Consider the following 46,569-nt stretch of genomic DNA (forward strand, 5'->3'; position numbering starts at 1 on the left):
ATGGCCGGGCCGATGGTCGCCCCGGCGCCGGCATAACTGCGGCCCATGACCGGGGCGGACGTGTTGCCCACCGCGTAGAGCCCCGGCACCACGGTGCCGTCGGGCCGCAGCACGCGGGCATGTTCGTCGACGCGCAGGCCACCCGAGGTACCCAGGTCGCCCAGGACGATTCGGAATGCGTAGTACGGCGGCTTGCCCAACGGATACAGGTTCGGGTTGGGCAAGGTCGGATCGCCGTAGTAGTTGTCGTAGACGCTGTCGCCGCGGTTGAAATCGTCGTCGTGGCCTTTGCGCGCGAGTTCGTTGAAGCGGCTTGCGGTTTCGGAAAGCTGACGTGCCGGTACTCCTATCTTGGCGGCCATTTCGTCCCACGTCATGGCCGCTTTGACCACGCCCGATTCCAGCCAGTCGGCGGGAACCCTACGGCCGGTGGGTACCGGCGCGCCCGGGATCTTCGGGATCGGAAGATGGCCGCCGATGACATAGCGATTCCACGACCGGTGATCGGTGATGAGCCAGCACGGGATGTGGGTCACCCCCGACTTCTGGCCGTCGATCATGGCGTGGCCGAAGTCCATGTAGGGCGCCGCCTCGTTGATGAAGCGTTTCCCGTCGCCGTTGACGATGAACTGTGCGGGCATCATCCGCTCGTTGAGCATGAATTGCATTCGGCCGTCCGGCCATTGGATCGCCGGGAACCACCACGCCTCGTCCAGTAGTTCGGTTGCGGCGCCCACCTTCTCGCCCGCGCGGATGCCGTCGCCCATGGCGGCGGGGTTGCCGAAGCTCCAATCCTGCTCGATGACCGGCAGCTGTTCTTTGCGCCAGGCGAGGTCGTGGTCGAAGCCGCCCGAGGCCAGGATGACCCCCCGCCGCGCGCCGACCCGCTGGGTGGCGCCGTCGCGCTCCACCACGACGCCGGTCACCGCGCCGCCCCCGTCGGTGAGCAATTCGACCATCGGTGAGTCCAGCCACAGCGGGACACCGCGTTCCCGCATCGCCAGCCTGAGCCGGGCGGCCAACGACTGGCCGATCGCCGCCATCCGCTCACCGAACACTCTGGCCCGGACCATCCGCGCAATCAGCTTCAACAGCACGCCCTTGCCGGCCCAGGACTGTCTGATCCGGTAGAAGGTTCGAAGCTCCTTGGGACCCAGCCAGATTCCCTTCGGGGCGAGCGCCAACGGCGCCAGCAGCTTTTGCTCGTCGGGGCCCAGCCTGCGCAGGTCGATGGGCGGCACATTAATGGTGCTGCCAAGCTCGGAGCCGCCGGGCAGTTCGGGGTAGTAATCGGCATACCCCGGCTTCCAGACAAACTCGAACCAGCCGGAAAGGTTCTCGAGGAACTCGAGCATCCGCGGCGCCGAATCGACGTACTGGCGTATCCGCGCCTCGCCGACCAGACCGTCGGTGATCTGCCGGAGGTACTCGACCACCCCTTCGGGCGACGGGGCGTAGCCCTCCCTGCGCTGCGCCGGTGCGCCGGGAACCCAGATGCCCCCGCCCGAAAGGGCGGTGGAGCCACCGAAGTGGGAGGACTTCTCCACCACCAGGGCGTCCAGCCCCGACGCGTGCGCGGTCAGCGCCGCGGTCATGCCGCCGCCGCCGGAGCCGACGACGAGCACGTCGACGATGTGGTCGAAGACGCCGGAGGGGCCGGGCAACGAAGAAGTCATTGCGGCACTGCCGTCCGGATGGCGAAACCTGCGATCAGTTCGGGAGCCGGTTTGTAGTACTGCAGCGTCGTCCGGTACGGCCCGGCGGCCTCCAGGGCCGCAAACGCCGCCACCCACGTCCTGATCTCCTGGGCGGAGCTGCCGCCCTCGTGGGCGATAAACGAGTTCGACCATTGATCGAGCTCGGAAAGCCTTCCGCTGTCGATGATCTCGAGGAATCGATGGTCCCACGCCGGGTTGAGCGGTTGGAGAGCACTCTCGCCGGCCGCGAAAGTCTTGGCCGCGTCGATCACGGCGAGCTGCCGGGCCTGCCGCTGCTCCGGCGTCATCGGCCGGCCTTGCACGATCCGCTCGCGCACCGGCGCGGGCGCGGTCGCCAGCGTCGGCACCGGCGGGCTGTGGGAGAGTCCCCCGGACCCCAACAGCAGCACCCGCTTGTCCAAGGTGGCCAGGTAGTTGCCCACCGCGGTACCCAGCGCCCGGCACCGGTGCAGCGGCCCCAGCGGTACGGCGACCGCGTTGAGGAAGATCGGGATCACCGGGCGCGCAATAGCGTTGCCGAAAAGCTTTTCCAGCGGCTGCACGGTGCCATGATCGACGTCCATGCTGGCCGACACGGCCACGTCGACCCCGGCGCCCAGCACAGCTTTGGCGCATTCGTTGGCAAGGTCTTCCGGGACGTCCAGCGGCCCGGCGTAGGTGCCGTAATCCCCGACGCCGTTGGCGCTGGTGCCAATGCAGAACGGCGGCATCACCTTGTAGAAGAACCCGTTGTAGTGGTCCGGGGAGAACGTCACGACGACATCGGGCCGGTAGTCCTGCACGAAGTCTCGCGCCTTCGCGATCGCGCCTTCGATGTCGTCAAGCAGGTCCCGTGACGGCCCCGGAAGATTCAGCAGCGGGCTGTGCGACATACAGCACAGAGCCAGTGTCACTTGGCAAATCACCCCCTCCCGGCTTGAGAGCGAGTGCGTCGAAGATGCGGGCGCTCAGCTCGGGCGCGCGCTGGGCGATGCACGCACCGGCGATGCACCGGTCGGGCCGCAGGAACAACACCGATTCCTGATGGGTGTCGAACCACGCCTTCAGCCCGCCGTCGCGGTCCCCGACGATGACGACGTCAGGGTCGTCATGCCCATCCCAGTGCAGCTGGGTCAGCGGGCGTACCGCAAAAAACTTCGCGCCCAAGGCTTTCCAATTCTCGAACGCCTCGTCTCCGAGAATCTTGCGTGGGTTGTTGTTCCAGCACAGCACGGCCAGCCAGTTGCCCAGCACGTCGTCCAGCAGCACATCCTGCTTGGTACGGGTGTCGACCCGGGGCTGGATGAACAGCGTGCCGACCGGCGAGTCGGCCCGGCCGGGCTCCGTGTGCACGACGGCCCCCTGGTCGTAACGCGGCATCGGCTTGAACCGCATCTCCAGCACGTAGCGCTTGAGCGAAGGCACAATTGACGCCGAGCGCACCAGGACATCGCGCAGACCGGCCACCCGGCGGTTGGTCGGGGAGATCGCACGGCCGACCATCGTGGACAGGTCGATCATCGCCCGCGCATGCTTGCGGCGCTCGATGTCGTAGGTATCCAGCAGCGCGTCGTCGGCCAGACCGCGAACCACCGCGGCGAGCTTCCAGCCCAGATTGAACGCGTCGCGAATCCCGCTGTTGTAGCCCTGCCCCTGCCACACCGGCATCAGGTGCGCGGCATCCCCGGCCAACAGCAGCCGGCCCGAACGGAACGCGCCGGCGATCCGCGAGTGATGGGTGTAGACGCGGCGCCGGATCACGTCGACCTGGTCGGGGTGTGGCACCATCCGCGAGAGCATCTGCCGCAGAAACGCGGGATCCTCGGCCTGCTCGTCGGACTCGTCGCCGTGAATCATGAACTCGAAGCGGCGAATCCCGTGCGCGATCGAGATGGAGGCGTAGGGGCGTTCGGGGTCGGCTCCGACCTCACTGTTCGGGTGGCCGAGCGGATCGTTGGCGACATCGACCACCAGCCATCGTGTCGAGGAGGTCGTCCCGTCGAACGATACGCCCATCATCCGCCGGGTCATGCTGCGGCCACCGTCGCACCCGACGACGTAGCGGGCCCGCACCGTCGATGCGCCGCCGTCGCCGCCTAGCTCGACGGTGACCGCGTCGCCGTCCTGCCGGCAGGCCGTCATGGGGCGCTCCCACCGCACCTCGACGTGGGGGAACCTGTCCAGACCGCGCAGCAATTCGGCGTCGACGAGCGGCTGCACGAACCCGTTGCGCTTCGGCCAGCCGAAACGCGCATCGGGAGGTGCCATTTCGGCGAGCACGCGACGCTTGGCGTCGACGAAGCGAAGGATCTGGTTCGGGACGGTGTGCGGCAGGATGCGGTCGACCAGGCCGATCGACTGGAAGGTGCGCAGCCCCTCGTCGTCCAGCCCGACTCCGCGTGGATAGTCGATGAGCGTGTCCCGTTCGTCGACCACCAGCGTGCGGACGCCTTGCAGGCCAAGGATGTTGGCGAGCGTCAGGCCCACCGGGCCGGCACCGACGACGAGGACCTCGACGTCGACTCCCGGTGCGTCCCGCTCCACAGCGACCATTACCGACCCAGCAGGAAGTCGAGATGTATGCGGTTGAAGGTCTTGGCGTCCTCGTACTGCGGCCAGTGACCGCAGCCGGGCATCAGCTCGAAGCGCGCGTTGGGAATCATCGACGCGATGCGCCGGCCCTCGGTCACGTCGGCGGTCGGGTCATCACTGGTCCACAGCACCAGCGTCGGCGCGGTGATCGAGCCGTATTCGTCCGGGGAGATGATGTTGCGGGCCCGGATCTCGGGGTCCTGCAGCGCCATGATGTCGCGCATGGCGTCGACGAATCCCGGTTGGCGGTATACCCGTTGGCGGCTGGCGACCAGGTCGTCGTAGTCCTTGGACTTGTCGGCCATCAGCCATTTGATCCGCGCCTGCACCGTTTCCCAGGTCGGGTTCTCGGCGGCCGCCATCGACAGCGTGATGATCCGCTGCATCACCACCGGATCGGCCTGTGAGCCGCCGGCGGTGTTGAGGACCAGTCGGTCGACCGCGCCGGGATGGTCGATGGCGGCGCGCGCCGCCACCCAGCCGCCGAGGGATTCACCGCTCAGGCTGGCGCGGTCGACCCCGATGGCGCGCAGCACCTCCAGCAAGTGGTCGACGTAGTGGCCGACCTCCAGCGGGTGACCCGGTTTGTCGGTGTAGCCGTGGCCCAGCATGTCGATCGACCACGTCCAGAAATGCTCGGCGTGCGCGGCCAGGTTCCGAACGTATGCCTCCGCGTGGCCACCAGATCCGTGCAGGAACACCAGCACCGGCTTGCCCGAATCCCCGGCGCGCAGGTAGCGAGTGCGCACTCCCCCGGCATGGACGTAGCCCTGCGAAAACGCGACACCCTGGAGATCGCTCCATATGCTCTCGAATTCCGCCACGGTTCCTCTCACGCCTGCTGGTAGTGGGAAATTTCGTTCTCGTCTTCGGCCATGCTGTGTGCTAATATCGCACACTGATGTGCGTTATCTATAGAGCTTCGCGCTCCCGCGAGAGTCTGTCAAGGTCATGACGGGCTCCCAGACGCTGGCCAGGGGGCTCATGGCGCTGCAGATGGTCGCCGATTCCCCTAATGGGCTCACCATGCAGCAACTGGCCGACCAGCTCGGGGTGCATCGCACCATCGCCTATCGACTGCTCGGCACGCTCACCGACTTTCGGTTGGTGGCCAAGGGAGAAGACGGGCGTTACCGGCCCGCGGCCGGGCTGGCGGTGCTCGGCGCGTCGTTCGATCGCAACGTAAGACAGCTCAGCCTGCCGATCCTGCGCGCACTGGCGGACGACCTGAGCACCACCGTGTCGCTGCTCATCGCCGAGGGTGATCAGCAGGTGGCGGTCGCGGTGATCGTGCCCAGTCATGTCGCCTATCAACTGTCCTTCCACGAGGGCAGTCGATATCCCTTGGACCGCGGCGCCGCGGGAATCGCCTTGCTCGCGAACATGCCGCCGCGCCCGGACGAGCGAGACCTGGTGGCGAAAACTCGCGAGTGCGGCTGGGTGATCACCTACGGCGAGATCGAACCGAACACCTACGGTTTGGCCGTCCCGGTCAACCGCCCGGCGCCGTCCCCGCCGACCTGCATCAACCTCATCTCGCACCGTGAGGACGTCGTGATGCGCGGCAAGGACGCGGTCATCACCGCCGCAAAGCAGTTGTCGGAGCTGTTGAGCTAGCCACTGAGCTGAAGGGATAACCATCCATGTCCTGGGACCGTGAAGTCGATGTCGTCGTACTCGGCAGCGGAGGCGCCGGCCTCACCGCCGCGCTGACGGCAGCGGTCGCCGGTGCGTCGGTCGAGGTCTTCGAGAAGGCCGCCACCGTCGGCGGCACCACCGCCGTGTCCGGCGGCGTGGTGTGGATTCCCGCCCATAACCGTTCTCCCGAAGGGGAATTGACGGTCGCGGACGCGTTGCGATACCTGCGCGCGCAGGCTCTCGGCGCGATGGACGATGCGTTGGTCGAGACGTTCGTGCGGACCGGCCCGGCGATGCTCGACTTCGTCGAGACCAACAGCAACCTGCGCTTCGAGATCGCCACCGGATTCCCCGACTACCGGCCCGAGCTGCCCGGCGGACGGCCGGGCGGCGGACGATCACACATCCCGGCTCCATTCGACCTGAATCGATTGGGCGAGTGGGCAACCCGGATCACGGCGTTTCCGATCGATTTTTCCAACGTGGGTTTTGACGCCGAGACGCTGGCCCGGTTGCACGCGTCGCGCTTGGACGCGGCGGCCGACGAACAACCCGGCAAGCTGTGCGTCGCCGGTGCAGCCCTGATCGCGGGCCTCCTCAGCGGCGCGCTGGAGGCCGGCGCGACGGTACACGTCGGGGCCCGCGCCGAGCAGCTCATCGCCGATGCCGGGGAGATCATCGGAGTTCAGATCGCCTTGGAGGGACAGACCATCCGGGTGCGCGCGCGCCGCGGCGTCATCCTGGGAACCGGCGGCTTCGAATGGGATCCCGTTCTCACCCAAGCATTTCTGCGCGGTCCCATGCACGGCGCCGTCTCCCCGCCATACAACACCGGGGACGGGCTTCGGATGGCGATGTCGCAGGGGGCGGATCTCGCCAACATGGGCGAAGCCTGGTGGGTACCGATCGTGCAGATACCCGGCGACACCATCGAAGGAAAGCCGCGAAGCCGCAGCGTCCGGCTGGAACGCACCCGACCGCGGAGCATCATCGTCAACTCCGCCGGGCGTCGGTTCGTCAACGAAGCATCCGACTACAACTCGATGGCCGGCGCATTCCAATACCTCGACCCGCGCGGCGGGTATGTCAACGATCGCGGATGGATGGTGTTCGACTCAGTCCACCTGCAGCGGTATGGCTTCCTGGGTGTCGAACCGGGGCAGGCGGTACCGGACTGGTTCTGCGAATCCGCGGATCTCGCCGAGCTGGCCGCCAGGGCCGGCATCGACGCCGACGGCCTCGCCCGCACCGTCGAGAACTGGAACCGGAATGTGGCCGCCGGCGCCGACCCCGACTTCGGCCGCGGCTCCAGCGCGTACGACGGCTACTGGGGAGACGACACCGCCACCACACTCGCCGGCAAGACCCTCGGGCCGATCGACACCGCACCGTACTACGCCGTGCCGGTGTCCATCGGCGCCATGGGGACCAAGGGCGGCCCGCGCACCGACGCCGACGCCCGCGTCCTGCACGTCGGCGGCGACCCGATACCGGGCCTGTTCGCCGCGGGCAACGCCATGGGCGGCGTGACCGGGCGGGCCTATGGCGGTGCGGGTGGAACCATCGGCCCCGCAATGGTTTTCGGGTACCGAGCGGGTCATGCGGCCGCAACCGGGAAATCCGTCGACCTTCAGTAACGGGTCTGCTACCGCAGCGGTAGCTGCACCCGGACATGGGTACCCACGGATGAGTCGAGGAAGACGAACGTCCCGCCTGCGGCCTCCACCCGGGCCCGATGCGACGCCAAACCGATGTGCCCCTGCGCCAGGCGGCGCGCCACGGCCTCGTTGCTGAGCCCCACCCCGTTATCCTCCACCCGCAGAACACATGTGCCGTCGGTGATCCGGATGGTGACCGACGCGTGGCTCGCCCGCGAATGTTGCACCACATTGGAAAGCAATTCGCGCACCGCGCCGAACACCATCGGGTCGATGTCGTTGCGGATCGGATAGTCGATGTCGGTGGAGACGTCGATACCGGAACGCTGAGCGGTGTCCGAGGCCAACTGCTGCACCGCCGCCGCCAAGCCGACCTGCTCGAGAACGGCGGGATGCAGTTGATAGGTCGCCTGCCGCAGTCGCTGCGAGGCATCCTGCAGGCCGGTCAACGCGCGCCCGACGCGCGCGTCGCCGGGGAAGGCCGCATCCAGCTCGACGATCTCCTGGCGCACGGCCAGGATGTCCTGCAGCGGCCCGTCGTGAATGGACGCCGCTATCCGGCGGTGCAGCAGGTCCGAAGCGGCCATCGTCTCGGCAAGCAAGTCCTCGCGCAACGCGCTCAGACCGGCGACCGAGCGCGTGTGCCGCTCTTCGATGCGGACGACCACGAAGGCGGTGGCACAGAGGAATCCGTAGAGCACAAACCGGAATCCGGCCTGAGCCCACCCGATCGTCTCGACCATCTCGGGATCTTGAAGCACCGCGAGGGCGAACCCACCCATGGAGAAGGCCAACACCACCCCCGCGCGCCGCGAGGAAACGTCGAGACCCACCAGGATCGGCAGCATGGTCATGATCAGCAGCGGATAGATCCCGTTGGTGGACAGCACCTGGAACACGGTCAACGTCACGACGTCAATGACCGTGAACGCGAATGGCTCCCCCCGTCTCATCTCGGAAAACCGGCCTATTCCGACCCGTCGGCGGAAAGGCGCAAACGCCAATATGAGAGCGCACAGCGCGGCCAACGCATACAAGACGATCAAGAACGATTCTCGGGCCCATTCGGACCGGTACGTGCCGATGACCATGGCGAAGACCATGAGCCCGACCACACCGATCCGGAGCACGGATGCGAATCGATACGAACGCAACTGGTGGGCCCGGCGCACCCTTTCCAGTTCGACGTCATGCGTCACCGCCACCGAAACACCGTACGCACGGCGACCGGGCGAATTGTGGCTCTTGCGGTAAATGCGCACTACCCGGAGCCGTCCGGTCTCGCGTGTTTCGGACCAAAGTCAAACCGTCGAAACACCCAGCACTTCGTCGGGCTATTGCGAACGACTCTTTCCCGCGAACAGCTAAACTCATCGCCATGGTCGGCGGTGCGACGGCCGAGAAAGTGCGTGTGGTCGTTGGAGATGACCACCCGCTCTTTCGTGAGGGTGTGGTGCGGGCGCTTTCGTCGAGCGGTTCGGTGAACGTCGTCGGTGAGGCCGACGACGGTGCCACCGCGTTGGAATTGATCAAGGCGCACCTCCCCGACGTCGCGCTGCTGGACTACAAGATGCCCGGCATGGACGGCGCGCAGGTGGCGGCGGCCGTGCAAAGTAACGAATTGCCGACCCGGGTGCTGCTCATTTCTGCCCATGATGAGTCGGCGATCGTCTACCAGGCGCTGCAGCAGGGCGCCGCCGGGTTCGTGCTCAAGGACTCGACCCGCACCGAGATCGTCAAAGCCGTGCTCGATTGTGCCAAGGGTCGCGATGTGGTGGCCCCCTCGCTGGTCGGCGGACTTGCCGGGGAGATCCGGCAGCGTGCGGCGCCGACGGCGCCGGTGCTCAGCGCCCGTGAGCGTGAGGTGCTCAGTCGGATCGCTCGCGGGCAAAGCATCCCGGCGATCGCGGGCGAATTGTATGTGGCTCCGTCGACGGTTAAAACCCATGTGCAGCGCCTTTACGAAAAGCTCGGAGTCAATGATCGCGCCGCGGCCGTCGCCGAGGCAATGCGGCAGGGGCTGCTGAACTAAGGGCGTCATTCCGCGGGGCTCCTTCCACATCCGGGCGCCAGAATCGGCGCGTTCAGCCGCACGCTCCTCCCCCGATCGGCCCCGATTGCGGCGGACACGCCATTCCTGAGCGGGGGACACCGCAAGTCCGATCCGACGGTCGTCCGTCAGACGGGGGACACACAATTCATCCCCTTTGTGACCCGGTCAGCCGACAGACATCGCTGATTCGTCGCGGCAGGGTAGCCCGTGTGGCCCGAAGCGGGCGCAATGCGATGACAGGCGAAAGAAAGAAAGGGCGCCACGATGAACCGTTCGACCGGCCTGAGCCAGTGGACCATGAATGCCGCCAAAGAATTCAGCTACGAAATCGTCGAGACCGCCGATCTGTTTAATCCGCGCAACCCGGAACTGGGCCGGCAACCAGGCGATCACCCCAACGAGGCCACCCGACTGGTTGTGCTCGACGAGGCCGTCGAAGAGCTTTTCGGTGCGCGCATCCGCGCATACTTCTACGCCAATTCGATTGCCACCTCCTACCTCCTGTTGCCCAGCGGGGACGAAAACAAAGTCATCGAAAACGTGCTACGCGTGGCGACGCGGCTCAACGAAATAGGCACACCGCGCTACGGCAGCGCACCCATCGCCATCGGCGGGGGGACGCTGCAGGACATGGTGGGGATGGCGGCCAGCCTGTATCGCCGTGGCATCCCCTACGTGCGGGTACCAACGACACTCCTGGGTCAAATCGACGGCAGCGTGTCAGCCAAGACCGGTGTGAACCATGACGGGTTCCGCAATCGACTGGGCACGTTCGCCCCTCCGCCGCGAACCCTGATCGACCGCGGGTTGCTCGCCACCCTGCCCAGGCGACAGATCAGCAGCGGCCTGGGGGAAGCGCTGAAGATGGCGCTGATCAAGGACGCGCGCCTCTTCGAGATCTTGGAGGCGAATGGCCCCGAGCTGGTGGCCGGGCGGCTGCAGGATGCCGGCTACGACGGTCCCGGCATTGGGCCCGGCCAAGAGGTGATGCGGCGAGCCATCGCCGGAATGGCCGAAGAGCTGCAGAAGAACCTGTGGGAAGAGGATCTCCGGCGAATCGTGGACTACGGCCACACCTTCTCGCCGATCGTCGAAATGCGGGCGCTGCCGGAGCTTTCACACGGCGAGGCCGTGGCGATGTGCTGCATCTTCTGCGCCATCCTGGCCGCCAACCGCGGCCTGCTGAGCCGCTCGGACCTGTCCCGCATCGTCGCGACCGCGATCGGTATGGGCCTCGCACCGTCGCATCCGCTGTTCTGCGACGCGGAGTTGCTCATCGAGGGCTTCGCCGACACGGTCCGCCACCGCGGCGGGCAGCAGCACCTTGCCCTGCTCAACGGCATCGGCCAGACCGTCTTCGTCAACGATCTGACCAACGCCGAGATCACAAACGCCGCAGACGAAATGCGTGTCCTGCTGGACACGTACGAGCCCAGCGCGTCAATGCCCGACCGCTCGGTGGCCTGAGTTCACCGCACAACGAGATAAGGACCTTATCATGGCCGAAATCCACCATGTCGCTCTGCTTGTCGCCGACCTGGACGCCGCGATCGAACGTTGGTCGGCGGCAACGGGATACACCTTCAGCCCGGTCGGCCGCTACTGCACCGACCGATACGTCGACAGCAGCGACCCAAACCCCCATCACCACGACGCGCGCATCGCATTTTCGCAAGAAGGTCCACCGCACATCGAGCTGATGGAATTCACCGGCGACGGAACCCACTCCGCCACCCAGGGTGAAGGATTCCACCATCTCGGATTCATGGATTACCCCGACGTCGAAGGTCGCCTGAAGGAGCTCGACGAACTGGGTTTCGGCCACGATGGGATGGCCATGCAGGACGACGACCGGATCCTCCTGTTCTTCACCGAGAAGGCCGATTTGAACGGCATGCGCCTCGAGTATGTCGCCGAACTGCCGCAACCGATCATCAAAGACGACGGCAGCGACCCCTATCTGGATGACCGCGGCTTTCCCGCCTTGTGGCCGCCAAGCTACCGCTGACCCTCCGCTTCAGAAAAGGAACCACCATGGTGATGACAAGTGCGAATGTGTGGGTAGGGAAGAACCGATTCGAGACGATCGAAATACCGTTGCCGTCACCGCCCGCCGGCGGACTTCTCCTCGAGGTGACGGCCAACGGGATCTGTGGATCCGACCGGCATTTCGTTTCCGGCGATCCGTCGGCGCCGATTGTCCTGGGGCACGAGATCGTCGGCCGCATAACCGCTTTCGGTGCAGGGCATTCGCGGCTTGATGCCGCCGGCGGCCCATTGGCCGACGGCGACACCGTCGCGCTGTTCCCCTGGGTGCCATGCGGGGAGTGCTGGGGCTGTCGCCGCTTCGGTCCTGGCGCGACCACCTGCAGCAATGCCTTCGTATATGGGGTGCCGCCGGAGGCGCTCGGCCTGCAGCCACCGTCGGCGGTCGGCGGCGCCTGCAAACCAACGCTGACCGGCGGGTTCGGCAAACACGTTGCCGTTCAACCCGGTACCTACCTTTGGCGGGTACCCGACCACGTACCGCCACGGGTGGCCTCGCTACTCGACCCGCTGGCCGTCGCGGTCCGTGGGGTCAACCTCGCCAAGACTCCGGCCAACGTGCCGGAGGAAGTGCTGACGTCCGATGCCACCGCCGTCGTCCTGGGCGCCGGCGCGGTCGGGCTGCTGACGGGCCTGGTCTTGCGCCATCTCGGCATCGGCCGAGTGATGATTTCAGGGTCAAGGACCCGCCGGCTCGACGCGGCCCACGACATCGGCATGGACGTGGTGATCGACACCGCCGAACTCGATGTGACCGCTCGCCGCGACGCGGTCTTGCAACTCACGCACGGCCGCGGGGCCGACATCGTGATCGACGCGACGAATAGTCCCGCTGCGCTCGCCGAGGCCCTGGGCATGGTCCGTCGGCTCGGCACCGTGGTGGAAGTCGGGAACATCGTTTCCAGCGGTGCGCGCCTCGACATCGACCCGGCGATAGACATCTGCCAGCGCAATGTTCGTCTCTTCGGCATGAGCTTCAACCCGCCGCGCTCGTACAGCGAAGCGATGGCGATGCTCGACCGGCACCCCGCCATCCCCTTCGAGCGGTTGATCACCCATTCGCACTCATTTGACGACCTCGACGTCGCGTTCCGGGATCTGGCAGGCGATGCGGTCAAGGTCACGCTCACCGCATAGCCCTTTACCCCCAATTGAGTAGGCAGACAACACCATGACAACACTGGCAACCGAACTCCCGGCCCGGCCCGGGCCGCTGAGGTGGCGCCTGCTGCTTGTCGGTGGATCCGCGGGCACCCTCTTCGGCTACTCCATCACCGTCAGCAATGACGCGATCGGACCGATCCGGCAGCAATATTCGCTGTCCGGGTTCGCGGTTGGAACCGTCGTCAGCAGCCTGATCGTCGGGGCGCTGCTCGGTTGCCTGATCGCTGGGCCCTTTGTCGAACGCCACGGTCACCGGCTCGTCCTGGGTGTCGCGGGCCTCGTCGCCGCTGTCGGCTCGGTCATCGCGGCCCTGGCGCCCTGCGCGCCGGTGATCGGGATCGGCCGACTCGTCCTCGGTGCGGCAGTGGGGGCAACCACCGCGGTGGCACCGACCTACATCGGCGAGATATCGCACGTCCGGAATCGAGGCGCGATGATGGCCGGATATCAGTTCTCCATCGCACTTGGCTTCTTGCTGGCCCTCACCGTGGGAGCGTTGCTCAGCCTGGGGAGCCATGAATGGCGAATGATGTTTGCTTTCAATGCAATTCCAGCGCTGGCCCAAGCCATGATGATGGCGAAGGTTCCGTCCAGCCCCTACTCGCTGGTCGCCCGCGGCCGCCCCGACCATGCCCGCGAATCGCTGATCGCGACGCGCCACCCCGACGACGTCGAAGCTGAACTCGACAGCATCGTCGCCTCCCATCAACGGGCGGCCAACGCCACCCCCACCGCGACGTTCAAAAAGCGCTCGCTCCGCATAGAACCCTCGCTGCGTCGGCCCATCATGATCGCGATGGGCGCCGCGATGATGGACACCCTGGTGGGAATCGGCGCGATCGTTTACTACTCCACCGCGGTGTTCTCCATCGCGGGCGTAGGCGGCCGCGCCGGCGCCGAGATGGCCTCCTGGTCCATCGGGGTCGTCAACGTCGTTTCGACGGTGGCCGCGGTGGGACTGCTCAGCCGCTATGGTCGAAGGCCTTTGCTCACAATTGGATTGAGCGGAATTGCCGTCGCGATGCTCATGACCGGCCTCGGCCTGCTGTCGTCATCCGGGTTATCGGGCGCGATCGCGATCGTCGGCATGCTCGCCTTCATGGCCTGTCACGCCTTCTCTGCCGGACCCATCGGGTGGCTATTGGTCGCCGAGGTCCTTCCCACGCGTATCCGGTCCCGCGCCAGCGCGGCAGCGATCGGCGTCAACTGGTTCGCAAACCTAGTGGTGGCTCTGCTTTTTCCCATCCTGGTGGGCAGTCCCGGCGAGCCGCGGCGGGCCGCCCTCGGATTCTTTCTCTTCGCCGCGATCAGCGTTGGGTTCCTGATTTTCGTGCGCGTGTGCGTGCCGGAAACCAAGGGCCTGACCCTTGCCGAGGTGGAAGCGAAGCTGACCGACCACAACACCGAAGCGAGGAATCATGGCGCATCCTCGAACTGACAACGTCCCGAACGGCGCGGCCGAGTTGCGGAACTGGGCCGGCAACGTCGCGTTCCGTCCAGCCCACCTGCACCGGCCCACGTCGATCCCGGAACTGCAGCAGATCGTCGCCTGCGCTTCGCGGGCTCGGGCGCTTGGCAGCGGTCACTCCTTCAACGAGATCGCGTCGACCACGGGCGATCTCATCGCCGTCGACCGGCTGCCCGCGGCGATGGACATCGATCGTGACCGGATGACGGTCCACGTCAGCGCCGGCACCCGATACGGGGAACTCGCGACACACCTGCATCGGAACGGCCTGGCCCTCGGCAACCTTGGCTCCCTGCCACAGATCTCGGTGGCCGGGGCGTGTGCCACCGGCACCCACGGCTCGGGCAACTCCAACGGATCGCTGGCCGCCGCTGTCACATCGGTCACCCTGGTCGACGGGCACGGGGAACTGGTGACCCTGTCTCGCGGGGAGGCCGATTTCGGCGGTGCGACGGTTTCGCTTGGCGCGCTTGGCATCGTGACCAGTCTGTCCCTCGACCTGTGCCCTGCGTTCGACGTCGAGCAATACGTCTACGACGGACTCGGCTGGAGTTCGCTGCTGGCGGACTTCGACCGGATCACCGCCGCCGGCTACAGCGTCAGCATCTTCTCCCACTTCGACGAACCAAACCGGATCTGGCTCAAACGCCGCTGCGGCGATCCCCGTGCGGACCTTGCCGGCGTGGCGGTGCACCCGGCCGACACGCGGCAGCACCCGCTGGCCGGGTTGCCGGCGACCAACTGCACCGAGCAGCTGGGCATCGCCGGGCCGTGGCACCAGCGGCTTCCGCACTTTCGCACCGACTTTCGGCCCGCCACCGGCGATGAGCTCCAGTCCGAATACCTGATGCCCAGGCGGCAGGCCGCCGCGGCGTTGGAATCCCTGCATCGGATCCGTAACCGGTTCGCGGCCGCCCTGCTCATTGCGGAGATCCGCACCGTCGCCGCCGACGACTGCTGGCTGAGCCCCAACCATGGCCGCGACAGCGTGGCCATCCATTTCGCGTGGCGCCCGAACATCTCCATGGTGATGCCCGCCCTCGCCGACATCGAGCAGGCGCTCGCGCCGTTCGACCCTCGCCCGCACTGGGGCAAACTCTTCACGACCGACGCCGAGTCCCTTCGGGCCAGCTATCCGCGATGGACCGACTTCGACTACCTCACAAAGGAACTCGATCCGGCCGGAAAATTCCGCAATGACCTGATCAATAGTTACTTTCCGCGGTGACACCGCACTAACGAAGGAGACATCATGCCGCCGAATCCGCGCCGGGTCCTCATCACCGGTTCCACATCGGGCATCGGGGAAGCCGCAGCGCTGGCGTTCGCTCGCGCGGGCGATACCGTCTACGTCAACGGCAGAGATGCGGAGCGCACGGCACTGGCCGCCAAACGCATCCGCACGGCGGCCGGCGCATCCTCCGGGATTGTTGTGCCCATAGCAGCAGATGTCGCTACCGCCGATGGCGCCGGGACGATCTTCAAAGCCGCCCCCGACCTCGACGTCCTGGTCAACAACGCCGGCATCTACACGGAGAGCGCACCGTTCGAGATCTCCGACGACGAATGGCGCCGACACTTCGAAGTCAACGTGATGAGCGGCGTCCGGCTCACCCGTCATTACGCACCCCGCATGGCCGAGCGCGGCTGGGGCCGCGTGATCTTCATCAGCAGCGAATGCGGGGTCACCACTCCGCCCGAGATGATTCATTACGGGATGACCAAATCGGCGCAACTGGCGGTCTCAAAGGGATTCGCGATCGCGGTGGCCGGCACCGGGGTCACCGTGAACTGCGTCCTGCCGGGCCCCACGCGCACGCCGGGCGCCGAGGACTTCGTCGCCAAGCTCTACGGCGGCATCTCATTCGAGGAAGCCGAGCAACGCTACTTCGCGGCGGTACGCCCGACGTCCTTGATCCAACGATTTTGCCTCCCCGGCGAAGTCGCGAATCTCATCTTTTACGTGGCCTCGGAAGGTGCCTCGGCTACCACGGGCGCCGCGCTACGTGTGGACGGCGGAGTCATTTCCGCAATCATTCCCTAACCACCACCGCTGTCACTTAGAACTGTTGGGAGACAAAATGAATGCAGATGCGTCGTACCGGACCGATGTCCTGATCGTCGGATCCGGTCCAGTGGGGTCGACATTTGCCCGCAAAGCCGTCGACGGCGGATTGAACGTCATCATGATCGACGCGGGCGCCCAGCTCTCGGCCCGTCCCGGTCAGAACCTGAAGAACGCCTACATCTATCAGCACAACCCGGACCTGTTCGAGGCCGTCATCCGCAGTCATCTGCATTTGCTCTCGGTCCCGCCAAGCGCCCGGGCAGAGCTCGCGGTCGACCCGCTGGCATACGCAGAATTGGCTGCCAAACCCAGCAATGCCCGCAATGCAGAGAATCCTGCCCAGGATCCGTACCGCAATATCCCGGCGGCGGCGGCCTGCTACGCCGTGGGCGGAATGTCGACGCATTGGACCTGCGCGTGCCCGCGGCACCACCCGACGATGGAGCGCTACAACGGGATCTCGGCCCAAGACTGGGAGCATTACTATGCGGAAGGCGAGCGGCTCCTCGGAGTTCGGCAAGGGGTCTTCGACCACTCGATTAGGCAGACAGTCCTCATCGACGCGCTGCGCAAAGAATTCGGCGACCTTCCGACCGGGTATGAAGTGCAAGACCTTCCCCTCGCGGTAAAGCCTCTTCCCAACAATCCCGGAATGGTGCGGTGGACGGGCGCCGACACCATTCTCGGCGACCTGGCAGACCGCAGCGGCAACGACGACCGATTCTCGCTCCTGCCGCAGCACCTGTGCAGGCGTTTGGTTCGGGACGCTGACGGTTCCCGGATCCTGTACGCCGAGGTACAAGACCTCCTCGAAATGCGGACGGTGCGCATCTACGCCGACCAGTTCGTCGTCGCCTGCGGAGCCGTCCTGACCCCACAACTGTTGTGGGCGTCGGAAATTCGCCCCCATCCCTTGGGTCGCTATCTCACCGAACACCCCACGGCATTCTGTCAGGTGATCCTGCTGCGAGACCTCGTGGATCAGATCGATCGTGACGAAAGGTTCGCCGAGACCGTGCGGGCCCACCGGCGGCGCTATCCTGATGACACACTTCCGATACCGCCCAGGGACCCGGCACCCAACATCTGGATACCCGTCACGGAGGGTAGACCGTGGCACGCCCAAATCAACCGCGACGCATTTCATTACGCGGACCTGGTGCCGCACGTTGACACCAGACTGATCATGGACCTGCGTTGGTTCGGGAGCGTCGATCCGCGTCCCGACAACCGGGTATGGTTCTCCGATCGGTACAGCGACGTGCACGGAATGCCGCAACCGACATTCGATTTCACGTACAGCTCGGCCGACGCCGAGCGGCTGCACTTGATGATGGCCGAAATGTTTCGAGCCGCAATGGCCATCGGTGGGTTCCTGCCGGGGTCCGAACCCAGCTTTCCGACGCCGGGGCTGCCGCTGCACATCTCTGGCACGGTGCGGATGGGCCGCGATCCGGACAGCAGTGTCGTCGACACCAACTCACAGGTGTGGGGTTTCGAGAACCTTTATCTTGGCGGCAACGGTCTGCTGCCGACCGGCACCGCGGCCAATCCGACGCTGACCAGCGTGACGATGGCTCTGAAAGCCGCCGACCACATGGTCAAAAGCACTGGTCTGCATGCTTATTCGTCAAGCTGCGCCGCTTACCCCGACATGGGGATCGTGAGCTGCTGACCCACCCCGCGCGAAGCCGTCCTGAGGGTGTCCGTCGCAACCTTGAGCCCGGTCGGGACATCCAGCTCGTCGTCCTCGTGCTCGATGTTGACCGCGATCGACGGATTGACGCCGTGCAAAGCGGCGAGAAATGAGTTCCAGTACTCGGCATCGTGACCCCGCCCGACGGCGACAAACTGCCACGAGGGATCCGACGGCGATCGATTGAGGACGTATCGTCCGCCAAGGCTGATCGCAGACGGGTCGTCAGCGGCCGGGGTCACGTAGCGGTCATCGAGTATTCCGTTCAACCGGCAGTTGACCTCGTTGATGCGCGTGTCCTTCGCCGCAGCGTTGAAGACCCGGTCTCCGAGGTACTTGATCGCCTCGACCGGTTCAATTCCCTGCCAGAACAGGTGGCTTGGATCCATCTCCGCACCGATGTGTTCGCCGTCGGTGCGTTCGATCAGTCGCATCAATGTGGCCGGGTTGTAGACCACGTTGTGCGGGTGCATCTCGATGCAGACTCGCACGTCCGCGTCGCGGGCGCGCCGTTCGATGTCCCGCCAGAATGGAATCGCGACCTCATCCCACTGATAGCGCAGCACATCCGTTGCCGCACTGTGCCACGGCTGGGGCATCCAGGTCGGAGCCGTGCAGCCCGCGTGTGCGCCGGGCAGGCCGGACATCGTCACCACATTTCGCACTCCCAGCAACCCGGCCAGTTCGATTGCCTGCCAAAGGTCCCGGACATAGACGCCGCGTACCTCGGGGTCGGGGTGCAGCGGATTGCAGTTCACGTTCAGGGCCGTGAGCGTGATGGCCCTGTCCGAAATCTGTGCCAGGTACTCGCGGCGGGCCCGGGAACTCGCGAGCAGTCCATCAACCGGCAGGTGCGGTGCGGTCAGGAAGCCGCCGGCGTTCACCTCGATACTGTCGAGTCCCAACTCGCCCAGGACGTCGAGGCACTCCGCCAGAGTCTTGTCCGGAAGGCATGCCGTGTAGATACCAAGCTTCATTTCATGCGCCTTTCTGACGTCGAAATCGGGTTGACGGATCTGACCGTAGAGACATACGGCGTCGCGGTGTTCCGCCGATCAGGCGGAAAATTGACGAAAGGCCGTTCCCCCGATTGGGGGACATCGCCGCATCGCGCTAACTGAATAGCGTTATGCCGCAAGGTCGACCGTGGGGCTAGCCGATCAAATCGGGGAGCACTCGGAGCGGCGTGATCCCGTCTTGGCCAGAATTGGCCCCGCCTTCGGCGCGCCCGGTCGACGCCGCCATGGGCAGCCCGCCGAACAGGCCTGGAGTATTGGCACCGGCCGCCGGGCCGGCATTCATCACCGCGCCGGGCAACGCCGCGACCTGCTCCGGGCTGAGCGTCGGGAGCGCCGTGCCCCACGCCCGCGGCATGGACAACACCCCGACCGACTCCGCCTCACTCAAACCTGCCGACACCGCACCCGTCAGCCCGACCGACCCTGCCGTCCCCGTGGCCGCCGAACCCAACGACGTCACCGCCTGGGTGCCGACCTGGGCGGCCGTCGGGACCAGACCTTTGACGGCCGACACAAACGACACCATCAATCCGCCCGCGGACGTGGCGACAAAGAACGGCGTACCAAAGATATTCATCACCGTCGCGACATCCTGCACCCACTGCGGGAGCTGCGGTGGGGCGCCAGCGAAGCCGGCCAACAGCGAGGGCGCCGTGCAAGTCAATTGTGAAAGCACGTCGGCGGTGTCGGTGGCGACCGAGGAGGCGCCCGCTTGGGTGACCGCGGCCGCCTGGCCGGCCAACCCGGCCGGGTTGGCGATCTGCGGCGGCGGGGCGAAGGGGGTCAACGTGGTCGCCGCCGCCGATGCGGCGGCATAGCCGTACATCGCGGCGGCATCCTGGGCCCACATTTCGCCGTATAGGGCCTCGGTGGCCGCGATCGCCGGGGTGTTTTGGCCCAGGAGGTTGCTGGCGATCAAGGCCATCAGCTGCGCACGGTTAGCCGCGACCAGCACCGGGGGCACAGTCATCGCACGCGCCACTTCGTAGGCGGCCGCCGCCGCTTTTGCCTGAGCCGCGGCCCGTTCGGCCCCGGCGGCCGTCTCCTGCAGCCACGCCAAATACGGCGCGGTAGCGGCGGCCATCATCGTCGCCGACGCACCCAGCCACGGCCCGCTGACGAGCCCAGTGATCACCGATTGGCAGCACATCGCCGTAGAGCTCAATTCGGCGGCAAGTATGTCCCAGGCCGCGGCGGCAGCCAGCATCGACCCCGCGCCCGGCCCGGCATACATGCGCCCCGAATTGATCTCCGGCGGCAACGCCCCGTACAACATCGCGCACTCCCGCTCACCCGGCCGCGATCCCGTTGGCCGCCTCGGTCGCCGCGTAGGAATTGCCGCCAGCCTGAAGCGTCGACACAAACATTTCGTGAATCGCTGCGGCCTGGGCGCCGGTCGCCTGATACCGCGTGGCGTGAGCAAGGAACTGGGGCGCGGTCGGCGTTGCGACCTCGTCGGCGGCCGCCGAGATCAGCACGTGTGGATCGCTGGTGACGAATGACATGGGTAAAACAGTGCCGCCACGACGCGTAGATGTCTGTCGGCCGAGTGGTCATGGCCCGGATGAATCCAATGTCCCCCGATCGACGGATGACTTGTGCCGCGCGGCCGCCAGTAGACTGCAAAAAAAGGTATCCGCCATGTCACTCCTGTGGGACCAGCACACCTGCCTGCCGCTGCAGACCGATGCCGACGTCGACCCGCTGACCCGGTACCGGCGAGGCGGGGGCGCGTTCCTGTCGGTCAACGCAGGGTATGCGCCGCACACCTTCGACGACGCGATGGCGTTGCTGCGGCACTTCCGCGCCGCCGTCGATGCCCATCCGGACCTGGAGCTGGCGGCCAATCTTGCTGAGGTCGAAGCGATCAGCCGCGCCGGTCGGATCGCCGTCGCGTTCGACCTGGAAGATTCCGCTCCGCTCGATGGTCAGCTCGACAACCTGGCGACGTTGATGAATCTCGGTGTGCGAACGCTGCTGCCGACCTACAACCATGCCAACCGCGCCGGCAGTGGCTGCCTGGACGCCACGGATGGCGGCCTGACCGCGTGGGGCCGTTCACTCGTCGCCGAGATGAACACCGTCGGCGTCGTTCCGGACGGATCCCACTGCAGTGCCCGCACCGGCCTGGACATGTGCGAGGTATCCAGCGGCCCAGTCATTTACAGCCACTCGTGCATGCGCGCGATCTGGGATCACCCGCGCAACATCACCGACGACCAGGCCCGGGCCTGCGCTTCCACCGGCGGCGTCATCGGGATCACCGGCGTCGGCATTTTCCTGGGCCCCAACACGCCAACGCTCGAGGCGATGACGCGACACCTCGAGTACGCGGTCGAGCTCGTCGGCATCGACCATGTCGGCCTCAGCACCGACTTCTCTTTCGATTTCGCCGATTTCGTCGACGAGGTGGTGCGCAATCCGCACCTGTTCGACGACAGCTACACCCGCTGGGGACCGATCCAATGGATGCCGCCCGAGGTCTTTCTTGAGCTCGGCGACCACCTACGTGGGCGCGGATGGCGCATTCCCGACATCGACGCCGTCCTTGGCGGGAACTTCTACCGAGTTGCCCAGCAGGTCTGGCGGGCCTAACCGGCCGCGAGTTTGCGGTCAAGGGCGACAGTCAGCAGTCGCGTGACGAGCGGGTGGGGCTCCTCGACGGTTGAGCGATCCTGCGGAACAAACAGGGTGGCGATGTAGTACGGATGGGCTCGCAGCTCGAGGACGCGAGCCTCGCCGTCGTCGTCGACGCCGGTCACGCATAACCCTGCTTCCTCCAGCGCTCCTCGGTAAATCGAGTTGAGTCCGAAGTTGCAGTAATACCTTTCGTGGATCCGGTCCTTTCCATAACACTGCGCGACCATCGAGCCCTGCTTGAGGTTCACCGGCATGGTTTGCCCGGCCAGAGAACACACCAGCGATGAGATGAACAGCCGCGAAGCGTACGGGTCGTATTCGGCGTGCTGTGCGTCATCGAAGCCGAGCACGTTGCGGGCGTATTCCAAAATGATGTGCTGGCATCCGCCACACGTGCCCAGGGTGGGCACGCCGTTTTCGCGTCCGAACCGAAGCGCGGCAAGCGCTCCTTGCAGGCTGCGATACGGGCTGCGCGGAGCACACCACAGCGCATCCGCGGTCCAGACCGCCCCGAGGTCCGTCTCCAACGATTCGGTGGCTACCCACGTCACTGACGCCGCCAGCCCAAGTCGCCGCGCCGAATGGCCTATCGCATCATTGGTGGCGACATGGGGCGCATATGAGTCGTCGAAATCACCTATGACGGCGATGCCTAACGGATCCGTCATCCGCTGACCCATTTCCTTTGTGGACGTCCCCAACGTCGCAGCATACCGTGATCGAACTGGCTTGCTTCAACGAAATTTGTGAGGGTCTGGCGGAGTAGCTCCAGCTCGGTCATCCTGAATCGATGGGTGCGTATGACCGGATCGGCGTTGGATATACCGCGACGCGCCGAGCCGACCCGCGGATCGCCTCCCAGATTCACGCCGCGCTCTACCCAATGGCCAGCGTGGTTGACGTCGGCGCCGGCACGGGTTCCTACGAACCGGCCCAGACCGTCGTCGCTGTAGAGCCCAGCACGGTGATGATCGCCCAGCGGCCACCCGGGTCGGCGCCATGTATACAGGCCCTCGCCGAGGCTTTACCGTTGCGCGACAACTGCGTTGACGCCGCGATGGCAATCTTGACCGTGCAGCACTGGAGCGATGTGACCGCCGGGCTCGACCAATTGCGTCGGGTCACGCGCTACCGGACAGTGATCTTAACTTGGGATCAATCGGTAACCCGCGACTTCTGGCTGCTGCGTGAATACCTGCCCGTGGCCATGCGAATCAGCGACGAGCTATCTGTGCCGGTCGAGCGGCTTGTGGAACTGTTGGGGGGCGCCCACGTACAGACGGTCCCGGTGCCGCACGACTGTACGGACGGGTTCGGCGCCGCATACTGGCGGCGCCCCGAGGCCTACCTCGACCCCTCCGTCCGCGCGGGCATGTCGATGCTGGCTTATGCAGACGAATCCGACCTCGCCGACGGCTTGACCCGGCTCGCGGCCGACCTGCGCTCTGGGCGATGGCAACGCCGGCATGCTGACCTGCTCGAACGACAGCAGCTTGACGCCGGCTACCGCCTACTCATCAGCGATCATTCAGACGCCTAGCCGAAAGCGCTTGTGATGGCGGCCATGTCGAAGTAGTCGCGCCACGCGACGATCCGGTCGTCCTGCACCTCGAACACTCCCATCACCGGCAACGGGAACGTCCCGCCGTCCTTGCGGCGCATTACGTCGGTTCGTTCGTTCATGACCAGGGTGCCGTCACTGACCTGTCGGTGGACGTTGAAGTCGATGCCGTCGAAGGCGGCGAGGAACCCCGCGATGAATTCCTTTATCGCCTCGCGACCCCGCACCGGATCCATCGGGATGTTGTGGTAGACGGCGTCTTCGGTGAAATAGCCCGCTGGCTCGTCCGGATCGGGGGATGCCCAGCGTTTGCAGAATTCGGTTACCAGCTCATCGGCGGAACGTGTCATGTTTTCATGCAACACACTGAGATGCGGCAAGGCAAGGGGCGAGGTGATTACTCCCCTTGTTCCGCCGGGGACGAAAGCAGCTTCTCGGCGGCCGTGTACGGATCGTCGTGACCGTCGACCACCGCCTCCGCGAGCCGGTCGAGACCCGGCTGGGTCCGCAGCCGGGTTTGGGCCATCGACAGGATCTGCGCTCGGGCCCGCGCCAACCGGCGCTGCCGGCTGTCGGTTCGGTGATGGTCTTCGATGGCGGAAACCAGATCGGCGATGCCCTCGCCGCGGGCGGCGATGAGGCTGACGATCGGGGCTTTGGTCTCGGCGCGCAGATCCCGCACGGTCTGTTCGGCGCCCTCCCGGTCGGCCTTGTTCACCGCGACGATGTCGGCGACCTCGAGCACGCCCGCCTTGGCCGCCTGCACCGCGTCCCCCGCGCCCGGATTGAGGATGACGACGGTCGGGTCGGCGACGGCGGCGATTTCGATCTCCGACTGGCCCACTCCCACCGTCTCCAGCAGCACCACGTCATATCCGATGGCGCCCAGCAGCCGGATGGCCGCGGGAACCGCGGCGGCCAGCCCCCCGATGTGACCGCGGGTCGCCACCGAACGGATCAGGACGTCGGAGTCGTTGATATGCGCCGTCATTCGGATCCGGTCGCCCAGCAGCGCCCCGCCGCTGAACGGCGACGATGGGTCCACGGCCAGCACGGCCACCCGGCTCCCGCGTTCGCGGTAGGCGCCGACCAGGGCACCGACCGTCGTCGACTTGCCCGCGCCCGGCGGCCCGGTGATGCCGATGACGCGGACGTCGACGGCGGCTGCCGGCCCGATGCTCGCCAGCACCTCGTCCCGCCGGTCGCCTTCGACAAGGCTGAGCAGCCGACCCGCCGCGCGCGGAGATCCGTTGCGAGCTCCCGCAATCAGGTCGGCGATCGTCATGTGCGCATTATGGCGCAGCGACCTCGATGACCGTCGCGGAACCCATTCCGCCGCCCGCGCACATGGCCGCCACCGCTATTCCGCCACCGCGGCGGCGCAATTCGTGCACCAGTGTGACCAGCATCCGGGCCCCGGTCGCCCCAACCGGGTGCCCCAGCGAGCAGCCGCTACCGTTGACGTTGACCTTCTCGGGGTCCAGATCGAGCAGCTTGATGGTGGCCACGCACATCGCCGCGAACGCCTCGTTGATTTCGAACAGGTCCACATCCGAGATCGAAAGCCCCGCCCGTGCAAGCGCTTTCGGTATGGCTTCGACGGGCGCCAAACCGGTGATGGCCGGATCGACGCCAACGGACGCCCAGGACCGCACGGTGGCCAGCGCGGGCAGGCCGAGGGTGTCGCTCGCGACGGTCAGTACGGCCGCTCCATCGTTGGCACCGCACGCGTTACCCGCGGTGATCGAGAAGCCCTCGATCTCCGGATGCAGCGGCTTGAGCGCGGCCAGCTTCTCCATGGTGGTGTCGCGGCGCGGGTGCTCGTCGACCGAGAACAGCCCGTGTGGCGTCTCGATCGGGACGACCTCTTCCTTGAAGCGGCCCTCGTCGATCGCGGCGATGGCGTTGCGGTGCGACCGCAGCGCCCACGCGTCCATCTCCTCGCGACTCACGCCCGCCTTGACCGCGGCGTTCCAGCCGACGGTGATCGACATGTCCATGTTCGGTGCGTCGGGCCGGTCCGGGTGGGTCGGCGGGAACCAGTCGACCCATTCCCCGTCGACCTGCATCCGCGACCGCGGGGAGGTCGACGCCGAGTTCACGCCGCCGGCGATGACGAGCTGATCCATCCCGGCCCGCACGCTGGCCGCCGCGCTCTGCACCGCCGCCTGGCCGGCCGCGCAGTGCCGGTTGTTGGCCAGGCCCGGCACGTGCGGCAGGCCCGCCGTGACGGCCGCGTGGCGGGCGACGACTCCCCCGCCGTAGAGGCCCTCGCCCAGGATCACGTCGTCCACCAGAGCGGGGTCGAGATCCCGGGCCGCCTCGCTGACCACGTGGTGGGCGAGGTCGAAGGCGCTGGTGTCGCGCAGCGTCCCCTTGCGAGCGGTGCCGATGGGGGTGCGCAGGGCGGACACGATGACTGCTTCGGGCACGGGTTTTCTCCAGTTCGGCGAGCGCAATGCGGACGGAAGCCATCCGCACATTCATGAGAACCCTATTCTCTCATTCCGAGAGCGCCAGTTGCAACAAGGCGCCGTCAGCCGGTGCGGTCGGACCACCCCGGCGGCAGGTTTTCGGGTGCGGTGTCGATCACCGTCTCGTCGTCGGTCCCCACGTACTCGAACAGGGTGATGTAGGCGAATTCGGGGACTTCGTAGATCGGGTAGGTCGGGCCCTCATCCCGGTAGTCGCGCATCTCGTCGAGATGTTCGTTCTGGAAGCAGACGGTGCGCTCGCCGTGCATGCGTACCCATTGCGGGAAGAAGATCACGCCGTGGATGCGGCGCTTGGCGGGCAGCACGTTGACGGCCACGCAGGTGCCGGTGGGTTCTGTCCAGGACACTTTGAAGCTGTCGTCGTCCAGTTGGACGAGGTTCACCTGTTGTCCTTTGACCCAGCGGCCACCCACATGTCCGGAATGGATGCGGTAGTCGATGGTGGTGGCGTTCTTGACGTACATCTCGTACTGCCAGCCGTTGGCATAGGTGTAGATGAAGCGGTGTCCGACGATTCCCGAAAGATCTTGCGGCGGAACCGGGTTAGCGACGCTGGTCATTCTCGTTCCTCTTGCGCGGTGGGCTGAACGATAAAGCTGCCTCGTTGGCGATCCTGCCAGAGCGCTTGACGCATATACCCCCATGGGTATTTTCTGGAAGAGCGTATTGAACGTTGGGAGGCGACGCAATGACGATGTGGGACGGCGGAGGCGGTTGGGGTTGGTGCGACACATTCGCGCACCTTCCGTGGGCGGCGACATTGTGGGCCGTCGCCCTCGCCGGTGTCGCCCTTGCGATCGGCGTTGCGATCGGTCAGCGCAGTGATCCGGCAGGAATCGGCGCTCAGCCCAAAGGTGCGGTGGCACCGCGCATTTCCCGAGACGAAACGGACCACGACGAATTCTGGCACCGGCTGATGTAGCTGGGCGAAGCCACCGCGCGTCGCTTGACTTGCCTACACTGCTGGTGAGATAGCGGCTCGACACCTGATCAGGGGGCTTTGGCTGAGCATGACCGGTGACGCGACATTGCTTGAAGGGACGATCGCGGTCCCCGGCGGCAACGTGTGGTTCAAGCGGGTCGGTGGCGGGATGGGTGATCCGCTGCTCGTGGTCCACGGAGGCCCCGGGCTACCGCACCAATACTTGAGCTCGCTCGAGCGGTTGGCCGACGAGCGTGAGGTGCTCTTCTGGGACCAGCTCGGCTGCGGGAATTCCGACTGTCCGTCCGACCCGGGCCTTTGGACGATGGAGCGTTCGGTTGCCGAGATGGACGCCGTGGTAAGAGGCCTGGGGCTGAGCCGCTTCCATATCTTCGGCAACTCGTGGGGTGGAATGCTGGCGCAACAATATGCGCTCGATGTGCCCTCGGGAGCCACCAGCCTGACCATCTCCAACAGCATCGCGTCGATACCCGAGTTCTCGAACATGGTGGCGCGCTTGAAATCGGAGCTGGACCCGGCAACCCAATCCGCCATTGACCGTCACGAAGCGGCTGGCACCACCCATGCCGCCGAATACCAGGCCGCCATCCGCACCTGGAACGAAACCTACCTGTGCCGCGTGCGCCCCTGGCCCTGGGACCTCGAAGACGCGTTCCGCAGGATGGGAGCCGAGATCTTCGAGACGATGTTCGGCCCCAGCGACTTCCACATCGTCGGCACCATCCGGAGCTGGGACGTGTTCGACCGGCTACCCGAGATCGCATTGCCGACTCTCGTCGTCGCCGGCAGGTTCGACGAATGCGTGCCCGAACACGCCTGGGAAATGCACCGGCGCATACCGGGTTCGCGGTTCGAGCTATTCGAGGCCAGCGCTCACATGCCGTTTATCGAGGAGCCCGAGAAGTTCGACCGCGTGATGCGCGACTTCCTGCGGTCGATCGAAGCGCCGCGAGCCTAACCGCACTGCGAAAAAACCGGCCGAAATTCGCGGTGCAGTTCGGCTCGCGGCCGTGCGCTCAGTTCTTGCCGGCGTTCAGCTTGGCGACGATGGATCGGAAGTCGTCGGTGGTGAACGACTGGTGCTCGGCCGAAAGCGCGTAGTCCAGGCTGGCCAGCACTGCGCGCTCCAAGTGAATGTTGAGCACCCGCTTGGTGCTCTCGACCGCCTGTTGGGGCAACTCCAAAATCTTTTTGGCGCAGGCGATTGCCTCGGCGACGGGGTCAGCCGCCACGTGGTTGGCCAGCCCCAGCTCGACGGCGCGCTGCGCGCTGATGCGGGTTCCGGTCAGCGCGTACTCCTTGGCCAATAGCAGGCTGATGTGCAGCGGCCAGGTCAGCGGCCCGCCGTCGGCTGCCACCAGGCCCACCTGCACGTGCGGGTCGGCGAGGAAGGCGTTCTCGGCGATGTAGACGATGTCGCTCAGCGCGACCAGGCTGCAGCCGAGACCGACGGCCGGCCCATTGACGGCCGCCACCACGGGAATTCGGCATCGCGCCATGCCGAGCACGATCTCGCGTCCGTCCCGGATGGTCTTGGCGCGCAGGGCGGCGTCCTGGGACAGCTCTTGGAGATAGGCGAAATCTCCGCCGGCCGAAAACGCCTTGCCGCTGCCGGTCAGCACCGCCGCCCTGGCCCCGGGGTCGTCGGTCAGCCGCTGCCACAGCCGCGCGAGGCCGACGTGCAGGTTGTCGTTGACCGCGTTGAGGTCATCCGGGCGGTTCAGCGTGATGATCCGCAATGCCCCGTCGGCGCGGACGTCGATTTCGCTTGGCATGTCGTACATTCAGACTCCCAATCCCAGGATCCGCGAGGCGATGATGTTCTTTTGTATCTGTGACGTTCCGCCCATCACGCTCTGCGCGCGACTGTACAGATAGGCGCTGAGCAGGTCGGGATCGCGGGTCCCGGCGACCGCCAGCGCGGCGTGCCCCACCGATTGCTCGACCCAGGTCATCAGCAGCTTGTCGAGCGATCCCTCCGGGCCGTGTGAGACGCCGTCCAACTGCTCGGACAGGCGCCGCCGGACGTGATGCGTCAGCATCTCCGACTCGACCGCCGCCCACGCGAGCTCTTCGGGAACCGGTCCTTGATTGTTCGAGTTGCGCGCGAACAGGTTTCGGACCAACTTGCCGTATCGGGCCGCGTAGCCGAGCGTCGAGGGCTCGCGCTCGTGGCCGACAACGGTCATGGCAACGGCCCAGCCTTCCCCGGGGGCGCCGACCATCCGGTCCGCGGGCACCGTGGCACCGTCGAAGAACACCTGGCCGAATTCGTTGGTGACGCCGTTCATCATCCGCAACGGGCGCTGTTGCACGCCAGGCTGTTTCATGTCGAGCACGAACGCCGACAGGCCGCGGTGGCGTTTGGCATCGGGATCCGTCCGGGCCAACAGCAGACACCAGTCCGCGACGTCGGAGTAGCTGGTCCAAATCTTGTGCCCGTGCACCACATAGGTGTCGCCCTCGAGGGTGGCGGTAGTGGTCAACGATGCCAGATCCGAGCCGGCGCCGGGCTCGCTGAAGCCCTGGCACCACCGCTCGGTGCCGTTGATGATGCCGGGCAGGAAGCGCTTTCGAAGCTCGTCACTGCCGTGCCGCCCGATGCCGAAAACCAGATAGCCCACGCTGGGACGGGGCGGAGCGCCGGCGCGCACCAGCTCCTCGTCGACGATGACGTCGTACACGGGTGCCAAGTCCTGGCCGCCGTAGTCACGGGGCCAGGACAGCCCGAAAAAGCCGTTGTCGTAGAGGGCCCGGTGCCAGTCGGCCATGCGTTCCCAGTACTCGTCCCCGGAGCCGGAATACTCCTTGGCATGCAACGCAAGCCACGACCGCAGGCGCTCCCGGAAGGCGGCCTCGTCGGGCGAATCACGAAAATCCAAAGTCGATCTCCTTACACGTGACGGGCCACAGTTCGGTCGATGTCAACGCACGGCGCAGGTAGACGTGGGCGATGCATTCCCAGGTGTTGCCGATGCCGCCGTGCACCTGAACCGCCGTCTCGCAGACGGTGCGCGTCGCGCGCGCGCAGTAGACCTTGGCGATCTGGGCGGCCCTGATCGCCTGTGGCGGCGCGAGCTCGTCCACCGCCCATGCGGCGTGGCGCAGCACGCTCACCGAACCTTCGATCAGCGCCAGGCTTTCGGCCAACAGATGTGCGATCGCCTGATAGGAGCCGATCGTTTTGCCGTACTGTTCACGGATTTTCGCGTAGTCACAGGCGACCGCGTGCGCGCCGCGCGCGATGCCGACCAGGTCCGCGGTCGTGGTGACCAGCGCCAGCGCCCGCCACCGCCCGGCCACGTCGGACGACACCTCACCCAGAGTCGTCGGCGACCCCACCGCGTCGGCCTCGGCGCGGGTCAAATCGGCGCCGGCGCGACCGGCGCCCACGTCGGTGCCCAGGACCGTGGTGCCGGAGAGCGATAGTGCCCGCCGCGCGCCGCGGGCGTCGATCACCCGGCCGTCCACCGCTACGGTCGAATCCCCGCTTTCGGCACCCACGTGGCGCGCCAGATCGTCGGCCAGCACCGGCCCCAGGAACGGCGCGTCGACCAATCGGCGCCCGAATTCCTCGGCGACGACGGCCACTTCGACGCCCGAGGCGCCGTCGGAGCGCAGTGACCGCCACCCGGTCGTTTCAATCTGCTTGTCCAGCCGGGCGATTCGGCTCGGGTCGTCGAGATCCTGGACCGCTCCGGGCCCGAGATCGTCGGCCAGCTTGGCGGCGGCGTCGCGCAGCTGCTGCTGTTCAGCTGTCAGACGTACATCCATAAGACTCCTTCAGCACTCGGCGCAGCACCTTGCCCGAGGGTAGGCGCGGAATGTCGTCCACAAACACGATGCGGCTCAGGTGTTTGTAGGACGCTAGCTTCTCGTCCACCCGGGCGGTGAGGTCGGATGGGTCCACGGGCGCGCACGCCGCGACGGCGGCGACGATCGCCTCACCGTTGATGCCGTCGGGAACTCCGAACACCGCACAGTCCTTGACGGCCGGATGGCCGTGCAGCACCGTCTCGATCTCGGCGGGCGCGACCTGGAACCCGCGCACCTTGATCATCTCCTTGAGACGATCGGTGATCCGCAGCCAACCGGCGCGGTCGACCCAGCCGACGTCTCCGGTGCGATACCAGCCGTCGCGCATGGCCTCGGCGGTCGCCTCGGCGGGCAGGTAGCCGGCCATCAACGACATCGACCGCGCCTGGATTTCACCGACCTCCCCCGGCCCGACGGGCTGGCCGGTCTGCAACGAGACCACCCGCAGGTCCACCCCGGGCACCGGACGCCCGACCGAGTCAACTCTCGCCCCCTGCAACGGATTACACGCGATGACGGGCAGTTCCGTGGTGCCGTAGGCGGGGACCCAACCGACGCCGGTGCGCCGCGTCACGGTTTCGGCGACGCTGGGGCTGACGGGTGTCGCCCCCCACATGATGTAGCGAAGCGAGGACAGGTCGTACGACTCGAGCCGGGGGTGCGAGGCGAGGGCCAGCGCGATGGGCGCGACGGCCATTTCGACGGTGATGCGGTCGTTTTCGATGGTCTGCAGCATCCGGTCGATGTCGAATCGTGGGTGCAGCCGTATCCGGGCACCGGTCCGCAGTGCGGTGAGGATGTTGAGCAGGCCGAGGATGTGTGACGGCGGCGTGGCGACCTGAATCCGGTCGCGTCGCGTCAGCTGCAGCGCCGCGCGCCAGTGTCCCGCGGCCTCCTCCAACGCCGTGTGGGTGTGGCGCACTGCCTTCGGCCGACCGGTGGTGCCGGAGCTGAACACCAGCACCGCGTCGGCGCTGGGCGGCGGCGCGCCCGATGTCGGCTCGCCCGGGTTGATCGGTTCGTCCAGGTGCAGCATCGGCATCAGGCCGCCCAGTACCGGATGGTCCCCGACGGCATGTGCCGGGCCGGTGATGGCAAGCGCATGGTCCACCTCGTCGCGCTTCCACGCGGGGCTGATGAGGACCGCGGTGGCGGCCAGCCGCCAGATCGCGAGCAGGACGGCCACAAACTCGGGCCGGTTCGACGCCATGACCGCCACCCGCTGACCTGCGATGACACCCCGTTTCGTCAAGGTCGCGGCCAGCCCGTCGGCCAACGCGTCGAGCTGCGGCGGGCTGAACCGCCGTTCCTCGAACACGAGCGCTGCCGGCTCGGTCACGTCCCGTTCCTTCCAGCAGTCCGATGGCTTGAGAAGACCCTATCGCTCTGTGAGAATAGTATTCTCTATACTGAAGAATGCAAATATGGGAGGGGCGGTCATGGCGACGGTCACCACGATCATCGAGGAGACTCCACGGGTGACAGATCCCGCATCCGATACCGGCGCCAAGGTAGGCACGGTGACGATTCACCTCGACCGCAAGAAGGCGACGGTCCCCCTGGTGCCCGGCGAGACGCTGCTGGAAAGCGCCCGGCGAGCCGGCCTGGAACCGCCGTTCAGTTGCGAGGCGGGCAATTGCGGCACGTGCATGGCCAGGCTCGAGGAGGGCCACGCGACCATGCGGGTCAACGACGCTCTCGACGACGACGAAGTTGCCGAGGGCTACATTCTGACCTGCCAGGGCGTGCCCGACACGGATTCCGTCACGGTGCGCTACGAGTAGCCACAGAGAGGCGGCGTAATGGCCAACGGAATCATGTACGTCGAAAGCCGGCCGAGCTCGCCAGAGCGCGAGCAGGAGTACAACACCTGGTACGACGAAGTGCATCTGCCCGAACTCATGGCGCTCGACGGTATCGTCTCGGCACGCCGGTTTCGTCCGGTCGATGGCGACGGCCCGTACGTCGCGATCTATGAAATCGAGGGCGACGATCTTCAGGCCGTCTTGGACAACATGATCGCCAACGCCGGCCAGCTGCACATGTCCGATGCCTTGCAGTTGGATCCCGCGCCCGTGCCCCGACTGCTGGAGACGACCGCCGAGTGCCACGGCTAGAGAGACCGATCGAATGAATGTCGATGACCTGATCCTGGTGAGCATCGACGACCATGTCGTCGAGCCGCCGGACATGTTCCTGCGCCACGTGCCCGCCAAATACAAGGACGAGGCACCGATCGTCATGGTCGACGACAAGGGCGTTGACCAGTGGATGTACCAGGGCAGGCCGCAGGGCGTGAGCGGGCTGAACGCCGTGGTGTCGTGGCCGGCCGAGGAATGGGGCCGCGACCCGGCCGGTTTCGCCGAAATGCGACCGGGCGTCTACGACGTCCACGAACGCGTTCGGGACATGAACCGCAACGGGATCCTGGCGTCGATGTGTTTCCCGACGTTCACCGGGTTCTCCGCCCGGCACCTCAACATGACGCGCGAAGACGTCACCCTGGTGATGGTGTCGGCCTACAACGACTGGCACATCGACGAGTGGGCCGGCTCCTACCCCGACCGGTTCATCCCTATCGCGATCCTGCCGACCTGGACCCCCGACGGCATGTGCGCCGAGATCCGCCGCGTCGCCGCCAAGGGCTGCCGGGCCGTCACGATGCCGGAACTGCCGCACCTGGAAGGGCTTCCGAGCTATCACGACGAGGATTACTGGGGCCCCGTCTTCCGGACGCTGTCCGAGGAAAACGTCGTGATGTGCCTGCACATCGGTACCGGGTTCGGGGCGATCAGCATGGCCCCCGGCGCGCCGATCGACAACATGATCATCCTGGCCACTCAAGTCTCGGCGATGTGCGCTCAGGATCTGTTGTGGGGCCCCGCGATGCGCAACTACCCCGAGTTGAAGTTCGCGTTCTCCGAAGGCGGCATCGGTTGGATTCCCTTCTATTTGGACCGCAGCGACCGCCATTACACCAACCAGAAGTGGCTGCGCCGCGACTTCGGCGACAAGCTGCCCAGCGACGTGTTCCGCGAACACTCACTGGCCTGCTACGTCACCGACAAGACGTCGCTGAAACTGCGCCACGAGATCGGCATCGACATCATCGCGTGGGAGTGCGACTATCCGCACTCGGACTGCTTTTGGCCCGATGCGCCCGAACAGGTGCTGGCCGAGCTGAACGCCGCCGGCGCCGACGACTCCGACATCAACAAGATCACCTGGGGCAACGCCTGCCGGTTCTTCAGCTGGGATCCGTACGCCCGAACCCCCCGCGATCAGGCGACGGTTAAAGCTCTGCGCGCCAAGGCTTCCGACGTTGACGTGTCCATCCGGTCGCGTGCCGAGTGGGCCCGGCTCTACGCGGAAAAGCAGCTCACGTCGCGGTAGCCGACCGCCAATGTGCGGCTGGCCGCACACTCGAACCCGAACGTGCGGCCAGCCGCACGTTCGGGCAGCTGCTCGGTAGCTTCGAGGGTCAGGGTACGGCCGGCTCCCCGAGCTCGGTCAGCGCGAAGCCCAGCTCCTCGAGTTGACCGACGGCACCATTGAATTCGGCGCCGACCGGCGGCAGCAACGTGACGTGGTCCGCTCCGGCGGCCAAGTGTTGGCGGATGCTGCGCGCGATGTTCGCCGGATGGCCATGAGCGACAGCGGAATTGACCAGGCGGTCGCTGACTTCGTCGATGTCGCGCGACGAGTAGCCCAGCCCCGCCAGCCGGGACGCATAGGCCGGGGCGGCGAGGCTCGCCGACACCGACTCGCGGGCGGCCTGGATGTCGCGGACCACCGACAGGCCGACCACCAAGAGCTTGTCCGGTCCGAGCGCGCTGCGCGCCTGGGCGGTGAACTCGTGCGGTAGCCCGGCCGGCAGCGCCCCGTCGGCGAGATCCCTTGCCAGCGCCAGCATCTTCGGCCCGTTCGCGGCGACGATGCGGGCGTAGGGCGCGTCGGGCGCGGGCGGCCACGTCGGGGCGTTCATCCCTTCCAGATAGTCGCGCATCGTGCTGAGTGGGCGCCCGAATTCCCGGCCGACGCTCGCCGCCTGCTCCGGGTATCAGATCCCGATGCCCAGCACGAGCCGACCCGGATACGCCTGCGCCAGTTGGGCGGCCGCGGCATGCATGGTCTGCGCGGGCCGCGCCCAGATGTTGGTGATGCAGGTGCCGAACACCATGCGCTCGGTGTCGGCCAGAAGCATGCCGAGCTGCACCAGGGCGTCCTTGCCGATCACCTCGTTGGTCCACGCGGCGCCGTATCCGGCACGCTCCAGCCTGCGCGCGGTCTCGCGTAGCGCGTCGGCGGACGGTGTGTCGGTGAACGAGACGGGCAGGCATACGCCCACCGGGCCCAGCGCCTTTCGAGTCGCGTCGACGACCGCGTCAGCCACGGTATCGCTCACCGTCCGAAGTAGTGGCCGGCGTCCAGGTCCTCGAGCAGACCCGGCCCCTCGGGCTTCCAGTCCAGCACCTTGCGGGTCAGGGCATTCGACGTCGGATTGTCCAGTGTGGCGAAGAGCGCAAGAAAGCCGAAATGACCGGCTTCCTCCGGTGGTATGCCGACCGTCGGTACCCCTAGGTGGCGGCCGATCACGGCGGCGATATCGCGGAACGGCACACCCTCGTCGGCCACACCGTGCAAACGCGTTCCGGCAGGGGCCTTTTCGAGCGCCAGCCGGTACAGGTGCGCGGCGTCCAGGGTGTGAACCCCGGGCCAGCGGTTAGCGCCGTCACCGATGTACGCCGACTTCCCGGTCTCGCGGGCGGTGCCGATGAGGTGGTGTGCGAAGCCGTGGTGGTCGAGATCGCTGTGCACCAACGGGGAGAGCCGGATCACGGACGAGCGCACCCCGCGGTCGGCCAGCGCGATCACCGCGTTCTCGGAGTCGACGCGCGGTCCACCGGGGAGCGTGTCCTGTTCCGTGGCCGGACCGCCCTGCCCCAACAGCGACAGGAGCAGGGTGCCCGAGGTACTGACGAAGGGGCGGTCGGACCCGACGAGCACCTCGCCAATCGCCTGCACGGCGCGCAGGTCGGTGTCGGCGGCGCCCACGAAATCGTCGAAGTCGTGTTTGAAGGCCAGGTGGATGACACCGTCCGCCGCCGCCGCGGCGGACCGTAGACCGTCGAGGTCGTCGAGGTCGCCCCGGTGCACCCGCACACCTTTCGCCTCGAGCGCCGCGGCGGACTCGTCGGAGCGGGCAAGCCCGGTGACCTGGTGTCCCGCCTGCATGAGTTCGTCGACGACGGCCGAACCGATGTGTCCGCTCGCGCCCGTCACAAAGACCTGCATGGATGATCCTTTCGTTGCACCGTATCGCGACTTCCAGTCAATGGGCGTCCCGCCCCTGATGTCCAAGACCGGTTTCAGATGGCGCGATACCGAATCGGCATCACCGCATTTGAGCGCCCTTTCCGCACGGCCCGACGCTGACCAATCGCGATACACTGCACGCATGACCGAATCGGTATCGCCGGTTATCGACCTCGACCTGCGACTGGTCGGGTATTTCGTCGCGGTCGCCGAACACCGCCACTTCGGCCGGGCCGCGAGCGCGCTGCGTGTCGCCCAGCCGTCGTTGAGCCGCCAGATCCGCCGACTCGAGCAACAGCTGGGGGTTCGGCTGCTGGATCGCACACCGCAAGGCACCCGCCTCACCGAGGCCGGAGAGGTGTTTCTGCCCCGAGCCAGGGCGCTGCTGCGTTCCGCCGCGCAGGCCGCCGCCCAGGCCCGGGCTGCCGGGCAGCCGAGCCGCATCGCGATCGGCTACACGACCGGGATGATCGTCACCCCCGCGGTGCGCGAGCTGCGCCGCGAGCATCCGGACGCCGAAGTGCAAGTGTCACACCTGGATTGGGGCCAGGCCCTCGACGCCCTGCTCGGGCACCGGGTGGACGCGGTGGTAACCCGGCTACCGTTTCCGACCGACGGCCTGCACGTGACCATTCTCTACGACGAGCCTCGGATGCTGGCCGTGTCCGTCGACCACCGCCTGGCCGGTCGGGATTTCGTGACCCTCGACGACATCGCCGACGAACCGATGCCGCGGATCCGGGACTCCGACCCAGCGTGGAGTGCCTTCTGGCGCATCGATCCCCGCCCGGACGGGCGCCGCGCGCCCGATGGACCGTTCATCGACGCGCTCGAGGACAAGTTCGAAGTCATCGCCTCTGGGCAGGCGGTAGCCATCACGGCCGGCTTCCGCGGCAGCGCGCTGCGGCCCGACATCACCACGGTCCCGTTGAAGGGCGTCGAGCCCTGTCACGTCGTTCTGGCGACGCGCGCCGGCGACCGCGGCCGTCTCGTTTCGGCCTTCCGTAAACTCGCCGAGGCCCACCTCACCGGGCCGCCGGCTTCAGCCGTCGGCTAGCTCCGGCGGGGGTCGGTAGTCGGGCTCGTAGCCGGACACGTGGATGGGGCTGCCGACGAGGCGGAAATTACCCGCCGTCACAACCACTTCCGGCGTCGCCTTGAGCGCCTCGGGCAGTGTCCTGACGGCCGCGGCCGGGACGCCGAGAGGACGCAGCCGCCGTTCCCACCCCGCGGCCGTGTCGGTCGCCAGCATCGCCGTGACGACGGCGAGCACCTCGTCGCGGCGGGCGACGCGCTCGGCCATGGTTTCGAATCCCCCGATGCCCGCCTCGGCGGCGAACGACTTCCAAAAGCCGTCGTGCGTGATGAACAGCGCCAAATGTCCGTCCGCGGTTGGAAAGAGCTGAGCCGGAACATAGTACGAGTGGGCGCCATGGGGGCGCCGCTGCGGTTCGACGCCGTTGTTGAGGTAGGCCGAGGCGTGGTAGTTGAGCTGCGAGAGCATCACGTCGCGCAGTGATACGTCGACCTGCCCGCCGGTTCCGGAGATGATCTTGGCCAAAAGCCCCAGTGCGGCGCACATTCCGGTGGAGTTGTCGGCCGACGAGTAGCCGGGCAGCGTCGGCGGGCCGTCCGGGTCGCCGGTCAGGGCGGCGGTGCCGACGCCCGCCTGGACCACATAGTCGAAAGCCGGATCGTCGCCGCCGTATAGACCGAATCCGGTGATCGCGACGCAGACGATGCGCTCGTTGTGCCGTCGTAGCTCGTCGTAGGTGAGGCCCAGCCGCCGGATGGCCGACGGCTTGAGGTTCACCAGCAGCGCGTGCGATTCGGCGACCAGCTCACCCAGCTTTCGCTGTCCCGCTTCGGAATTCAGGTCCAGCGTGACGCTGGACTTGTTGCGGTTGAGGCTGGCGAAGTAGCTGGCGCCGGCCCCGCGGGAGATCTCACCGCCACGCGGCTCGATCTTGGTGACCTCGGCGCCGAGGTCGGCCAGCAGCATGGTCGCGTACGGACCGGCCAGCATGGTGCCGACCTCGAGGATACGTATCCCCGCCAGCGGGCCCACGTCGGCCGTCAACGCAACTCCGCTGCGAGCGAGGCGATCATGTCGCGGGTGCGGCGCTTGGAGGCGACGAGTTCGTCCCGGTTGTCGCCGATCGGCAGCAGCCGCACCGACAGGTCGGTCACGCCGGCGTCGGCGAATCGGCGCATCCGGGCCAGGATGGCGTGCTCGTCGCCGGCCGCGCACAGATCGCCGACATCGCGGGCGTCGCCGCGGTCGAGCAGCCGCTGGTAGTTCGGCGACACCTCGGCCTCGCCCAGGATGCGGTTGGCCCGATCCTTGGCCTCGTCGACTTGTGCAGGCGCGCAAAGACATACCGGGATGCCCGCGACGATCCGCGGCGCGGGCCGACCGGCATCCGCGGCGGCCTTGGTGATCTTCGGGGCGATATGGTCGCCGATGGCGCGCTCGTCGGCCATCCACAACACGGTGCCGTCGGCGAGTTCGCCGGCGATCTGCAGCATGACCGGCCCCAGCGCGGCGACCAGCACCGGCATCGGGGTGTCGGCACCGATGGCGGTCGGGTTGTGCACTGTGAACGAATCGTTCTCGACGTCGACCGGCCCGGGCCCGGCGATGGCGGCGTTGAGCACCTGCAGATAGTCGCGCGTGTAGGCGGCGGGCTTCTCGTACGGCAAGCCGAGCATGTCCCGGATGATCCAGTGGTGCGACGGGCCGACGCCCAACGCCAGCCGCCCCCCGGCCACCGCGTGCGTCGAGAGTGCCTGGCGGGCAAGGGCGATGGGATGCTGGGCCTGCAACGGCACCACCGCGGTGCCGAGCTCGATGCGGGAGCTGTGGGCGGCCATCAGCGACACCATGGTCAGGCAGTCGAAGTCGTTGGGCACCTGCGGCATCCACGCGGTGTCCAGCCCGGCGGATTCGGCCCATTCAATATCGGAGACGAGCTTTTCCACCTTGCGGGCCATGTCGCCACGCTCGGCGCCGATCATCACTCCGACGCGCACTGTGGTTCCTTTGCTTCGGGGTCCGGGGTGCCGGTCAGTGCGCGGATGTCGCGCACCAGAACGTCGAGCGGTGTCCCGGTGGGGAATACCGCCGCGGCGCCGGCGGAGAGCAGCTTGGGGACGTCGGCGTGCGGGATGGTCCCCCCGACGACGACGGCGATGTCCGCGGCGTCGGCGGCGCGCAACGCCTCGACGGTCCGCGCGGTGAGCGCCAGATGCGCGCCCGACAGGATGCTCAGACCCACGACCGCGACGTCTTCCTGGACGGCGATCGACGCGATGTCTTCGATGCGCTGGCGGATGCCGGTGTAGATGACCTCGAAGCCCGCGTCGCGCAGGGTGCGCGCGACGATCTTCGCGCCGCGGTCGTGTCCGTCCAGGCCGGGTTTGGCCACCAGAATTCTGACCGCCACTTAGAACACCACCGGCTGCTGGAACTCGCCCCACACGGCTTTGAGCGCCGAGACCATTTCCCCGACCGTGCAATAGGCGTTGGCGCAGTCGATCAACTTGTGCATCAGGTTGTCGTCCCCTTCGGCGGCACGGGACAGCGCCGCGAGGCTGGATTCGACTGCGGCCGTATCCCTTTCGGCTTTGACCTTAGACAACCGCTTGAGCTGCAGATCGCGCCCTTCGGCGTCGAGCTCGTAGGTGACGACGTCGTGTTCCGGCTCTTCGGTCACGAACCGGTTCACCCCCACGACCGGTCGGGTGCCGGCTTCGACTTCCTGATGCATCTTGAACGCCTCGTCGGCGATCAGGCCCTGCAGGTAACCGTCCTCGATCGCCTGGACCATGCCGCCGTGCCGCTCGAGGTCGGACATGATCTCGATGATGCGAGCCTCGGTCGCGTCGGTCAGGGCCTCCACGAAGTAGGACCCGCCCAGCGGGTCGGCGACGCTGGCCACCCCGGTTTCGTGGGCGAGGATCTGCTGGGTGCGCAGCGCCAGTGTCGTGGTTTCCTCGGTGGGCAGGGCGAACGGCTCGTCCCAGGCCGCCGTGAACATCGACTGCACACCGCCCAGCACCGCGGCCATCGCCTCGTAGGCCACCCGGACGATGTTGTTGTGCGCCTGCGGAGCGTAGAGCGACGCGCCACCACAGACGCAGCCGAACCGGAACATCGCCGCCTTGTCCGTCGTCGCGCCGTAGCGCTCCCGCACGATGGTCGCCCAACGACGCCGCCCCGCACGGTATTTGGCGATCTCCTCGAAAAAGTCGCCGTGAGTGTAGAAGAAGAACGAGATCTGCGGTGCGAACTGGTCAATCGTCATGCGGCCGCGCTGCACCACGGTGTCGCAATAGGTCACCCCGTCGGCAAGGGTGAAGGCCATCTCCTGCACCGCGTTGGCCCCGGCATCGCGGAAATGCGCGCCGGCCACCGAGATCGCGTTGAACCTCGGAACCTCGGCCGCGCAGAACTCGATGGTGTCCGCGATCAACCGCAGCGACGGCTCCGGAGGCCAGATCCAGGTTCCGCGCGAGGCGTACTCCTTGAGGATGTCGTTCTGGATGGTCCCGGTGAGCTTCGCCCGCGGTATCCCTTTCTTCTCAGCGGCGGCGACATAGAACGCCAGCAGGATGGCGGCCGTCCCGTTGATCGTCATGCTGGTGCTGAGCTTGTCCAGCGGGATGCCGTCGAACAGGATCTCGAAGTCGGCCAGGGTGTCGACCGCGACGCCGACGCGGCCGACCTCCTCGCCGAACTCGGGGTCGTCGGAGTCGTACCCACACTGGGTGGGCAGGTCCAGCGCCACCGACAGGCCGGTCCCGCCCTGCTCGAGCAGGTAGCGGTAACGGCGGTTGGATTCCTCGGCGGTGCCGAATCCCGAGTACTGGCGGAAGGTCCAGAGCTTGCCGCGGTAGCCGGACGCGAAGTTGCCGCGGGTGAAGGGAAACTCCCCCGGCTGCGAAGGCGCCGCGGTTACGTCCGCCGGCCCATAGACGGGCTGCAGCGGGATACCAGACGGAGTGTGGGCCGTATTATCCATCGGTGAATAACGTACTTGCAAAAAAAGAGAATGCCAATACCACAGGGTTGACCAGGTAAAACGGCAGTGCCGCGAGACTATGCGCGGCAGAGAATCTCGCCGTGCGGCATCGACAGCCAGCCGTCCGGGGCCGCGGCCCAGGCCCGCCACGCCGCGGAGATCTCCTCCAGCTGGGCCTCGGTGGCCAGGCCCGACGCCAGGAGGTCCCGGGCGACGTCCGACTGCAGGATTCTGTCGGCCCACATCGCGCCCCACCAGTGGCGGGTGTCGGCGGTCGCGTAGCACCAGACGCTGCCCGTCGGGGTGACGTTGTCGAAGCCGGCCTGAAGCGCCCACGACAGCAGCCGCCGGCCGGCATCGGGTTCGCTGCCGTTGGCGCGGTGCGCCTTGCGATACAGATCGAGCCACAGATCCAGCTCGGGAAGCAGTGGGAACCAGATGAAGCCGGCGTAGTCGGCGTCGCGCGCCGCGACGATGCCGCCCGGCCGGCACACGCGCCGCATCTCCCGCAGCGCCCGCACCGGATCGGCGACGTGCTGCAGCACCTGATGGGCGTGGACGACGTCGAACGAGTCGTCGGGAAAGTCGAGGTGGTGCACGTCGGCGGTCGCGATCGTGACGTTCGACAGGCCGCGCCCTTCGATTTCGGCGCGGGCCACGTTTAGGACGTCGGCGACCTGATCGACGGCCAGCACCGCTGCGGGGGCGACCCGCTCGGCGAGGTCCGCGGTGATGGTCCCGGGGCCGCATCCGATGTCCAGCACCGTCAACCCCGGCCTCAGGTGGGGCAGGAGGTAGGCGGCGGAGTCTTCCGCGGTGCGTCGCCGATGGCTGCGTAGCACCGACTCGTGATGTCCGTGCGTGTAGCGCGCCCGGTGGTCGTCGTTCATGGCCTGAGCCTAGCCTTGTGACCCACACTATGAAATTTCCGTCTCAATATGCGAGACACCTAGTCGACGGGGACGTTGAGGATCGGTCGGTCGACCGCTGCGCCCGGACCGTCGAAGTGCCACCACTCCCCGGAGTAAGGGGCCAGCCCGCCGTACTGCATGGCGTCCCGCAAGCGCGCCCGGTTCGCCTGCTCGTCGGCGGTGACGCCCTGGGTCGCGTAAGCCGTTGCGCGCGAGGAGAAGTCGTCGAAATCGGTACCCATGTCCGCCAGACACAAACCTTCGACCTGCCGCTCGGCCGGGCACTGCTGCTGCACGCTGGTGAACGTCACGTCAACCGAAAGCCCGGCCTCGTGGCTGTGCGCATACGCGCCCGGGCGGGCCACCCACGCCGGATTGGGCACGGCGTTGAACAGCTTGACCTGCACGTCGTGCGGCCGGTAGCAGTCCCAGAACACCAACACATGGCCCTGCGGGCGCAGCGCCGTCGCGGCCGTCGCCAGCCCCGGGGCCATGGACTGATGCACCAGGCACCGGGCGTCGGACGGATACAACTGCGTGTGGGTGAAATTGTTCGTGGTCGCGTAGCGCAAGTCGATGATGGCGTCGGGGACCACGCTGCGGACGTCGACGAACCCGGCCGCGCGCGCCGCGTCGCTGACCGGGGGCACGTCCGGACTGGCCTGCGCGGGTAGGGCACCGGCGACCAAAGCGAGGGCTATCCCGAGCGGAAGCGTCAGACGCATTTGCTCATTCTCGCGGTTCACCCGCTCGCATCACGCTCAATTCGCGGCGATGTCGCCGGTTGGGCGCCATCGCGGCCACCACGTCGCGCGTGCTGATCCCGTACTCGGCTGGCCATTGATGAACGGCGATCCGTGATCTATCGTGCCGGATAGCCGATCGGCTAGCCTTTGGCCGGCGGCACGAAGGAGCCAACAGGATGGCCGGTCTCGGCGTGGGTGTCATGCACAACACCATCAATTCGCGCTTCGGCCCGAAGCCGTTGATCCACGCCGACTACCTGACCGGGCTCGCCTGCGGAGCCGACTCCTTCTGGGTGGCCGACCACCTCAATTCGGTGCTGCCGCCGTCGATGTGGACCCCCAAGCACGTGGGCGCGGCCCGGGTGATCCCCAAGATGGACGCGCACCTCGAACCATGGACGATGCTCGGCTACCTGGCGGGCCGCAACCGGCTCGGCCGGATGCGCCTGGGAGTGGCCGTCACGGACACCGGCAGGCGCAACCCGGCCGTCACGGCGCAAGCCGCCGCGTCGCTGCACCTGCTCACCCGCGGCCGGTCGGTGCTCGGCATCGGAACCGGCGAACGGGAAAGCAACGCGCCCTACGGCGTCGACTGGTCCAAGCCGGTGGCGCGGTTCGAGGAGGCGGTGGCCACCATCCGGGCGCTGTGGAACTCCAACGGCGAGTTGGTCACCCGCGACTCGCCGTTCTTCCCTTTGCACAAGGCCACTTTCGCGCTGCCGCCGTACAAGGGCAAATGGCCGCAGATCTGGATCGCGGCGCACGGTCCCCGAATGATGCGCGCCACCGGGCGATACGCCGACGGGTGGTTCCCGGGAACGACCCGAGCGACCGAATACGGCGAGCAGCTCGAGATCGTGCGTACCGCAGCGTCGGACGCCGGACGCGACCCGATGGCCATCACCCCCGCGCTCATCCGGTTTATCGTCACCGGCCGGTCCCGCGGAGAGGTCGACGAGGTCGTAGATAGCGATATCGCCAAGGTGTTCACGCTGAATTGTCCGGCCAAAGACTGGGCCCGCCACGGCGCGGAACATCCGATGGGGGCCGACTTCACCGGAGTGCAGGACCTCATCCCGCAAACTATTGACGAGCGCACGGCACTTTCCTACGCGGCCAAGGCCCCGCGATCACTCGTCCGGGAGTTGTTCGCGGTGGGCACACCCGACGAGGTCGTCGAGCAGATCGCGGACTTCCGTGACAACGGATTGCGGTACCTCGTCGTCGGCAACGCCGGTGCCATCCAACCGAGTCTGCGCAAGAGCGCATCCGCGACCGCGCCCTACGTCAAGGTCGTGCGCGGCCTGCGAAAGCTGTGAGGCGGTTTGCGATGCCGATGATCGATCTGACGTTCGTGCGTGGCTCGGTGGACGACGACGCATTGGGCCGGCTGGCCGACGAGCTGGTGACCGCGCTGCTGCGCGCCGAACGCGCTCCGGACACACCGTTTCTGCGGGACAACACGTTGGTGTACCTACACCCGATGGAAGCCGACCAGCTCTCGGTCGGCGGCCGTGGCCCGGGCGCGCCCCGCTTCCGGGTCGACCTCACGGTGTTCGAAGGAGCGCTGGATCAGCACCGCAAGGAACAGCTCGCCGCCGACGTGCACGGCGCGGTGTGCGCCGCCGCCGGAATCGAGCCGCAGGGCTCGCGGGCGTTTCACGTTTGGACGCTGATCCATGAGATCCCCGAGGGCAATTGGGCCGGGGGCGGCAAGGTCATCTACTACCAACAGGTGAAAGGCCTTGTGGCCGAGGACTTGCCCGACGATCGCCTGGCCTGAACGCCCGCCCCGCCCGCCGGACCGCCCTATGCTGGCGTGCGAGGGAGGGACCCATGGCGTACGTGCTGGCGCAGCCGCAGGTCTTGGCGACGACGGCGGCCGATGTTGCGGCGATTCGGACAACGCTTGACGGCGCCGCGGCGGCCGTCGCGGGCGGGACGACCAACGTACTGGCGGCCGGCGCCGACGAGGTGTCCACCGCGGTAGCCGCGCTGTTCAGTGCGACCGGCCAGGAGTGGCAGGCGCTGCTTGGCCGGGCGGCGGCGTTGAACAGTGAGTTCGCCCGGGCGCTGACCTCGGCCGGCGACGCGTATGCCAACACGGAGGCGACGGGCGTGACGGCGCTGGCCGCGACCGGCGGCGCAGCGACCAGCGCGGCGGACCCGCCCGTCACGTTCGTCCTGGGCGGCAGCGGAATGCCCTTCCCTCCCGCAACCTTTGTCGCGAACGTCGTCAGCAAGTACGTGGCACCCAATTTTCCCGTCGGCCTTGTCCAAGCCCTGTTCATGCCCGCAGGCGAATATCCGGACAGCGGCATCAAGGACTTGATGCAAAACATATCGATCGCGCGGGGCGTCACGGCCCTGAACAACGCGATCCAACAACAACTCGCCGCCGGAAACACCGTCAACGTTCTCGGCTATTCGCAGGGCGCCAACATCGCCGCGCTGGAAATGCAGCTGCTGGACCCCGCCGGCACGCCGAGCACGCTCCCGATAAACTTTGTGCTGCTTGGCAATTCGATGAACCCCAACGGGGGCTGGGATGCCCGCTTCCCGGGGTTGAATGTCCCGACATTGGGCTTTTCAACACTTGGTCCGATGCCGACCAATGACTTCGTGACCAAGGTCTACACCCTCGAATACGACGGCTGGGCCGACTTCCCGCAATACCCCATCGACATCTTCGCCGACTTGAACGCCGTTGTCGGGATGGTGACCGTGCACGGGGGCTATGAAAATCTCACGCCGACGCAGATCAATTCGGCGGTCGTACAGCCGACGCAGGGACCGACGACCACCACCTTCTACATGATTCCGACCCAGAACCTGCCACTGCTTGATCCGGTGCGGCACATCGCCTATGTGGGCAACCCCCTCGCCGATCTGGTTCAACCGGTCCTGAGGCCCCTGGTCAACTGGGGCTACGGCGATCCGAATTTCGGCTGGTCCACCGGGCCGGCCAACGTGACGACGCCGTTTGGATTCTTACCGCCGCTCAGCGACACCGCCGCCCTGGGGCCCGCGCTGGTCAGTGGGATCCACCAGGGAATCGGCGCCGCGATCGGCGACCTCTACGCCGAGGGACCCCCGCAGCTCCCGTCGCTGCAGGACATCTCGCAGACGCTGACGTCGTTCTCGTCATCGCCCGGCACACTGGCCCTGCCCACCGGGCCGCCCACGCCAACCGACCTGATCTCAGGCCTTGAGTCAGCGAACACTCAGATCGTCGACACGGCGACGACCGCGTTCTCGACGGCCTACTCGACGCTGCTTCCGACGGCGGACATCGCCACCGCGGTCCTGGTCTCGTTGCCGTCCTACGACCTGAACCTGTTCCTCAACGGGGTCACCCAGGTGGTCAACGGTCAGCCCCTCGCCGGGCTGGTCAATGCGATCGGCTATCCGATCGCCGCGGACGTCGGATTGTTGCCGATGCTAGGTGGTTTGGAAGTGGCGGTTCTCGGGGAGGCCGCCTATTCGATCGTCACCGGGACGCCGTACGGGAGTTTCTGACTGGTGGCCAGGGGCGGGATCGAACCGCCGACCTTCCGCTTTTCAGGCGGACGCTCGTACCGACTGAGCTACCTGGCCGGAAGGCAAAAGTGCCTCGCCGTGTTGGCGACCCTGACGGGACTCGAACCCGCGACCTCCGCCGTGACAGGGCGGCGCGCTAACCAACTGCGCCACAGGGCCTCGCTCTTGCTCCGCGTCTCCGCGTCGCGTACCCCCAACGGGATTCGAACCCGTGCTACCGCCGTGAAAGGGCGGCGTCCTAGGCCACTAGACGATGGGGGCCAGAACCGAATCACTTCGGGGGCACTCGCAACGCAGTTACCGTTGGGAGCCAAGCAAGCTTAGGTCACCGCGGGCCCAATCCTCAAACGAGCGGCGTTCGAGCGCCGTCGGCAACCCAGTATCCTGAACGTTCGCGCCCCTATAGCTCAGTTGGTAGAGCTACGGACTTTTAATCCGCAGGTCCTAGGTTCGAGTCCTAGTGGGGGCACTGATCAGC

At 66.7% G+C, this 46,569-nt stretch carries 43 protein-coding genes, 4 tRNA genes and 3 pseudogenes (1 of these 50 running past the window's edge); 22 read left to right on the forward strand and 28 right to left on the reverse strand.

Annotated features, from left to right (window positions below; all coding sequences use genetic code 11):
• The 4 genes and pseudogenes from AC5Y4S_RS25895 to AC5Y4S_RS25910 form a co-directional block, all read right to left on the reverse strand.
• Positions 1 to 1,676: pseudogene (locus AC5Y4S_RS25895) on the reverse strand (FAD-binding protein); it reaches 77 nt to the left of the window's first position.
• On the reverse strand, positions 1,673 to 2,590 hold the full coding sequence (locus tag AC5Y4S_RS25900) for a 3-carboxyethylcatechol 2,3-dioxygenase (RefSeq protein ID WP_500035429.1): 918 nt from the start codon (positions 2,588 to 2,590) through the stop codon (positions 1,673 to 1,675). Before AC5Y4S_RS25900 ends, AC5Y4S_RS25895 begins: the two are co-directional and overlap by 4 nt.
• Positions 2,538 to 4,250: a bifunctional 3-(3-hydroxy-phenyl)propionate/3-hydroxycinnamic acid hydroxylase gene (locus tag AC5Y4S_RS25905; RefSeq protein WP_500035430.1), complete on the reverse strand. Its 1,713-nt coding sequence runs from the start codon at positions 4,248 to 4,250 to the stop codon at positions 2,538 to 2,540. Before AC5Y4S_RS25905 ends, AC5Y4S_RS25900 begins: the two co-directional genes overlap by 53 nt.
• Complete coding sequence (locus AC5Y4S_RS25910; RefSeq protein WP_068107399.1) at positions 4,250 to 5,113, reverse strand: alpha/beta fold hydrolase; 864 nt, start codon at positions 5,111 to 5,113, stop codon at positions 4,250 to 4,252. Before AC5Y4S_RS25910 ends, AC5Y4S_RS25905 begins: the two co-directional genes overlap by 1 nt.
• A gap of 127 nt (positions 5,114 to 5,240) precedes the next feature.
• On the opposite strand from AC5Y4S_RS25910, the gene AC5Y4S_RS25915 reads away from it, so the two are divergent.
• Together AC5Y4S_RS25915 and AC5Y4S_RS25920 are read left to right on the forward strand one after the other, a co-directional pair.
• A complete protein-coding gene (locus tag AC5Y4S_RS25915; RefSeq protein WP_500035431.1) occupies positions 5,241 to 5,906 on the forward strand; it encodes an IclR family transcriptional regulator in 666 nt (221 codons plus the stop codon).
• Positions 5,907 to 5,932: 26 nt separating this feature from the next.
• A complete protein-coding gene (locus AC5Y4S_RS25920) occupies positions 5,933 to 7,564 on the forward strand; it encodes an FAD-dependent oxidoreductase (RefSeq protein WP_500035432.1) in 1,632 nt (543 codons plus the stop codon).
• An 8-nt stretch (positions 7,565 to 7,572) separates the two neighbouring features.
• On the opposite strand, the gene AC5Y4S_RS25925 is transcribed toward AC5Y4S_RS25920, so the two are convergent.
• Complete coding sequence (locus tag AC5Y4S_RS25925) at positions 7,573 to 8,790, reverse strand: sensor histidine kinase (protein WP_500035433.1); 1,218 nt, start codon at positions 8,788 to 8,790, stop codon at positions 7,573 to 7,575.
• Positions 8,791 to 8,963: 173 nt separating this feature from the next.
• Between AC5Y4S_RS25925 and AC5Y4S_RS25930 the strand changes: the two genes are divergently transcribed.
• From AC5Y4S_RS25930 to AC5Y4S_RS25965, 8 genes are all read left to right on the forward strand, one after another.
• Positions 8,964 to 9,617, forward strand: coding sequence for a response regulator (locus AC5Y4S_RS25930; RefSeq protein WP_500035434.1), 654 nt, complete (start codon positions 8,964 to 8,966; stop codon positions 9,615 to 9,617).
• 285 nt (positions 9,618 to 9,902) lie between these two features.
• A complete protein-coding gene (locus AC5Y4S_RS25935; RefSeq protein ID WP_500035435.1) occupies positions 9,903 to 11,105 on the forward strand; it encodes a sedoheptulose 7-phosphate cyclase in 1,203 nt (400 codons plus the stop codon).
• A 31-nt stretch (positions 11,106 to 11,136) separates the two neighbouring features.
• A complete protein-coding gene (locus tag AC5Y4S_RS25940) occupies positions 11,137 to 11,646 on the forward strand; it encodes a VOC family protein (protein ID WP_500035436.1) in 510 nt (169 codons plus the stop codon).
• Positions 11,647 to 11,678: 32 nt separating this feature from the next.
• The gene (locus AC5Y4S_RS25945; protein WP_500035437.1) at positions 11,679 to 12,821 is read left to right on the forward strand and encodes a zinc-dependent alcohol dehydrogenase; all 1,143 of its coding nucleotides are present in this window, start codon (positions 11,679 to 11,681) and stop codon (positions 12,819 to 12,821) included.
• Positions 12,822 to 12,855: 34 nt separating this feature from the next.
• The gene (locus tag AC5Y4S_RS25950; protein ID WP_500035438.1) at positions 12,856 to 14,286 is read left to right on the forward strand and encodes a sugar porter family MFS transporter; all 1,431 of its coding nucleotides are present in this window, start codon (positions 12,856 to 12,858) and stop codon (positions 14,284 to 14,286) included.
• Positions 14,267 to 15,544 (forward strand): FAD-binding protein, encoded by a 1,278-nt coding sequence (locus AC5Y4S_RS25955; RefSeq protein WP_500035439.1) that lies wholly within the window; start codon positions 14,267 to 14,269, stop codon positions 15,542 to 15,544. Before AC5Y4S_RS25950 ends, AC5Y4S_RS25955 begins: the two co-directional genes overlap by 20 nt.
• Positions 15,545 to 15,568: 24 nt before the next feature.
• The gene (locus AC5Y4S_RS25960) at positions 15,569 to 16,360 is read left to right on the forward strand and encodes an SDR family NAD(P)-dependent oxidoreductase (protein WP_500035440.1); all 792 of its coding nucleotides are present in this window, start codon (positions 15,569 to 15,571) and stop codon (positions 16,358 to 16,360) included.
• Positions 16,361 to 16,397: 37 nt separating this feature from the next.
• Positions 16,398 to 18,059: a pyranose oxidase gene (locus tag AC5Y4S_RS25965; RefSeq protein WP_500035473.1), complete on the forward strand. Its 1,662-nt coding sequence runs from the start codon at positions 16,398 to 16,400 to the stop codon at positions 18,057 to 18,059.
• Here AC5Y4S_RS25965 and AC5Y4S_RS25970 read toward each other — a convergent pair.
• The 3 genes and pseudogenes from AC5Y4S_RS25970 to AC5Y4S_RS25980 all read right to left on the reverse strand — a co-directional run.
• Positions 18,029 to 19,057, reverse strand: a complete 1,029-nt coding sequence (locus AC5Y4S_RS25970) for a sugar phosphate isomerase/epimerase family protein (protein ID WP_500035441.1) — start codon at positions 19,055 to 19,057, stop codon at positions 18,029 to 18,031. The two genes, AC5Y4S_RS25965 and AC5Y4S_RS25970, sit on opposite strands and share 31 nt — an antisense overlap.
• A gap of 175 nt (positions 19,058 to 19,232) precedes the next feature.
• The gene (locus AC5Y4S_RS25975) at positions 19,233 to 20,375 is read right to left on the reverse strand and encodes a PPE family protein (RefSeq protein WP_500035442.1); all 1,143 of its coding nucleotides are present in this window, start codon (positions 20,373 to 20,375) and stop codon (positions 19,233 to 19,235) included.
• A gap of 13 nt (positions 20,376 to 20,388) precedes the next feature.
• Positions 20,389 to 20,574 (reverse strand): annotated as a pseudogene (locus AC5Y4S_RS25980) (PE family protein); the annotation flags it as partial.
• A gap of 166 nt (positions 20,575 to 20,740) precedes the next feature.
• On the opposite strand from AC5Y4S_RS25980, the gene AC5Y4S_RS25985 reads away from it, so the two are divergent.
• On the forward strand, positions 20,741 to 21,694 hold the full coding sequence (locus AC5Y4S_RS25985) for a dipeptidase (RefSeq protein WP_500035443.1): 954 nt from the start codon (positions 20,741 to 20,743) through the stop codon (positions 21,692 to 21,694).
• On the opposite strand, the gene AC5Y4S_RS25990 is transcribed toward AC5Y4S_RS25985, so the two are convergent.
• The gene (locus tag AC5Y4S_RS25990; RefSeq protein ID WP_500035444.1) at positions 21,691 to 22,407 is read right to left on the reverse strand and encodes a CTP synthase C-terminal region-related (seleno)protein; all 717 of its coding nucleotides are present in this window, start codon (positions 22,405 to 22,407) and stop codon (positions 21,691 to 21,693) included. The genes AC5Y4S_RS25985 and AC5Y4S_RS25990 overlap by 4 nt on opposite strands.
• A gap of 122 nt (positions 22,408 to 22,529) precedes the next feature.
• On the opposite strand from AC5Y4S_RS25990, the gene AC5Y4S_RS25995 reads away from it, so the two are divergent.
• Positions 22,530 to 23,279, forward strand: a complete 750-nt coding sequence (locus AC5Y4S_RS25995) for a class I SAM-dependent methyltransferase (protein WP_500035445.1) — start codon at positions 22,530 to 22,532, stop codon at positions 23,277 to 23,279.
• Here AC5Y4S_RS25995 and AC5Y4S_RS26000 read toward each other — a convergent pair.
• The 4 genes from AC5Y4S_RS26000 to AC5Y4S_RS26015 all read right to left on the reverse strand — a co-directional run bounded on the left by AC5Y4S_RS26000 (position 23,276) and on the right by AC5Y4S_RS26015 (position 26,355).
• A complete protein-coding gene (locus AC5Y4S_RS26000) occupies positions 23,276 to 23,650 on the reverse strand; it encodes a nuclear transport factor 2 family protein (protein WP_500035446.1) in 375 nt (124 codons plus the stop codon). The genes AC5Y4S_RS25995 and AC5Y4S_RS26000 overlap by 4 nt on opposite strands.
• A 47-nt stretch (positions 23,651 to 23,697) precedes the next feature.
• Positions 23,698 to 24,585 carry a methylmalonyl Co-A mutase-associated GTPase MeaB gene (gene meaB / locus AC5Y4S_RS26005; protein WP_500035447.1) on the reverse strand — a complete coding sequence of 296 codons (888 nt, stop codon included), beginning with the start codon at positions 24,583 to 24,585 and terminating at the stop codon, positions 23,698 to 23,700.
• A gap of 7 nt (positions 24,586 to 24,592) precedes the next feature.
• The gene (locus tag AC5Y4S_RS26010; RefSeq protein ID WP_500035448.1) at positions 24,593 to 25,732 is read right to left on the reverse strand and encodes a thiolase family protein; all 1,140 of its coding nucleotides are present in this window, start codon (positions 25,730 to 25,732) and stop codon (positions 24,593 to 24,595) included.
• A 104-nt stretch (positions 25,733 to 25,836) separates the two neighbouring features.
• Positions 25,837 to 26,355: a phenolic acid decarboxylase gene (locus tag AC5Y4S_RS26015; RefSeq protein ID WP_500035449.1), complete on the reverse strand. Its 519-nt coding sequence runs from the start codon at positions 26,353 to 26,355 to the stop codon at positions 25,837 to 25,839.
• A gap of 128 nt (positions 26,356 to 26,483) precedes the next feature.
• Between AC5Y4S_RS26015 and AC5Y4S_RS26020 the strand changes: the two genes are divergently transcribed.
• Positions 26,484 to 26,717 carry a hypothetical protein gene (locus tag AC5Y4S_RS26020; protein ID WP_500035450.1) on the forward strand — a complete coding sequence of 78 codons (234 nt, stop codon included), beginning with the start codon at positions 26,484 to 26,486 and terminating at the stop codon, positions 26,715 to 26,717.
• A gap of 88 nt (positions 26,718 to 26,805) precedes the next feature.
• A complete protein-coding gene (locus AC5Y4S_RS26025) occupies positions 26,806 to 27,696 on the forward strand; it encodes a proline iminopeptidase-family hydrolase (RefSeq protein ID WP_500035451.1) in 891 nt (296 codons plus the stop codon).
• 58 nt (positions 27,697 to 27,754) lie between these two features.
• Here the strand turns inward: AC5Y4S_RS26025 and AC5Y4S_RS26030 are convergent, their stop codons facing one another.
• From AC5Y4S_RS26030 to AC5Y4S_RS26045, 4 genes are read right to left on the reverse strand one after another with little or no spacing between them, the layout of a single operon-like run.
• Entirely contained in the window at positions 27,755 to 28,522 is a 768-nt protein-coding gene (locus tag AC5Y4S_RS26030; protein ID WP_068179141.1) for an enoyl-CoA hydratase/isomerase family protein, read from the reverse strand.
• Positions 28,523 to 29,620: an acyl-CoA dehydrogenase family protein gene (locus tag AC5Y4S_RS26035; protein WP_500035452.1), complete on the reverse strand. Its 1,098-nt coding sequence runs from the start codon at positions 29,618 to 29,620 to the stop codon at positions 28,523 to 28,525.
• Positions 29,607 to 30,512 carry an acyl-CoA dehydrogenase family protein gene (locus tag AC5Y4S_RS26040; RefSeq protein WP_500035453.1) on the reverse strand — a complete coding sequence of 302 codons (906 nt, stop codon included), beginning with the start codon at positions 30,510 to 30,512 and terminating at the stop codon, positions 29,607 to 29,609. Before AC5Y4S_RS26040 ends, AC5Y4S_RS26035 begins: the two co-directional genes overlap by 14 nt.
• The gene (locus AC5Y4S_RS26045) at positions 30,490 to 31,893 is read right to left on the reverse strand and encodes a class I adenylate-forming enzyme family protein (protein ID WP_500035454.1); all 1,404 of its coding nucleotides are present in this window, start codon (positions 31,891 to 31,893) and stop codon (positions 30,490 to 30,492) included. Before AC5Y4S_RS26045 ends, AC5Y4S_RS26040 begins: the two co-directional genes overlap by 23 nt.
• An 85-nt stretch (positions 31,894 to 31,978) precedes the next feature.
• On the opposite strand from AC5Y4S_RS26045, the gene AC5Y4S_RS26050 reads away from it, so the two are divergent.
• From AC5Y4S_RS26050 to AC5Y4S_RS26060, 3 genes are read left to right on the forward strand one after another with little or no spacing between them, the layout of a single operon-like run.
• A complete protein-coding gene (locus tag AC5Y4S_RS26050; RefSeq protein ID WP_500035455.1) occupies positions 31,979 to 32,338 on the forward strand; it encodes a 2Fe-2S iron-sulfur cluster-binding protein in 360 nt (119 codons plus the stop codon).
• Positions 32,339 to 32,356: 18 nt separating this feature from the next.
• Entirely contained in the window at positions 32,357 to 32,671 is a 315-nt protein-coding gene (locus AC5Y4S_RS26055) for a hypothetical protein (protein ID WP_500035456.1), read from the forward strand.
• A gap of 13 nt (positions 32,672 to 32,684) precedes the next feature.
• A complete protein-coding gene (locus AC5Y4S_RS26060) occupies positions 32,685 to 33,947 on the forward strand; it encodes an amidohydrolase family protein (protein ID WP_500035457.1) in 1,263 nt (420 codons plus the stop codon).
• Between the two features lie 88 nt (positions 33,948 to 34,035).
• On the opposite strand, the pseudogene AC5Y4S_RS26065 reads toward AC5Y4S_RS26060, so the two are convergent.
• Together AC5Y4S_RS26065 and AC5Y4S_RS26070 are read right to left on the reverse strand one after the other, a co-directional pair.
• Positions 34,036 to 34,959 (reverse strand): annotated as a pseudogene (locus AC5Y4S_RS26065) (LLM class flavin-dependent oxidoreductase).
• Positions 34,956 to 35,849 carry an SDR family oxidoreductase gene (locus AC5Y4S_RS26070; protein WP_500035458.1) on the reverse strand — a complete coding sequence of 298 codons (894 nt, stop codon included), beginning with the start codon at positions 35,847 to 35,849 and terminating at the stop codon, positions 34,956 to 34,958. The pseudogene AC5Y4S_RS26065 and the gene AC5Y4S_RS26070 overlap by 4 nt, the downstream one beginning before the upstream one ends.
• Before the next feature lie 163 nt (positions 35,850 to 36,012).
• On the opposite strand from AC5Y4S_RS26070, the gene AC5Y4S_RS26075 reads away from it, so the two are divergent.
• Positions 36,013 to 36,927 carry a LysR family transcriptional regulator gene (locus tag AC5Y4S_RS26075; protein WP_500035459.1) on the forward strand — a complete coding sequence of 305 codons (915 nt, stop codon included), beginning with the start codon at positions 36,013 to 36,015 and terminating at the stop codon, positions 36,925 to 36,927.
• Here the strand turns inward: AC5Y4S_RS26075 and AC5Y4S_RS26080 are convergent.
• From AC5Y4S_RS26080 to AC5Y4S_RS26105, 6 genes are all read right to left on the reverse strand, one after another.
• Positions 36,913 to 37,950 (reverse strand): CaiB/BaiF CoA transferase family protein, encoded by a 1,038-nt coding sequence (locus tag AC5Y4S_RS26080; RefSeq protein WP_500035460.1) that lies wholly within the window; start codon positions 37,948 to 37,950, stop codon positions 36,913 to 36,915. The two genes, AC5Y4S_RS26075 and AC5Y4S_RS26080, sit on opposite strands and share 15 nt — an antisense overlap.
• On the reverse strand, positions 37,947 to 38,903 hold the full coding sequence (locus AC5Y4S_RS26085; RefSeq protein ID WP_500035461.1) for an LLM class F420-dependent oxidoreductase: 957 nt from the start codon (positions 38,901 to 38,903) through the stop codon (positions 37,947 to 37,949). Before AC5Y4S_RS26085 ends, AC5Y4S_RS26080 begins: the two co-directional genes overlap by 4 nt.
• Entirely contained in the window at positions 38,888 to 39,316 is a 429-nt protein-coding gene (locus AC5Y4S_RS26090) for a cobalamin B12-binding domain-containing protein (protein WP_068128380.1), read from the reverse strand. The genes AC5Y4S_RS26085 and AC5Y4S_RS26090 overlap by 16 nt, the downstream gene beginning before the upstream one ends.
• Positions 39,317 to 40,894: a methylmalonyl-CoA mutase family protein gene (locus AC5Y4S_RS26095; protein WP_500035462.1), complete on the reverse strand. Its 1,578-nt coding sequence runs from the start codon at positions 40,892 to 40,894 to the stop codon at positions 39,317 to 39,319. It abuts the gene before it with no gap.
• 77 nt (positions 40,895 to 40,971) lie between these two features.
• The gene (locus AC5Y4S_RS26100; RefSeq protein ID WP_500035463.1) at positions 40,972 to 41,784 is read right to left on the reverse strand and encodes a methyltransferase domain-containing protein; all 813 of its coding nucleotides are present in this window, start codon (positions 41,782 to 41,784) and stop codon (positions 40,972 to 40,974) included.
• 59 nt (positions 41,785 to 41,843) lie between these two features.
• A complete protein-coding gene (locus tag AC5Y4S_RS26105; RefSeq protein WP_500035464.1) occupies positions 41,844 to 42,530 on the reverse strand; it encodes a M15 family metallopeptidase in 687 nt (228 codons plus the stop codon).
• A gap of 197 nt (positions 42,531 to 42,727) precedes the next feature.
• Here AC5Y4S_RS26105 and AC5Y4S_RS26110 point away from each other — a divergent pair, with 197 nt between their 5' ends.
• From AC5Y4S_RS26110 to AC5Y4S_RS26120, 3 genes are read left to right on the forward strand one after another with little or no spacing between them, the layout of a single operon-like run.
• The gene (locus AC5Y4S_RS26110; protein ID WP_500035465.1) at positions 42,728 to 43,870 is read left to right on the forward strand and encodes an LLM class flavin-dependent oxidoreductase; all 1,143 of its coding nucleotides are present in this window, start codon (positions 42,728 to 42,730) and stop codon (positions 43,868 to 43,870) included.
• An 11-nt stretch (positions 43,871 to 43,881) separates the two neighbouring features.
• On the forward strand, positions 43,882 to 44,334 hold the full coding sequence (locus AC5Y4S_RS26115; protein WP_500035466.1) for a tautomerase family protein: 453 nt from the start codon (positions 43,882 to 43,884) through the stop codon (positions 44,332 to 44,334).
• A gap of 53 nt (positions 44,335 to 44,387) precedes the next feature.
• Complete coding sequence (locus tag AC5Y4S_RS26120) at positions 44,388 to 46,070, forward strand: PE-PPE domain-containing protein (RefSeq protein ID WP_500035467.1); 1,683 nt, start codon at positions 44,388 to 44,390, stop codon at positions 46,068 to 46,070.
• Between the two features lies 1 nt (position 46,071).
• Here AC5Y4S_RS26120 and AC5Y4S_RS26125 read toward each other — a convergent pair.
• The 3 genes from AC5Y4S_RS26125 to AC5Y4S_RS26135 form a co-directional block, all read right to left on the reverse strand.
• Positions 46,072 to 46,148: transfer RNA gene (locus AC5Y4S_RS26125), tRNA-Phe, on the reverse strand.
• Positions 46,149 to 46,173: 25 nt separating this feature from the next.
• Positions 46,174 to 46,250, reverse strand: a tRNA-Asp gene (locus tag AC5Y4S_RS26130).
• Positions 46,251 to 46,279: 29 nt separating this feature from the next.
• Positions 46,280 to 46,352: transfer RNA gene (locus AC5Y4S_RS26135), tRNA-Glu, on the reverse strand.
• Between the two features lie 135 nt (positions 46,353 to 46,487).
• Here AC5Y4S_RS26135 and AC5Y4S_RS26140 point away from each other — a divergent pair.
• Positions 46,488 to 46,560: transfer RNA gene (locus AC5Y4S_RS26140), tRNA-Lys, on the forward strand.
• The last annotated feature ends 9 nt before the right edge of the window (positions 46,561 to 46,569 follow it).

The sequence above is a fragment of the Mycobacterium sp. NGS64 genome, from assembly GCF_059812245.1.

Excerpts from the sequence above, each read along its gene's own strand:
- AC5Y4S_RS25985 (WP_500035443.1), top strand. The coding sequence starts at position 20,741 with ATGTCACTCCTGTGGGACCAGCACACCTGCCTGCCGCTGCAGACCGAT.
- AC5Y4S_RS26030 (WP_068179141.1), bottom strand. The coding sequence starts at position 28,522 with ATGTACGACATGCCAAGCGAAATCGACGTCCGCGCCGACGGGGCATTG.
- AC5Y4S_RS25945 (WP_500035437.1), top strand. The coding sequence starts at position 11,679 with ATGACAAGTGCGAATGTGTGGGTAGGGAAGAACCGATTCGAGACGATC.
- AC5Y4S_RS25915 (WP_500035431.1), top strand. The coding sequence starts at position 5,241 with ATGACGGGCTCCCAGACGCTGGCCAGGGGGCTCATGGCGCTGCAGATG.
- AC5Y4S_RS25995 (WP_500035445.1), top strand. The coding sequence starts at position 22,530 with ATGGGTGCGTATGACCGGATCGGCGTTGGATATACCGCGACGCGCCGA.
- AC5Y4S_RS25960 (WP_500035440.1), top strand. The coding sequence starts at position 15,569 with ATGCCGCCGAATCCGCGCCGGGTCCTCATCACCGGTTCCACATCGGGC.
- AC5Y4S_RS25935 (WP_500035435.1), top strand. The coding sequence starts at position 9,903 with ATGAACCGTTCGACCGGCCTGAGCCAGTGGACCATGAATGCCGCCAAA.
- meaB (WP_500035447.1), bottom strand. The coding sequence starts at position 24,585 with ATGACGATCGCCGACCTGATTGCGGGAGCTCGCAACGGATCTCCGCGC.
- AC5Y4S_RS25930 (WP_500035434.1), top strand. The coding sequence starts at position 8,964 with ATGGTCGGCGGTGCGACGGCCGAGAAAGTGCGTGTGGTCGTTGGAGAT.
- AC5Y4S_RS26110 (WP_500035465.1), top strand. The coding sequence starts at position 42,728 with ATGGCCGGTCTCGGCGTGGGTGTCATGCACAACACCATCAATTCGCGC.
- AC5Y4S_RS26040 (WP_500035453.1), bottom strand. The coding sequence starts at position 30,512 with ATGGATGTACGTCTGACAGCTGAACAGCAGCAGCTGCGCGACGCCGCC.
- AC5Y4S_RS26115 (WP_500035466.1), top strand. The coding sequence starts at position 43,882 with ATGCCGATGATCGATCTGACGTTCGTGCGTGGCTCGGTGGACGACGAC.
- AC5Y4S_RS26075 (WP_500035459.1), top strand. The coding sequence starts at position 36,013 with ATGACCGAATCGGTATCGCCGGTTATCGACCTCGACCTGCGACTGGTC.
- AC5Y4S_RS25955 (WP_500035439.1), top strand. The coding sequence starts at position 14,267 with ATGGCGCATCCTCGAACTGACAACGTCCCGAACGGCGCGGCCGAGTTG.
- AC5Y4S_RS26015 (WP_500035449.1), bottom strand. The coding sequence starts at position 26,355 with ATGACCAGCGTCGCTAACCCGGTTCCGCCGCAAGATCTTTCGGGAATC.
- AC5Y4S_RS25965 (WP_500035473.1), top strand. The coding sequence starts at position 16,398 with ATGAATGCAGATGCGTCGTACCGGACCGATGTCCTGATCGTCGGATCC.
- AC5Y4S_RS26105 (WP_500035464.1), bottom strand. The coding sequence starts at position 42,530 with ATGCGTCTGACGCTTCCGCTCGGGATAGCCCTCGCTTTGGTCGCCGGT.
- AC5Y4S_RS26000 (WP_500035446.1), bottom strand. The coding sequence starts at position 23,650 with ATGACACGTTCCGCCGATGAGCTGGTAACCGAATTCTGCAAACGCTGG.
- AC5Y4S_RS26120 (WP_500035467.1), top strand. The coding sequence starts at position 44,388 with ATGGCGTACGTGCTGGCGCAGCCGCAGGTCTTGGCGACGACGGCGGCC.
- AC5Y4S_RS25920 (WP_500035432.1), top strand. The coding sequence starts at position 5,933 with ATGTCCTGGGACCGTGAAGTCGATGTCGTCGTACTCGGCAGCGGAGGC.
- AC5Y4S_RS25905 (WP_500035430.1), bottom strand. The coding sequence starts at position 4,250 with ATGGTCGCTGTGGAGCGGGACGCACCGGGAGTCGACGTCGAGGTCCTC.
- AC5Y4S_RS26025 (WP_500035451.1), top strand. The coding sequence starts at position 26,806 with ATGACCGGTGACGCGACATTGCTTGAAGGGACGATCGCGGTCCCCGGC.
- AC5Y4S_RS26070 (WP_500035458.1), bottom strand. The coding sequence starts at position 35,849 with ATGCAGGTCTTTGTGACGGGCGCGAGCGGACACATCGGTTCGGCCGTC.
- AC5Y4S_RS26050 (WP_500035455.1), top strand. The coding sequence starts at position 31,979 with ATGGGAGGGGCGGTCATGGCGACGGTCACCACGATCATCGAGGAGACT.
- AC5Y4S_RS26060 (WP_500035457.1), top strand. The coding sequence starts at position 32,685 with ATGAATGTCGATGACCTGATCCTGGTGAGCATCGACGACCATGTCGTC.
- AC5Y4S_RS26055 (WP_500035456.1), top strand. The coding sequence starts at position 32,357 with ATGGCCAACGGAATCATGTACGTCGAAAGCCGGCCGAGCTCGCCAGAG.
- AC5Y4S_RS26095 (WP_500035462.1), bottom strand. The coding sequence starts at position 40,894 with ATGGATAATACGGCCCACACTCCGTCTGGTATCCCGCTGCAGCCCGTC.
- AC5Y4S_RS25900 (WP_500035429.1), bottom strand. The coding sequence starts at position 2,590 with ATGTCGCACAGCCCGCTGCTGAATCTTCCGGGGCCGTCACGGGACCTG.
- AC5Y4S_RS25940 (WP_500035436.1), top strand. The coding sequence starts at position 11,137 with ATGGCCGAAATCCACCATGTCGCTCTGCTTGTCGCCGACCTGGACGCC.
- AC5Y4S_RS25990 (WP_500035444.1), bottom strand. The coding sequence starts at position 22,407 with ATGACGGATCCGTTAGGCATCGCCGTCATAGGTGATTTCGACGACTCA.
- AC5Y4S_RS26020 (WP_500035450.1), top strand. The coding sequence starts at position 26,484 with ATGACGATGTGGGACGGCGGAGGCGGTTGGGGTTGGTGCGACACATTC.
- AC5Y4S_RS25970 (WP_500035441.1), bottom strand. The coding sequence starts at position 19,057 with ATGAAGCTTGGTATCTACACGGCATGCCTTCCGGACAAGACTCTGGCG.
- AC5Y4S_RS25975 (WP_500035442.1), bottom strand. The coding sequence starts at position 20,375 with ATGTTGTACGGGGCGTTGCCGCCGGAGATCAATTCGGGGCGCATGTAT.
- AC5Y4S_RS25950 (WP_500035438.1), top strand. The coding sequence starts at position 12,856 with ATGACAACACTGGCAACCGAACTCCCGGCCCGGCCCGGGCCGCTGAGG.
- AC5Y4S_RS26100 (WP_500035463.1), bottom strand. The coding sequence starts at position 41,784 with ATGAACGACGACCACCGGGCGCGCTACACGCACGGACATCACGAGTCG.